Annotated in this window: 31 protein-coding genes and 3 tRNA genes (1 of these 34 only partly in view); 28 read left to right on the top strand and 6 right to left on the bottom strand. The window is 37.0% G+C overall.

Features of this window, described 5'->3' with window-relative positions; all coding sequences use genetic code 11:
* On the top strand, nt 1-184 hold a 184-nt coding region (locus tag U736_RS11435), incomplete at its 5' end, for a DnaB-like helicase C-terminal domain-containing protein (RefSeq protein WP_034452277.1).
* A gap of 170 nt (nt 185-354) precedes the next feature.
* Here the strand turns inward: U736_RS11435 and U736_RS0110110 are convergent.
* Together U736_RS0110110 and U736_RS0110100 are read right to left on the bottom strand one after the other, a co-directional pair.
* Nucleotides 355-444: transfer RNA gene (locus U736_RS0110110), tRNA-Ser, on the bottom strand.
* 909 nt (nt 445-1,353) lie between these two features.
* Nucleotides 1,354-1,429 (bottom strand) — tRNA-Val (locus U736_RS0110100).
* A gap of 172 nt (nt 1,430-1,601) precedes the next feature.
* On the opposite strand from U736_RS0110100, the gene U736_RS0110095 reads away from it, so the two are divergent.
* From U736_RS0110095 to U736_RS0109985, 23 genes are all read left to right on the top strand, one after another.
* Nucleotides 1,602-1,678, top strand: a tRNA-Asp gene (locus U736_RS0110095).
* Between the two features lie 298 nt (nt 1,679-1,976).
* Nucleotides 1,977-2,342: an NADH-quinone oxidoreductase subunit A gene (locus U736_RS0110090; RefSeq protein WP_005773599.1), complete on the top strand. Its 366-nt coding sequence runs from the start codon at nt 1,977-1,979 to the stop codon at nt 2,340-2,342.
* Nucleotides 2,333-2,914, top strand: coding sequence for a NuoB/complex I 20 kDa subunit family protein (locus U736_RS0110085; RefSeq protein WP_015856351.1), 582 nt, complete (start codon nt 2,333-2,335; stop codon nt 2,912-2,914). The genes U736_RS0110090 and U736_RS0110085 overlap by 10 nt, the downstream gene beginning before the upstream one ends.
* Nucleotides 2,915-2,931: 17 nt before the next feature.
* Complete coding sequence (locus U736_RS0110080) at nt 2,932-3,537, top strand: NADH-quinone oxidoreductase subunit C (RefSeq protein ID WP_015856352.1); 606 nt, start codon at nt 2,932-2,934, stop codon at nt 3,535-3,537.
* Between the two features lie 124 nt (nt 3,538-3,661).
* Nucleotides 3,662-4,852: an NADH-quinone oxidoreductase subunit D gene (locus U736_RS0110075; RefSeq protein ID WP_015856353.1), complete on the top strand. Its 1,191-nt coding sequence runs from the start codon at nt 3,662-3,664 to the stop codon at nt 4,850-4,852.
* Nucleotides 4,852-5,523 (top strand): NADH-quinone oxidoreductase subunit NuoE, encoded by a 672-nt coding sequence (gene nuoE, locus U736_RS0110070; RefSeq protein WP_026500750.1) that lies wholly within the window; start codon nt 4,852-4,854, stop codon nt 5,521-5,523. Before U736_RS0110075 ends, nuoE begins: the two co-directional genes overlap by 1 nt.
* Before the next feature lie 146 nt (nt 5,524-5,669).
* Nucleotides 5,670-6,977, top strand: a complete 1,308-nt coding sequence (gene nuoF / locus U736_RS0110065) for an NADH-quinone oxidoreductase subunit NuoF (RefSeq protein WP_015856355.1) — start codon at nt 5,670-5,672, stop codon at nt 6,975-6,977.
* 63 nt (nt 6,978-7,040) lie between these two features.
* Nucleotides 7,041-9,110, top strand: coding sequence for an NADH-quinone oxidoreductase subunit NuoG (nuoG, locus tag U736_RS0110060; RefSeq protein ID WP_015856356.1), 2,070 nt, complete (start codon nt 7,041-7,043; stop codon nt 9,108-9,110).
* Between the two features lie 21 nt (nt 9,111-9,131).
* Entirely contained in the window at nt 9,132-10,178 is a 1,047-nt protein-coding gene (gene nuoH / locus U736_RS0110055; protein ID WP_026500749.1) for an NADH-quinone oxidoreductase subunit NuoH, read from the top strand.
* Between the two features lie 14 nt (nt 10,179-10,192).
* Nucleotides 10,193-10,684, top strand: a complete 492-nt coding sequence (nuoI, locus tag U736_RS0110050) for an NADH-quinone oxidoreductase subunit NuoI (RefSeq protein ID WP_004860049.1) — start codon at nt 10,193-10,195, stop codon at nt 10,682-10,684.
* Between the two features lie 93 nt (nt 10,685-10,777).
* On the top strand, nt 10,778-11,398 hold the full coding sequence (locus U736_RS0110045) for an NADH-quinone oxidoreductase subunit J (protein ID WP_015856358.1): 621 nt from the start codon (nt 10,778-10,780) through the stop codon (nt 11,396-11,398).
* Between the two features lie 14 nt (nt 11,399-11,412).
* On the top strand, nt 11,413-11,721 hold the full coding sequence (nuoK, locus tag U736_RS0110040) for an NADH-quinone oxidoreductase subunit NuoK (protein ID WP_015856359.1): 309 nt from the start codon (nt 11,413-11,415) through the stop codon (nt 11,719-11,721).
* A 6-nt stretch (nt 11,722-11,727) separates the two neighbouring features.
* Nucleotides 11,728-13,692 carry an NADH-quinone oxidoreductase subunit L gene (gene nuoL / locus U736_RS0110035; RefSeq protein WP_026500748.1) on the top strand — a complete coding sequence of 655 codons (1,965 nt, stop codon included), beginning with the start codon at nt 11,728-11,730 and terminating at the stop codon, nt 13,690-13,692.
* The gene (locus tag U736_RS0110030) at nt 13,692-15,161 is read left to right on the top strand and encodes an NADH-quinone oxidoreductase subunit M (protein WP_015856361.1); all 1,470 of its coding nucleotides are present in this window, start codon (nt 13,692-13,694) and stop codon (nt 15,159-15,161) included. The genes nuoL and U736_RS0110030 overlap by 1 nt, the downstream gene beginning before the upstream one ends.
* Before the next feature lie 17 nt (nt 15,162-15,178).
* Entirely contained in the window at nt 15,179-16,633 is a 1,455-nt protein-coding gene (gene nuoN, locus U736_RS0110025) for an NADH-quinone oxidoreductase subunit NuoN (protein WP_015856362.1), read from the top strand.
* Nucleotides 16,633-17,442, top strand: coding sequence for a biotin--[acetyl-CoA-carboxylase] ligase (locus U736_RS0110020; RefSeq protein ID WP_015856363.1), 810 nt, complete (start codon nt 16,633-16,635; stop codon nt 17,440-17,442). Before nuoN ends, U736_RS0110020 begins: the two co-directional genes overlap by 1 nt.
* 46 nt (nt 17,443-17,488) lie before the next feature.
* Nucleotides 17,489-19,165 (top strand): ribonuclease J, encoded by a 1,677-nt coding sequence (locus tag U736_RS0110015; RefSeq protein WP_015856364.1) that lies wholly within the window; start codon nt 17,489-17,491, stop codon nt 19,163-19,165.
* Nucleotides 19,166-19,367: 202 nt separating this feature from the next.
* A complete protein-coding gene (gene proS / locus U736_RS0110010) occupies nt 19,368-20,693 on the top strand; it encodes a proline--tRNA ligase (RefSeq protein ID WP_015856365.1) in 1,326 nt (441 codons plus the stop codon).
* An 11-nt stretch (nt 20,694-20,704) separates the two neighbouring features.
* Nucleotides 20,705-21,973, top strand: coding sequence for a lipoprotein-releasing ABC transporter permease subunit (locus tag U736_RS0110005; protein ID WP_015856366.1), 1,269 nt, complete (start codon nt 20,705-20,707; stop codon nt 21,971-21,973).
* Entirely contained in the window at nt 21,973-22,653 is a 681-nt protein-coding gene (locus tag U736_RS0110000; protein WP_015856367.1) for an ABC transporter ATP-binding protein, read from the top strand. The genes U736_RS0110005 and U736_RS0110000 overlap by 1 nt, the downstream gene beginning before the upstream one ends.
* 66 nt (nt 22,654-22,719) lie before the next feature.
* Nucleotides 22,720-23,007 carry an FAD assembly factor SdhE gene (locus tag U736_RS0109995; RefSeq protein ID WP_015856368.1) on the top strand — a complete coding sequence of 96 codons (288 nt, stop codon included), beginning with the start codon at nt 22,720-22,722 and terminating at the stop codon, nt 23,005-23,007.
* A 5-nt stretch (nt 23,008-23,012) separates the two neighbouring features.
* On the top strand, nt 23,013-26,513 hold the full coding sequence (mfd, locus tag U736_RS0109990) for a transcription-repair coupling factor (RefSeq protein WP_015856369.1): 3,501 nt from the start codon (nt 23,013-23,015) through the stop codon (nt 26,511-26,513).
* Nucleotides 26,514-28,184: 1,671 nt separating this feature from the next.
* Nucleotides 28,185-28,796 carry an invasion associated locus B family protein gene (locus U736_RS0109985; RefSeq protein ID WP_015856370.1) on the top strand — a complete coding sequence of 204 codons (612 nt, stop codon included), beginning with the start codon at nt 28,185-28,187 and terminating at the stop codon, nt 28,794-28,796.
* Between the two features lie 86 nt (nt 28,797-28,882).
* On the opposite strand, the gene U736_RS0109980 is transcribed toward U736_RS0109985, so the two are convergent.
* On the bottom strand, nt 28,883-31,513 hold the full coding sequence (locus U736_RS0109980; protein WP_015856371.1) for an Rne/Rng family ribonuclease: 2,631 nt from the start codon (nt 31,511-31,513) through the stop codon (nt 28,883-28,885).
* A gap of 588 nt (nt 31,514-32,101) precedes the next feature.
* On the opposite strand from U736_RS0109980, the gene U736_RS0109975 reads away from it, so the two are divergent.
* From U736_RS0109975 to prfB, 3 genes are all read left to right on the top strand, one after another.
* Nucleotides 32,102-33,331 (top strand): N-acetylmuramoyl-L-alanine amidase, encoded by a 1,230-nt coding sequence (locus U736_RS0109975; protein ID WP_015856372.1) that lies wholly within the window; start codon nt 32,102-32,104, stop codon nt 33,329-33,331.
* 168 nt (nt 33,332-33,499) lie between these two features.
* Nucleotides 33,500-35,965, top strand: coding sequence for a penicillin-binding protein 1A (locus U736_RS0109970; RefSeq protein WP_015856373.1), 2,466 nt, complete (start codon nt 33,500-33,502; stop codon nt 35,963-35,965).
* Nucleotides 35,966-36,133: 168 nt separating this feature from the next.
* A protein-coding gene (prfB, locus tag U736_RS0109965; protein WP_015856374.1) for a peptide chain release factor 2 occupies nt 36,134-37,262 on the top strand; the annotation gives its coding sequence in 2 pieces (ribosomal slippage) (nt 36,134-36,202 and nt 36,204-37,262; 1,128 coding nt in all).
* Nucleotides 37,263-37,598: 336 nt separating this feature from the next.
* On the opposite strand, the gene U736_RS0109960 is transcribed toward prfB, so the two are convergent.
* From U736_RS0109960 to U736_RS0109950, 3 genes are all read right to left on the bottom strand, one after another.
* Nucleotides 37,599-38,084 carry a peroxiredoxin gene (locus tag U736_RS0109960; RefSeq protein ID WP_015856375.1) on the bottom strand — a complete coding sequence of 162 codons (486 nt, stop codon included), beginning with the start codon at nt 38,082-38,084 and terminating at the stop codon, nt 37,599-37,601.
* Nucleotides 38,085-38,270: 186 nt separating this feature from the next.
* Complete coding sequence (gene tyrS, locus U736_RS0109955) at nt 38,271-39,524, bottom strand: tyrosine--tRNA ligase (protein ID WP_015856376.1); 1,254 nt, start codon at nt 39,522-39,524, stop codon at nt 38,271-38,273.
* Between the two features lie 315 nt (nt 39,525-39,839).
* Nucleotides 39,840-40,520: an alpha/beta hydrolase gene (locus U736_RS0109950; protein WP_015856377.1), complete on the bottom strand. Its 681-nt coding sequence runs from the start codon at nt 40,518-40,520 to the stop codon at nt 39,840-39,842.
* Between the two features lie 162 nt (nt 40,521-40,682).
* On the opposite strand from U736_RS0109950, the gene U736_RS0109945 reads away from it, so the two are divergent.
* Nucleotides 40,683-41,777 carry the 5' portion of a cysteine desulfurase family protein gene (locus U736_RS0109945; protein ID WP_015856378.1) on the top strand. 51 nt of this gene lie beyond the right edge of the window, so only the first 1,095 of its 1,146 coding nucleotides appear in the window; it begins with the start codon at nt 40,683-40,685; its stop codon lies off the right edge, out of view.

Raw genomic sequence — 41,777 nt, 5'->3', positions numbered from 1 at the left:
ATATTATCTCAAAAATGAAGAACCCAAAGAAGGCACTGCTGAGTATAGCAAATGGCAAGAGGCAATGGAGCAAGCCAAGGGCAAAGCTGAGGTTATTATAGCAAAACAACGCCATGGTCCGACAGGAATCGTCCCCCTTGCCTTTCAATCGGATTTTACACGCTTTAGTGATTTGGAAAAATAGGAGCAGAAAAATGCGTTAAAGGGAGCTTTAAATACCCTTTGAAAGGCATTTGAAGACCCTTTGAGAACATCTTTAAAACTCTTTGAGAAAAAATAAATTGGTACAAAACCTAGTGGCAAATTATACAAAACCTGCTGGCAAGCTACAGCTATAGCACGACAAAAGTGCTGTGGCGGAGGGGGTGGGATTCGAACCCACGGTACAGTCTCCTGCACGCCGGTTTTCAAGACCGGTGCCTTAAACCGCTCGGCCACCCCTCCAAACTGGATATGCTTTTTGACAAATTTCTTGCAAAAGGTCAATCATTTTAATACGCATTTTAAAGCGTTCTTTGTAAAACTATTTAAATTTCAATTAAAATAATTCTTCATAAGTTAATTCTTTGAGTGTGTTATCTAACAGTTTCATTTTTAAACATGATCGCTTTTTCTGAAAAAATGAAAAGTAAATATGGTATTTATCATTTCTTTTTTCTGTTTAAAAATTTTTTACAAAGCGATATTTTTTTAAGTTTTAACGACCGATATTCGTAATAATAAGAAATGTTCAGTTGAAGATATTTGATAAATTATATTAAATTCTTTGCGGGCGTGTATTTTTGAATTATTTTATCTTTCCAGATATTTATTCTATTCAAATCGTTCATATCTGCGAAAAAAAATGTTATTGTTCTGACAGTTTATGAGAGATAAATTTGTAAGAATGACATAATATATTCAAGGAAAGTTTTTATTGAGTTTAAATAAGCATAATTCGATAAGAAAGCTCTTTAAAAGATTTTAATTTTTTAAATAAAAATATTTAGATATTTAGTGCGTCTAAAGGGCGGCTTGGAGGGAATGGCTGGTTTGCACTATTTGAAAAAACTTTATGTAAGATTTGCATCGACAGTTTAAAATCTCTTCCAGATATGACTGGAAATTAGGTATATTTATAATGCTTTTTTTGTGGGAGAAGCAAAAAGTTAGTTGGAATAGAAGAAAAGATTATTGAACAATACGCTTAGATAAATAGATAACTTGTTAAGGTATTGCATAGTTTTTCAAGAATAGAACTTAAAAACGCTAAATTATGCAGAGGCAGAAAGCATAAACTTTAACAGACAAGCTTTTAAAAGCCGATTCATTCATAAGTATGTGTAAAATAAAAAACTTATTTACAAAATAAAATGGTGGGCGATGAGAGACTCGAACTCCCGACATCCTCGGTGTAAACGAGGCGCTCTACCAGCTGAGCTAATCGCCCAATGCAATGATTAGCAATTGAATGGGAACTCTTTAAGGAAAAATTTTTCTAAACGCAAGAATAAAGATGGTATTTGATAATTTTTTTTAAAAATGCATAATCCTTCTTGACATAAACGCATGAACCCCTTACACGACCGCTTGTACCAAATTAAATTGGTTCAAAAAAATGCGCGGGTGTAGCTCAGTTGGTTAGAGTGCTGGCCTGTCACGCCGGAGGTCGCGGGTTCGAGCCCCGTCACTCGCGCCATTTCGTGATTCCTTGTGAAATTTCCTTTTTAAAATATCCATATAGTATTGAGTGTGGTGGTGGAGTATTTGATTGGGGGATGATATGTTTTTTCTTTCTTTTTATATGGTTTATAATAATAGGGCTTGCGTCTTTCTTTGCTCTGCGTTACCTATGCCGATAAGAAAAGTATCGCTCTATATGCCTTTGAAGCCGTATGAATAGAATTAATAGAGCGATTATTAAATTTGTCTGTTTGGTCTCGCAATATTGAATCATTGTGTTAAACTCAGGCATTTCGTTACGATGGAAGAGGGTTATGGCTTATTTATTGAGCTCTTATTTACCGGTCTTGATTTTCATTATTGTGTCAGCTGTTATTGCTGGAGTTTTGTTGATTACACCTTACATTGTAGCATATCGTTCCCCTGATCCTGAAAAGTTATCGGCTTATGAATGTGGGTTTAATTCATTTAGTGATGCACGCATGAAGTTTGATATTCGTTTCTATTTGGTATCAATTTTATTTATTATTTTTGATCTTGAAGTTGCTTTTCTTTTTCCTTGGGCTGTTTCATTCGAATCAATAGGTATGTTTGGCTTTTGGTCTATGATTGTGTTTTTAGCAATTTTGACTATTGGGTTTATATATGAATGGAAAAAAGGAGCCCTTGAATGGAATTAAGATCTAATAATTCAACGATTGCTGCTCCAAAACCAAAAGGAATCATTGATCCCAATACTGGTGAGCTGATAGGGTCTGACGATAAGTTTTTTCGTGATCTTAATGCTGAATTATCAGATAAGGGATTTTTAGTTACCTCGGCAGATGCTTTGATTACTTGGGCACGTACCGGTTCTTTAATGTGGATGAGTTTTGGTTTGGCATGTTGTGCTATCGAAATGATGCAATGCTCAATGCCTCATTATGATAATGAGCGTTTTGGATATGCGCCACGAGCTTCACCCCGTCAGTCAGATGTGATGGTGGTTGCAGGTACTCTAACAAATAAGATGGCTCCTGCTTTAAGAAAAGTGTACGATCAGATGCCAGAGCCACGTTATGTGATTTCTATGGGATCATGTGCAAACGGTGGGGGATATTATCATTATTCCTATTCAGTAGTGCGTGGATGTGATCGTATCGTGCCTGTCGATATATATGTTCCAGGGTGCCCACCTACAGCAGAGGCATTATTATACGGCATATTGTTACTACAGAAAAAAATCCGTCGTACCGGATCCATAGAGCGATAGAGAGTTTTCTTGTCATGATGGATAAAACTTTGGTTGAACTTGCTGCTTATTTGGAAAACAAGTTAAAAAATAAGCTTGAAGAGACTGTTATTGCTTTTGGTGAATTGACCATTGTGGCACGTCTTGATGCAATTATTGATGTCTTAATGTTTGTTCGTGATGATTCGCGCTGTCAATTTATTAATCTCACAGACATTAGTGGTGTGGATTATCCTTCTCGCGATAAGCGCTTTGATGTTTCTTACCAATTGTTATCTCCTCGTGAGAATTTACGCTTACGTGTAAAAGTTCGTACGGATGAAAATACTCCTGTTGCTTCAGCTTGTACGGTTTATCCTGGCGCAGAGTGGTATGAACGTGAAACCTATGATATGTATGGGATTTTATTTTCAGGACATCCGGATTTGAGACGGATTTTAACAGATTATGGGTTTGAAGGATATCCTTTACGCAAAGACTTTCCTGTGACAGGATTTGTTGAATGTCGTTATGATAATGAAGCAAAGAGGGTAATTTATGAGCCTGTTGTTTTGCGTCAAGAGATGCGTAATTTTGATTTTCTTTCTCCTTGGGAAGGAGGACAGTATACTTTGCCATGTGATGGAAAAGCGGATGAAAAATAATAATATTTGTTTTGATAAGGCATTATATTAGAGTACTGTATTTCTTAAATAATTAAATATTTTTTAGTATGATGGATTTTTTTGATATTTGATATGAAGCTTTTTAAAAAGCAAGGGGTTGATTGTGGCTGAGGTCAATGTTCGAAACTTTAATATCAATTTTGGTCCGCAGCATCCTGCCGCGCATGGGGTTTTGCGCATGGTTTTGGAGTTGGACGGTGAAGTTGTTGAGCGTGTAGATCCACATATTGGGTTATTGCATCGCGGTACCGAAAAATTAATGGAAACAAAAACTTATCTTCAAGCGGGTCCTTATCTAGATCGTTTGGATTATGTTGCTCCTATGAATCAGGAACATGCTTTTGTCCTTGCTATTGAAAAGTTATTGGATATTAAAGTTCCTAAAAGAGGGCAATTAATACGTGTTTTGTTTTCTGAAATTGGGCGTATTCTTAATCATTTGCTTAATGTAACGACACAGGCAATGGATGTTGGTGCTTTAACACCACCTCTTTGGGGGTTTGAGCAGCGTGAAAGATTGATGATTTTTTATGAGCGTGCCTGTGGCGCACGTCTTCATGCAAATTATTTTCGCCCTGGTGGTGTGCATCAAGATTTACCAGAATCTTTAGTTGAAGATATAGGTAATTTTATTGATCCTTTTCTTGTTGCTCTTGGTAAACTTGATGCGCTTGTAACGCCAAATCGGATTTTTAAGCAGCGTAATGTGGATATTGGCGTGGTAAGTATTGATGAAGCTTGGGCACGTGGTTTTTCTGGGGTTATGATTCGTGGGGCTGGTGTTCCATGGGATTTACGTAAAAGCCAACCTTACGAATGTTATGATGAAATGGAATTTGATATTCCTGTAGGTAAGAATAGCGATTGTTATGATCGTTATCTTATTCGTATGGAAGAAATGCGTCAATCAGCAAAAATTATGCGCCAATGTGTGGAGCGTTTGCTGAGTACTGAAAAAAATGGACCGGTTTCGAGCTTGGATCGCAAGATTGTACCACCGAAACGGAGTGAAATGAAAAGTTCGATGGAAGCACTGATTCATCATTTCAAGCTTTATACGGAAGGTTTTCATACGCCTCCTGGAGAAGTATATGTTGCTGTGGAAGCTCCGAAAGGGGAGTTTGGTGTTTATCTTGTTTCTGATGGAACCAATAAGCCTTATCGTGTAAAGTTGCGTGCTCCTGGGTTTGCGCATCTTCAAGCTATGGATTTTTTAACCAGAGGTCATATGCTGGCGGATGCTACAGCTATTTTGGGTTCGATTGATATTGTTTTTGGGGAGGTTGATCGCTAATGTCCGTACGCCGTCTTGCAGATGATGTTTATCAGCCCGCTGAGTTTTCTTTTACAAAAGAAAATCAGATATGGGTAAAAAATACTATAGAGAAATATCCTGTAGGGCGTGAGCAGTCTGCTGTAATTCCATTATTAATGCGCGCTCAAGAGCAAGATGGTTGGGTGACACGTGCCGCGATTGAGCATATTGCTCAGATTCTTTCCATGGCTTATATTCGTGTTCTGGAAGTTGCAACTTTTTACACTCAGTTTCAGCTTAAGCCTGTTGGAACAAAAGCGCATATTCAAGTTTGTGGTACGACCCCTTGTATGTTACGTGGATCTGGTGAATTGATTAAAGTTTGTCAGAAAAAAATTCATCATGAACCTTTTGTTACCAATCAGGATGGAACCTTATCATGGGAAGAGGTAGAATGTCTTGGTGCTTGTGTGAATGCTCCGATGGTTATGATTTTTAAAGATACTTATGAAGATCTTACAGCTGAGCGTCTTGAAGAAATTATTGATGCATTTGAAGCTGGGAAAGGTTCTGAGATAGCGGTTGGTCCGCAAAGTAGCCGTAAGTCGTCGGAACCGATTAGTGGTTTAACTTCTCTTATTGATGATGAGAAAGAAAAAAGATCTCTCAAGTCTTCACCAAAAAAGGATAAGGAAAGAGTGGGGATATAATTAAGTATTTTTCTTGAGAAAATATTTTATTATTCTACCCATGATGGCAACATTTAATGAAAAGTAAGAAGTCTTGAAAAGATATTTAAAAATTGCATTTGAGGAAAAGCGGAAAATGCTATGGGTAATAGAAAAAAAGGTGGGGTATGCTAGCTGATAAAGATCGTATCTTCACCAATATTTATGGTTTAAAAGACAAATCATTAAAGGCTGCGATGTTGCGTGGGCATTGGAATGGTCTGAAAGAGATGATTGACAAAGGTCGTGATTGGATCATTGATGAGGTGAAGGCATCGGGTTTACGCGGTCGTGGTGGTGCTGGTTTTCCTACCGGAATGAAGTGGTCCTTTATGCCAAAGCAGAATGATGGTCGTCCTCATTATTTGGTTGTCAATGCCGATGAATCTGAACCTGGAACTTGTAAAGACCGTGATATTTTACGTCATGATCCCCATACTTTGATTGAAGGATGTGCAATCGCTACTTTTGCTATGGGAGCCAATGTTGCTTTTATTTATATTCGTGGTGAATATATTCGTGAACGTGAAGCGCTACAAGCTGCCGTTGATGAATGCTATGATGCAGGTTTACTTGGCAAAAAAACGAAATATGGGCATGCTTGTGATATTATTATTCATCATGGAGCTGGTGCTTATATTTGTGGTGAAGAAACAGCTCTTCTTGAAAGTCTTGAGGGAAAAAAGGGACAACCTCGGCTTAAACCACCATTTCCTGCCAATATGGGGATTTATGGCTGTCCAACAACAGTAAATAATGTAGAGTCCATTGCTGTTGTTCCAACGATTTTGCGGCGGGGTGCTTCGTGGTTTTCGTCAATCGGACGAGCAAATAATGTTGGAACGAAATTATTTATGGTTTCAGGGCATGTTAATGCACCTTGTACATTTGAAGACGCTCTTGGTGTTTCATTCCGTGAATTAATTGAAAAACATACGGGTGGTGTTCGTGGTGGATGGAATAATCTTTTAGCAGTTATTCCAGGAGGGGCTTCTTGTCCAGTCGTCCGTGGTGAGGATATGATCGATGCGATCATGGATTTTGATGGGATGCGAGATGTCGGGTCTTCTTTTGGCACGGGGGGAATGATTGTTATGGATAAATCAACCGATATTATCAAGGCAATTTGGCGTATAGCTGCTTTTTTCAAGCACGAGAGTTGTGGTCAGTGTACTCCGTGTCGTGAGGGGACGGGTTGGATGATGCGTCTTTTAGGGCGTATGGTTGAGGGAAGAGCACAAAAACGCGAGATTGATCTTTTGTTTGAAGTGTCTAAACAGGTTGAAGGACACACTATTTGTGCGCTTGGTGATGCTGCCGCATGGCCTGTACAGGGGTTGATACGTAATTTTCGTCCGGAAATCGAGCGTAGAATTGATGAATACACGCGAAATGTAGTCCAAAGCAAAAACATTGCTTTAGAAGCAGTAGGATAGAAGATTTTTTAAAGAGCAGCCGAATGCAAATTTTAAGTGGGTTATCCGCAGGTTGGATGGGTGATGATAAATATCAAAGTTGATGGCAAAGAGATTGAAGTTCCTGATTACTACACGTTGCTTCAGGCTGCTGAGGCGGCTGGGGCAGAAATTCCGCGTTTTTGTTTTCATGAATCTTTGTCAATTGCTGGAAATTGTCGTATGTGTTTGGTTGAGGTTAAGGGTGGTCCTCCAAAACCTCAGGCTTCTTGTGCTATGGGGGTGCGTGATTTACGATTAGGGCCTAACGGTGAAGCACCTGAGATTTTTACCAATACGGCGATGGTAAAAAAAGCACGTGAAGGTGTTATGGAATTTCTTCTCATTAATCATCCTTTGGATTGTCCAGTGTGTGATCAAGGGGGAGAATGCGATCTTCAAGATCAAGCAATGCTTTATGGACGAGATTGTTCTCGTTATACAGAAAATAAGCGTGCTGTAGAAGATAAATATATTGGACCTCTTGTCAAAACTGTTATGACACGGTGTATTCATTGTACACGGTGTGTTCGTTTTACAACGGAAGTTGCAGGTATTTCTGAGCTTGGTTTGATCGGTCGTGGTGAAGATGCTGAAATTACGACGTATCTTGAAAAAGCTATGACATCTGAATTACAGGGAAACGTTATTGATCTTTGTCCGGTGGGAGCTTTAACTTCAAAACCTTATGCGTTTCATGCTCGTCCGTGGGAATTGGTAAAAACGGAATCGATTGATGTGATGGATGCGCTTGGTAGTGCGATCCGTATTGATAGCCGTGGCCGTGAAGTTATGCGGATTATGCCGCGTACGAATGAAGATGTAAATGAGGAATGGATCTCTGATAAAACGCGTTTTATTTGGGATGGATTGCGCACTCAGCGGCTTGATAGGCCATATGTACGCAAAGATGGAAAGCTTCAGCCTGTCAGTTGGACAGAAGCTTTTGCAAAAATTAAAATGGTGATCTCTAAAATTTTTCCAGAAAAAATTGGAGCCATTGCTGGAGATCTTGCGTCTGTTGAGGAGATGTATGCCCTTAAAGCATTATTGAGTTCTTTAGGCTCAACGCTTTTTGATTGTCGCCAAAGAGGGGGGGCTTTATCGCCTGAGTTTGGGCGTTCGAGTTATATTTTTAATCCTACAATTGCAGGTATTGAACAGGCTGATGCACTGCTTATTGTGGGATCTAATCCACGTCATGAAGCAGCTGTTTTAAATGCGCGTATTTTAAAGCGCCAACGGATGGGAAATTTTCCTATTGCATTAATTGGAGAGAAAGTCGATTTACGTTATCCTTATTCTTATCTTGGATCTGGGAGTGATACATTAACGACACTTATTCGTGGAGAGGATGTTTTTTTTAATGTCTTAAAAGAAGCGAAGAGGCCCCTTATTCTTATCGGAGAGGGAGCTGTTTCAGGAAATGAAGGTTTATCTGTTTTAAAAAGTCTTGCTAAATTAGCTGACAATATTGGTGCTCTTAGTGAAGAATGGAATGGGTTTGGGGTTCTTCATAATGCAGCATCGATTGTTGGAGGATTGGACATAGGCTTTACTTCTAAGCTTGGGGTTGCAAATATTCTTAAAACCTGTGAAGTTTTATTTTTACTTGGTGCTGATGAAGTAGAATTAGCCAATACAAAAGCTTACACAGTTTATATTGGTAGCCATGGTGATAATGGTGCACATGCTGCTGATGTTATTTTGCCTGCATCTGCTTACACTGAAAAATCAGGGCTTTATGTGAATACAGAAGGACGTGTTCAAATGACAAATCGGGCTGGTTTTGCTCCAGGTGAAGCAAAAGAAGATTGGGCTATTTTGCGTGCTTTATCGGATATTTTAGGACAAAGACTCCCTTTTGATTCTCTTTCTCAATTAAGACAATGCTTGTTTAATGATTATCCACACCTTTGTGCTGTTGATGATATAGTGCCTTCTGATATAAGTGGTCTTAAGGCGCTTGGTTCAAAAATGGTTTCTCTAGAGAGTCAAACCTTTACTTCTATGGTTAAAGACTTTTATTTAACAAATCCGATAGCACGTGCTTCTGCTGTTATGGCTGAATGTTCATCTCTTGCAAAAAACCGTGCTACGCAAACTGTAAAGTAAGGCAAAGGAAAAGGAATAATGATGTATGATTTCTTTATGACTTGGCTGTTGCCATTACTCATTATAGTTGGAAAAACACTTCTTCTTTTGGTCGTTCTTTTGATTTTAGTTGCTTATCTTCTTTACGCAGATAGAAAGATTTGGGCAGCGGTACAATTGCGTCGTGGACCAAACGTTGTTGGTCCATGGGGTTTGTTACAGTCTTTTGCAGATTTAATTAAATTTGTTGTTAAGGAGCCTATTATCCCTGCAGGTGCAAATAAGGGTGTTTTTCTTTTGGCTCCTTTTGTTTCAGCGACACTTGCTTTATCAACTTGGGCTGTTATTCCTGTCAATGAGGGCTGGGAGGTTGCGAAGATTAATGTTGGCTTGCTTTATATCTTAGCCATTTCATCTCTTGAGGTTTATGGTGTTATTATGGGGGGATGGGCATCAAATTCAAAATATCCTTTCTTAGGAGCCCTTCGTTCGGCGGCACAAATGGTTTCTTATGAAGTTTCCATTGGTTTTGTGCTTGTGACTGTCATTTTAATAAGTGGTTCGTTGGATCTCACAACAATTGTTCATAAACAAAGTTCTGGAATTGGTACAACTCTTGGTCTTCCTTTTAACAGCTTTCTCGATTGGAATTGGTTGGTCCTTTTTCCAATGTTTATTATATTTTTTATTTCTGCGCTCGCAGAGACAAACCGTCCTCCATTCGATTTGGTGGAAGCAGAATCTGAACTTGTAGCTGGTCATATGGTAGAATATTCTTCAACGCCTTACATGCTATTCTTTCTTGGTGAATATGTTGCGATTGTTTTAATGTGCGCATTAACAACCATTCTATTTTTAGGCGGTTGGCTGCCACCCTTAGATGTTTGGTGGCTTAATTGGGTTCCTGGTATCATTTGGTTTGTTTTAAAAGTCTGTTTTGTATTTTTTTGGTTTGCTATGGTTAAAGCATTTGTTCCACGTTATCGCTATGATCAGCTCATGCGGCTTGGTTGGAAGGTTTTTCTTCCTCTCTCACTAGCAATGGTTGTGATAACTGCTGCTTTTTTAAAGTTTACGGATTTCGTTTAAGAGGAGATTTTACGATGTCAGGTTTTATTCAGGCGGCAAAGTCACTTCTTCTATTGGAATTTGTGAGTGCTTTTTTCTTAGCTATGCGTCAATTTTTTTCACCAAAGCCCACAATTAATTATCCTTATGAAAAAGGTTTTGTATCTCAGCGTTTTCGCGGTGAGCATGCATTGCGTCGCTATCCAAATGGTGAAGAACGGTGTATTGCTTGTAAATTATGTGAAGCAATTTGCCCTGCGCAAGCGATTACAATTGAGGCTGGACCGCGACGTAATGATGGTACGCGTAGAACTGTTCGTTATGATATCGATATGGTTAAGTGTATCTACTGCGGTTTTTGTCAAGAGGCTTGTCCGGTAGAGGCTATTGTTGAAGGTCCAAATTTCGAATTTGCAACAGAAACGCGTGAAGAACTCTATTATGATAAAGAAAAGCTTTTAATGAATGGAGATCGTTGGGAGCGAGAAATTGCTCGAAATATATTGATGGATGCGCCTTATCGTTAAGCGTATCGTTAAATGAGGTGTCGGATATTTTCCGATAAATTGTAATCTGGTATGAAGTTCATACCAATTGTTTGAATAATTAAGGAGAAGCCTATGCTAACAGATCTAGCGGCGGCATTTTTCTATTTGTTTGCTTTTATTATGCTAACAAGTGCAGTTATTGTTATTACAGCACGCAATCCAGTGCATTCTGTTTTGTTTTTAATCCTCGCATTTTTTAATGCAGCAGCTTTATTTTTGCTTGCAGGAGCAGAGTTTTTAGGGCTTATTCTGCTTGTTGTGTATGTAGGAGCTGTCGCTGTTTTATTTTTATTTGTCGTTATGATGCTTGACGTTGATTTTGCTGAGTTAAAGAGTGGAACTCTTCGGTATGCTCCTATTGGAGCTCTTATTGGTGTTATTATCGCTGTAGAATTGATTGTTGTTTTTGTGAGTAGCTATTTTTCTCCAGTCTTGAGAACGCATGTTACCCAACCAATGCCAGATTTAACGCAGCGAACAAATACACAAGCATTAGGTGATATTCTCTATACGGATTATGTTTTTTATTTTCAAATTGCTGGAATGATTTTATTGGTTGCAATGATTGGGGCTATTGTTTTAACACTTCGTCATAAATTGGGTGTAAAGCGGCAATCTATTGCGGAGCAAGTTTCTAGAACGGTAGAAAGTGCCATTGAAATCAAACAAGTTGAATCAGGCAAAGGTATGTAAGGGGGGCGATGTAGATGTATATTGATATTACACATTATCTCACTGTTTCTGCTTTGATGTTTACAATTGGTATTGCTGGAATTTTTCTCAACAGAAAAAACGTGATTATTATCTTGATGTCCATTGAGCTTATATTGCTTTCAGTTAATCTCAATTTTGTTGCATTTTCAGCATTTCTTCATGATCTCGTTGGTCAGATATTCGCTTTATTTGTCTTAACCGTAGCAGCTGCTGAAGCTGCCATTGGTTTAGCAATTCTGGTCGTTTTTTTCCGTAATCGTGGTTCCATTGCGGTTGAAGATGTTAATGTAATGAAAGGCTAACCAGTGATGTATTATACGATTGTCTTTCTTCCGCTTTTGGGTTTTTTAATTGCTGCACTAGGTGGAAAAACGATAGGAGATCGTGCGAGTGAATTGATAACATGTAGCTTTATGGTTGTTGTTGCCATATTATCGTGGATAGCATTTTTCAGTATTGCATTTGGTCATATTCCAGCGATTGATGTCTTGGTATTACATTGGCTTACTATTGGTGACTTAAGCTTTAATTGGGCTTTACATGTTGATGCATTAACAGCTGTCATGCTTATTGTTGTGAACAGTGTTTCGGCATTAGTACATATTTATTCAATTGGTTATATGCACCATGACCCTTCAAGGTCTCGTTTTTTTTCTTATCTTTCTTTGTTTACATTTATGATGCTTATGTTGGTCACATCCAACAATTTGATTCAGATGTTTTTTGGATGGGAAGGTGTCGGACTTGCTTCTTATTTACTCATTGGTTTTTGGTTTCAGCGTGATTCTGCTAATAAGGCCGCAATGAAAGCTTTTGTAGTTAATCGTGTTGGAGACTTTGGTTTTCTCTTAGGAATCTTTAGTATTTTTGTTTTATTCCAATCGGTTGATTTTGCTTCTATTTTTGCAAAAGCTGCAAACAATAACTTTATACAAAATATGACATTTTTAGGTTGGCAATTTGATGGGCAGACGGCAATTACCATTACATGCCTTTTATTATTTATTGGTGCGATGGGAAAATCAGCACAATTTCTTTTACATACTTGGCTGCCTGATGCAATGGAAGGACCAACCCCTGTATCAGCGCTTATTCATGCCGCTACAATGGTAACGGCTGGTGTTTTTATGGTTGCGCGTATGTCGCCAATTTTTGAACTTTCTTCAACTGCTTTGACCGTGATTATTATTGTTGGAGCAACAACAGCGTTTTTTGCAGCAACTGTGGGGTTGGTGCAGAATGATATTAAACGTGTTATTGCTTATTCTACATGCTCTCAGCTCGGTTATATGTTTGTGGCATTAGGTGTTGGAGCTTATGGCGCTGCTGTCTTTCATCTTTTTACGCATGCTTTTTTTAAAGCCTTATTGTTTCTTGGTGCAGGTTCTGTCATTCATGCTGTATCTGATGAACAAGATATGCGAAAAATGGGTGGGTTACGCAAACATATAAAAGTCACCTATTGGATGATGATGGTCGGGACCATTGCATTGACAGGTGTTGGAATTCCAGGAACACTTTTCGGGACTGCAGGTTTTTTCTCGAAAGATGCGATTATAGAGTCTGCTTTTGCATCCCATAATATTGCTTCAGGATATGCTTTTTATCTTCTTGTTTTTGCAGCTTTATTAACAAGTTTCTATTCATGGCGGCTTATCTTTATGACATTCCATGGTAAACCACGGGCAACAGTTGATGTTATGCATCATGTTCATGAATCACCTCCAGTTATGTTGATTCCACTCTTTCTTTTATCTATTGGAGCAATATTTTCTGGTGTCGTTTTCCAACCTTACTTTTTTGGTGACTTCTATAATGCTTTTTGGAAGGGAGCATTATTTACAAGCAGCCACAATCACATTCTTCATGACGCCCACCATGTCTTTAATTGGGTAAAATGGTTGCCATTTATAGCGATGGTTCTTGGTTTTATTTTAGCTTATTTATTTTATGTTTCTATTCCATCTCTTCCTAAGAAAATGGTTCGTATTATGCCAAGAGCATATAATTTTCTTTACCAAAAATGGTATTTCGATCAATTATATAACTTTTTGTTTGTTCGTCCTACCTTTAGAATTGGTTCTTTTCTTTGGAAAGTGGGAGACGGTAAGATTATTGATGGTCTAGGTCCTAATGGTATCGCAGCGCGTGTTGTTGATATTACAAATAGAATTGTTCGATTGCAAACAGGCTATCTTTACCACTATGCATTTGCAATGCTTATCGGCGTTGCATTACTCATTACATGGATGATGATCGGGGGCGTAAACTAATGACCGATTGGCCTATTCTTTCTACGGTTACATTTTTGCCACTTGTTGGTGTGCTTCTGATTTTGTTTATCAAAGATGATAGTGAAGTAGCACGCCATAATATACGTAATGTCGCATTTTTTACGACTCTATTTGTTTTTATTATTTCTTTAATTATTTGGATAGGATTTGATTCTAGCAACCCAAATTTTCAAATGGTTGAAAAGTCCAGTTGGTTAGGGGGGGGCATTAGCTATCATATGGGGGTTGATGGTATTTCTATTCTTTTTGTTGTTCTCTCGGCTTTTCTTTTGCCTTTTTGTATTTTAGCAAGTTTGGAAAATGTTAAAGAGAGATTAAAGGCTTATATGATTGCATTTCTTCTTCTAGAAGTTGCGATTATTGGCGTTTTTTGTGCTCTTGATGCAATGCTATTCTATGTTTTTTTTGAAGGCAGCCTTATTCCAATGTTTATCATTATAGGTGTATGGGGTGGAGCACGTCGTGTTTATGCAAGTATAAAGTTTTTCTTATATACTTTACTTGGTTCAGTGCTTATGCTGGTTGCTCTTATGGCTATGTATTGGGAGGCTGGGACACTTGATATACCAACTTTACTCAATTACCAGTTTCCTGCTCATATGCAAATATGGTTATGGCTTGCATTTTTTGCTTCTTTCGCAGTTAAAATGCCAATGTGGCCAGTTCATACATGGCTCCCTGATGCTCACGTGGAAGCACCGACAGCGGGTTCCGTTATTTTAGCTGGTGTCTTACTCAAATTAGGTGGGTATGGTTTTCTTCGTTTTTCTTTGCCTATGTTTCCTATCGCTTCAGCAGATTTTGCACCTTTGATTTTCACATTATCGCTTATCGCTATTATTTATACGTCGTTGGTTGCACTTGTTCAAAATGACATCAAAAAGCTTATTGCTTATTCTTCAATAGCGCATATGGGGTATGTGACAATGGGCATTTTTTCTGCGAATGAACAAGGGATACAAGGGGCTATTTATCAGATGCTATCCCATGGAATTGTTTCAGCAGCGTTGTTTCTTTGTGTTGGGGTTATCTATGATCGCTTGCATACACGTGAAATTTCAGCGTTTGGCGGTTTAGTGAATAATATGCCTAAATATGCTGTTGTTTTCTTAATTTTCACTATGGCAAATGTTGGTTTGCCTGGAAGCTCAGGATTTTTGGGTGAATTTTTAACCTTAATAGGTGTTTTTCAAGTAAATAAATTGGTTGTTGTTTTAGCAACAACAGGTGTTATCTTATCGGCAGCCTATGCCCTTTATCTTTATCGGCGTGTGGTTTTTGGTTCCTTGGATAAAGAGAATTTAAAAGTATTAATAGATCTTTCTTTAAGAGAAAAATTCATCCTTTATCCAATGGTTATTCTTACAATATTCTTTGGTATCTATCCAACGCCTATTCTTAAAGCAACGGCGTTTTCCGTAGAAACCCTCATCAATAAACTGCACTAGATAAGGGAAGAACGCACATGCAAACTGAAATAATAGCGCAATTAGTCTTAATTCTTCCGGAGCTTTTAATCGCATTAGGAGCTGTCGTGTTGCTTATGATTGGTGTTTATTCCAATACACGTGCTTCTTTAACAGTGACAGGTTTAGCCATGGCACTTCTTGTGGCAACCATTATTATTCTTATAGTTTTTCCGAAAAATGGTTCATTTCAAACCAATGCGCTCGTTATCGATTCCTTTAGTCGTTATATGAAAATTTTAATGCTTATTGGTGCACTCTTTTCTCTTATCATGTCTGTTGGTTTTGCCAATGCACAAAAGTTTAATATATTTGAATTTCCAGTGCTTGTTCTTTTAGCAACCCTTGGAATGATGTTTATGATTTCAGCGGGTAATATGCTGTCGCTTTATATGGGGTTAGAGCTGCAATCTTTAGCTTTATATGTTTTAGCAGCGATTAATCGTAATAATGTAAAATCTTCTGAAGCCGGTATAAAATACTTTGTTTTAGGAGCATTATCTTCAGGATTGCTGCTTTATGGTATTTCATTGCTTTATGGTTTTACGGGTCAAATTGGTTTTCACGAAATTGCTGTTGCTTTAAAAAGTGAAAATTTGCAATTGGGAGTTATCTTTGGAATTGTTTTTATTTTAGCTGGTTTGGCTTTCAAAATTTCTGCTGTTCCATTTCATATGTGGACACCTGATGTTTATGAAGGAGCGCCAACACCGATTACAGCATTTTTTGCTGGTGCCCCTAAAGTTGCTGCAATGGCTTTAATCATCCGTATTATTGTGATGACCTTTATTCCCCTAGGGCATGTTGATAATGTGATGCCTGCATGGCAACAAATTTTGGTCTTCATGGCGATTGCATCAATGATACTTGGTGCATTTGCTGCAATTGGTCAAAATAACATTAAGCGCTTAATGGCTTATTCGTCGATCAGTCATATGGGCTATGCACTTGTTGGTTTATCTGCTGGAGATATGCTAGGAATAAAAAGTGTTATTCTTTATATGACGATTTATCTTGGAATGACGATTGGCTCGTTTGCTTTTATTCTTGGAATGCGCTCTCAGAATGGCAATGTTGAAAATATTTATGATCTTTCAGGGTTAGCAAAAACAAATCCGTTTATGGCTATTGTTATGACAATACAGCTTTTCTCGTTAGCCAGTGTACCACCTATGGCTGGTTTTTTTGGGAAGTGGTATACATTTTCTGCTGCTGTCCATGCTGGTCTGACGCCACTTGCAGTCGTTGGGATGATAGCATCTGTCGTTGGAGCTTTTTACTATTTACGAGTCATTAAAATTATGTGGTTTGATGACGCAAAAGCGCATTTTGTTGCTTTATCGAATGAGCTTCAATTTTGTCTCGGTCTTTCTGCATTGTTTATTTTATTTTATACACTTTTTGGAGTTTGGTTTGCTGAATTAGCAGAAAAAGCAGCAGCTGCATTGTTTTAATGAATATGGTTTATATTTTATCAGATTTTGCTCAAGAACAAGGATACACTATTGAAGCGTACGATAGTGTTGACTCAACAAATCTCATTGCGCAACGAAAAGCGCAAACTGGTCATCAAGGTAATCTTTGGATTGTTGCACAAGAACAATCACAGGGAAGAGCAAGAAGAGGGAGGACTTGGTCTAGTCCCAAAGGGAACCTTTATTCTAGCCTTTTATTAATTGATGATATTGTTCATCAAACTGCAGCTCAACTTGGTTTTGTTGCTGGAATAAGTGTGGCAGAGGCAATAAAACAATTGATAAAAGATGAAAAGCAGACAAACAATATTGTGAGTTTAAAATGGCCAAACGATATTTTGCTCAGAGGAGCAAAAAGCTCTGGAGTTTTGCTTGAGATTTTAAAATTGTCATCACAACAATATGCATTGGTTATTGGTATTGGAATAAATGTGAAATATAATTATGAAAATGCACCCTATCCCACTTCAAGCTTAAAGAATATCGGTTTGCATATTGAAGCAGAACAATTATTTACGGTTTTGACGGAGTGTTTTTCTAAAAATTACCTTCTTTGGAAACAACCAAAAGGATGTGAAATAATCCGAAAAAAATGGCTTTTATATTCTGCTCACCTTGGGAAATATGTCAAAGTGGTTAATGATGAAAAAGTCATTGAGGGTGTTTTTGATGGTCTTGATAGTGATTTTAACTGCATCATAAAGCAAAAAAATGGTCAGACAGCCATTATAACAGCTGGAGATGTTCATTTTGGTTCGGCTGCTTCTATTAATGCAGGTCGTTATTAAAAAATTATTTTACCATCAGATACCTTAATGATTTTGGGAGATGTTTATGGTTGCAGCCAATAAGAATGAGTTTGTTTTTTTACCTCTGGGGGGGGTAGGTGAAATAGGGATGAATTTAGCTGCTTACGGATTTGGTCCCCAAAATCTTCGTGAATGGCTGCTGGTTGATATGGGGATTAGTTTTGCTGGTTCTGAATTACCAGGAGTCGACCTTGTTTTTCCTGATATTCGTTTTCTAGAAAGTGAAAAACATAATATACGGGGTCTTGTTTTAACACATGCACACGAAGATCATTATGGGGCCGTTCTTGATTTATGGCCAAAGTTACAAGTTCCAATTTACTGTACGCCTTTTACAGCAGGATTATTGGAAACTAAAAAACAATTAGATTTTGAATCTCAAAAAATTTTACTCAATATTTTTCAAGCTGGTGATTGTTTTCAGGTAGGTTCCTTTGCTGTAGAGGCTATAGCTGTTAACCATTCAATACCAGAATCTGTATCTTTAGCAATTACAACCTCTTTGGGGACTGTGATTCATACTGGTGATTGGAAAATTGATCATACTCCTTCACTTGGGGCTGTGACGGATGAAAAAAGATTTCGTGCGTTAGGAAAAAAAGGTGTTTTAGCATTACTTTGTGATTCTACAAATGCGTGTCGGGATGGTATATCTCCATCAGAGCAGCAGGTTCAAGCCAGTCTTTCTGAGATTATTTCCAAAGCTGAAGGGCGCGTTGCAATAGCAACTTTTTCTTCTAATATTGGTCGGATACGTTCTATTGCTCTTGCAGCTGAAGCTGCTGGACGTAAGGTGCTTGTCATTGGGCGTTCCCTTAAGCGAAGTATTATGGTTGCACAAGAGCTTGGTTATATGAATGGTTTAGCACCATTTGTAACGGAAGATGATTATGGTTACATTTCGCGAAAAGATCTTGTTTTAATTGTCACAGGGAGCCAAGGTGAGCCATGTGCTGCTTTGGCTAAACTGTCACGTGATGGAATGAGAAATATTACACTTTCTGCTGGTGATACCGTTATTTATTCATCACGAAGTATTCCAGGAAACGAAAAAGCGATTATTGAGGTACAAAATCGTTTCATTGATTTGGGTATTGAAATTATCACGAATGAAGATGCACTTGTTCATGTTTCCGGTCATCCCCGTCGTTCAGAACTTTTACAGATGTATGATTGGGTAAAGCCACAGATACTTGTTCCTGTACATGGGGAAGCAATGCATCTTAAGGCTCAGGCAACTTTAGCGCGTCAAGCGGGTATTAAAATTGTTACAGATATCAGAAATGGATATATGTTACGTTTTGCACCAGAGCCTGTAGAAGTTGTTGATCAAGTTCCTGTTGGCCGCATCTATAAGGATGGTTGCCTAATTGGAGATGAAAATGAACTAGGGATTCGTGAACGTCGCAAACTAAGTTATGCTGGTCATGTTACTATTTCTCTCCATATAAATAGTAAGCATGAATTATTAGGGGATATAGGTCTAACAACATTCGGGTTACCTGAAAGTAATGGAAAGGGAGAAAGTTTAAAAGATATTCTTTTAGATATTATAGAAAATACAGTTTATAATATCCCACGCATGAAACAGAAAAATAATGAACTTATTCGAGAGGCAACACGACGTGCTGTGAGAGCGGCTGTTCATGAAATTTGGCAAAAAAAACCTATCTGTACAGTTTTTTTACATCGGTCAAAATAAGGAACTTTCATATTACGTTATTTAAAAAGAGAAGAGCATTTTTATTTTATTGCTAAATAAGAAAAATAGAGAATAAAGCCCAATAAATTTTTAAATAATAAGATCGTTATATTTGAAAGTATTCAGAATGCGGATATAGATGAATAGAGGGTGTGATAAATTGTTTCGATATGATAGGTGTGATTAGGAGTTAATTATTTCAATGCGTCTTTCTCAATATTTCCTTCCACTTTTAAAAGAGAATCCTAAGGAAGCAGAGATTGTTTCTCATCGGCTCATGTTGCGTGCCGGTATGATTCGCCAACAAACATCAGGAATTTATTCTTGGCTTCCTTTAGGGAAAAAAGTGCTTGATAAAGTTTGTAGAATTATTCGTGAGGAGCAAGAACGTGCGGGTGCAATAGAAATATTGATGCCTACAATTCAATCTGCTGATCTTTGGCGTGAAAGCGGTCGTTATGATGATTATGGTTTGGAAATGCTTCGCATTAAAGATCGCCAAAAGCGTGATTTACTTTATGGTCCAACCAATGAAGAAATGGTAACAGATATTTTTCGCTCATATGTTCGTTCTTATAAAGATCTTCCACTTAATTTGTATCATATTCAATGGAAATTTCGTGATGAAATTCGCCCACGTTTTGGTGTGATGCGGGCACGAGAATTTTTAATGAAAGATGCTTATTCTTTTGATCTTGATTATGAAGGTTCTAAAACATCTTATAATCGTATGTTTGTTGCTTATTTACGCACTTTTTCTCGTCTTGGTTTAAAAGCAATTCCTATGCGTGCAGATACAGGTCCAATAGGGGGGGAACTCAGTCATGAATTTATCATTTTGGCTGAAACGGGAGAGAGCGCTATCTTCTGTAATAAACAATTTCTTGAACTTACTGTTCCTGATAGTTCAATCGATTTTAGTGATAAAGCTGTTTTGGATGATATTGTTAAACAATGGACATCTTTTTATGCAGCGACGGAAGAAATGCATAATGAAGAGGAGTGGGCTAAAGTTTCTGATCATAATCGTCTTTCAGCGCGTGGTATTGAAGTCGGGCATATTTTCCACTTTGGCACGAAATATTCTGCTCCAATGGAAGCAAAAGTTATGGGACAAGATGGAAAAGAGCATGTAGTCTCTATGGGATCTTATGGTATTGGACCTTCGCGTCTTGTTGCGGCCGCTATAGAGGCTTCTCATGATGAAAATGGTATTATTTGGCCAAAGTCGATGGCACCGTTTGATTTTGGAATTATCAATATGAAATCCGATGATGAAAAATGCACGAAGGCATGTGAGTTTCTCTATCAGGGATTAAAGGAGGCTGGTTTTGATCCATTATTAGATGATAGAAATGAACGTCCTGGATCAAAATTTGCAACAATGGATTTGATTGGTTTGCCAACGCAAATCATTGTTGGTCCTAACAGCATTGCACAAAATGAAGTTGAAATTAAAGATCGAAAAACAGGTGTAAAAAAATCTCTAAAGGTTGAAGATGTACTCAGCCAACTTTCTATGAATTAATAGGAAATGTTATGAAGAGGCTGAAAGACAAATGGTTTTCATCTTATGAGTGGATGATCGCTTTTCGTTACATGATTCCCAATAAAAAACATGTCGTTGCATCTGTTATTTCAATTATTTCTCTTATTGGGATTATGTTGGGCGTATTTGCTCTGGTTGTTGTTATGGCGGTGATGAATGGCTTTCGTACAGAGCTTCTCAATCGTATTCTTGGTATGAATGGGCATTTTATTGTTCAAACAGTTGATTCTGGTTTTTCTGATTATAAGACTCTTATTTCTTCTTTAGAATCTACAAATGGTGTAAAGTTTGCTTTGCCTGTTATTGAAGGTCAAGCGCTTGTTCAAGGTGAAGTTCAAGGTGGCTCTGGCGCATTAGTTCGTGGTATGCGCAAACAAGATCTAGAAAAGCTTAAAACAGTCTCTCAAAACATTAAATTAGGATCGATTTCTCGGTTTGATGAAGAAGAAGGTGTTGCAATTGGAAGTGGCTTAGCAGAAAAATTGGGGCTGACAGTTGGAAGGGATATTCGTATTATTACTCCAGATGGTGATGAGACTCCTTTTGGCGTTACCCCACGTGTGAAAGCTTATAAAGTCGTTGCTATTTTTGAAGTTGGTATGTCTGAATATGATTCAATATTTATCTTTATGCCTCTCCATGAAGCACAAATGTTTTTTAATTTGGGAGATAAGGTTCAGTCTTTAGAATTATTTCTAAATGATCCTGATGCTGTTGATCAAATAAAACCTGTTGTAGAAAAAACAGTTGATCAACAGGTCTATTTAATTGATTGGCGTACCCGCAATCAGGCTTTTTTTTCAGCCTTACAGATTGAACGAAATGTTATGTTTTTCATTCTTTCTCTGATCGTTCTTGTTGCTGCTTTAAATATTATTTCAGGGCTGATTATGCTTGTAAAAGATAAAAGTCATGATATTGCGATTTTACGCACGATGGGGGCTCAACAGAGTGCGATTTTGCGTATATTTATCATTACAGGAATGATGATTGGTTTTATTGGAACTATATTGGGTTTAGTTTTAGGTGTTATCGCGACCGCGAATATTAATCATATCCAAGACTTTATATCTTGGTTATTTAATGTCGACGTTTTTAATCCTCAACTTTATTTTTTAACAAAATTGCCTGCACAAATTGAGTGGAAACAGACCATCTTGGTTGCTATGATGGCTTTATTTTTGTCGTTTCTTGCTGCTCTCATTCCGGCATGGCGTGCTGCTAAGCTAGATCCCGTACAAGCTTTGAGGTATGAATAATGACAGCTATTTTAGAGCTTGTAGAGATTGAAAGACACTTTTTCGAGAGTCATAAGCCGCTTATTGTTTTAGATAAAGCGAATTTTATTCTTAATCGTGGAGAGCTTGTTGCACTTGTTGCACCATCTGGTGCTGGAAAATCAACACTTCTTCATATTGCTGGATTATTAGAAAAACCAACAGCTGGTGATGTGATGTTACGGGGTATTTCTTGTGCAAAGCGCTCTGATAGTGAGCGAACAGCTATAAGACGAAATGATATTGGTTTTGTTTATCAATTTCATCATTTACTTCCAGAGTTTACGGCGTTAGAAAATGTCATGGTACCGCAAATGATAGCAGGATTAAAAAAATCCATAGCAGAAGATCGTGCGCGCAAATTATTGACGTATCTGCGTGTTTCTCATCGTGCTAACCATCGTCCCTCAGAGTTATCGGGAGGAGAACAACAACGTGTTGCTATTGCACGTGCAGTAGCAAATGGCCCTTCGGTTCTTTTGGCTGATGAACCTACGGGGAATCTTGATCCAGTAACTTCAGCTTATGTTTTTCAAGCTTTATCTATCCTTGTTCGCCAGTCGGGTCTTTCTGCTCTTATTGCAACACATAATTACGCTTTGGCTAAGCAAATGCATCGTCGAATTACACTTAAAGAACAAAAGATTATAGAACTTCCTTAAAAGCAAGGTACAAATTTTATACGACTAATTGAATAGTTTATATTACTTTATTCAAGGAGATTTTTTATGACAGTTTTTGTCGTTGACAAAAATCAATTAGATGTGCGTCGTCGTCGATTGATTTTTCGTGCATGGCATCGCGGTATTCGTGAAATGGATCTCATTTTTGGACATTATGTCGATGCTCATATTACTGGAATGAATGATAAAACGCTCTCTGAACTTGAATATATTATGTCTTTTGATGATCGTGATTTACTCACATGGATTACTGGAGAAGTTTCGCCACCCTCTGAAGTTGATAGTCCACTTTTTCGTGATATTGCCAATTATCGTACTTGCTTAAGTTATTAATCCCGATGCCTATATTTAAAAAAATTGTTATTCCCCAAAATAATTCTGTTCATATGATTTTTGATGGAGTTCCTGATGGATTCGAAGCCTTTGCGCTTGCTAAATTAAGTTCAGAAATTGCACAAGGTAAACCGCTCATCTATGTTGTCCGCGACGGAACAAAAATTGTTCATTTACAACAAGTTTTAAATTTTATTGAGCCAAATTTACCCATACTTCAATTTCCTGCATGGGATTGTTTGCCCTATGATCGTGTGTCACCAGGAATTGCTGTTATGGCACGTCGACTATCAGCATTGGCACACATAGCAAATTTACGTAAAGATCCGCATCCTGCAATTATATTAACAACAGCAAATGCGATTATGCAAAAGTTACCTCCTCGTGAAATGATAGAAGCTCAGCTTATTCACGCACGTGTTGGCCAGCGCAATAACATGGGAAATCTTATTCAGTTTTTAGAAACCAATGGTTTTGAACGCGTTACGGTTGTCCGTGATGTTGGTGAGTTTGCTGTAAGAGGAGGAATACTTGATATCTTTTCTCCCATGGATGTTGAACCTTTACGTCTTGATTTTTTTGGAGATACCCTAGAAAGTATCCGCATATTTGATCCAGAAAGTCAAAGGACAACAGGCCAAAAAACTGAACTTTTATTACAGGGAATGAGTGAGGTTGTTCTTACACCAGAACGCATAAGCCGTTTTAAGAGCAATTATACCCGTACATTTGGTGTATCACAAAAAAATAACATGCTTTATGAAGCAATTGCTCAAGGTCGGCGTTTTGCCGGTATGGAACATTGGCTTCCATTTTTTTATGAAAACCTTGATAGTTTTTTTGACCATTGTGGCAACTTACCGATAGTTTTTGAGCATCTCATAGAAGAAGCCTTCATTGAACGCTATCGTCTTATTGAGGACTATTATAACGCGCGCAAAGAGCGCGAAAATGATGAAAAAAATTCTACTTCTTATCATCCAATAGATCCTAGTCTTTTCTATTTAACGCCAGAGCGTGTTTTGGAGGGTGTGCAACAATCTTCACAGCGTATTGATTTTTCGCCTTTTAATATTCCACAAAGTTTGGAAAAAACTGTTATTCACACCAATGTTAAACAGGGATATGATTTTGTAAAAGAGCGTAATGCGCAGGAAAAAAATGTTTTTTCAAGTGTTATTGATCATATCGCATCTTTACGCACTGCTGGTAAAAAAGTGCTTTTAGCGTGTTGGAGTGAAGGATCTCTCAATCGTTTGCTACAAGTTCTCGATGAGCATGGATTGAAAAAAATAGATGTTGCAAAATCCTTGCAAACTGTCAAAGCAACACCACGAGATCGCATATTAGCAGCTGTTATCATGATAGAACATGGTTTTGAGGCTGAAGATTTGGCTGTTATAGCAGAGCAAGATATCCTTGGCGATCGTTTTATAAGATCGCCAAAGCGGCGTAAAAATAATACAAATTTTATTTCTGAAATTTCTGCTTTAAATTCTGGTGATATTATTGTGCATATCGACCACGGTATTGGCCAATTTGTTGGTCTTAAAACCATCAAAACTACTGGAATTTTACGAGATTGTCTTGAAATTAGATATGCTGGGGGTGATTTACTCTTTTTACCTGTTGAAAATATTGAGCTTCTCTCACGTTATGGCTCAGAAGGAACAGAGGTAACTTTAGATAAATTAGGGGGTGTTGCTTGGCAAGCACGTAAAGCTCGGCTTAAAAAACATTTATTGGAAATGGCAGGGCAATTAATTCGTATAGCTGCAGAGCGTATGACTCGTGCTGCGCCTGCTTTACTTCCACCAATTGGACCATTTGATGAGTTTGTTGCTTGCTTTCCCTATGAAGAAACGGAAGATCAAATGAATGCAATTGATGCTGTTTTAGACGATTTAGCCTCAGGAAAGCCTATGGATCGCTTGATATGCGGTGATGTTGGTTTTGGAAAAACCGAAGTAGCTATTCGAAGTGCTTTTGTCGCAGCATTAAATGGATATCAGGTTGCTGTTGTTGTACCGACAACTTTGCTTTCACGTCAACATTACAAGACATTTATTTCGCGTTTTCAAGGATTACCGGTTAAAATTGGACATGCTTCAAGGCTTGTAAAAGCGAAAGAACTTGCACAAGTAAAAAAAGGTGTTTCAGATGGTACAATCGATATTGTCATTGGAACCCATGCATTATTAAGTGGTGCAGTTAATTTTTTACGGTTAGGCCTTCTCATCATTGATGAGGAGCAGCATTTTGGTGTCAAACACAAAGAGCGTTTAAAAGAGCTTAAAAGTGATATTCATGTTCTCACACTTTCAGCAACTCCCATACCACGCACTTTAGGGTTAGCATTATCGGGTGTACGTGAACTTTCATTGATAACAACGCCCCCCATTGATAGAATGGTGGTTCGTACTTTTATTTCACCTTTTGATGCACTTGTTATACGAGAGACCCTGCTTCGAGAATATTATCGTGGCGGACAAAGTTTCTATGTTTGTCCTCGTATTTCTGATCTGGCTTTTGTAGAAGAATATCTCAAAACACATGTGCCAGAACTGAAATTCGTTGTGGCTCATGGACAAATGCCGGCTGGACAACTTGATGATATCATGAATGCATTTTATGATGGGCAATATGATGTTTTGCTATCGACAACCATTATTGAATCTGGTCTTGATATTCCAACAGCCAATACCCTAATTGTGCATCGCGCTGAGATGTTTGGTCTTTCTGCACTCTATCAGTTACGAGGGAGGGTAGGGCGCTCAAAACAACGTGCTTATGCACTTTTTACATTTCCTGCTGGTAAAGTTTTAACAGCTGCTGCTGATCGCCGTCTTAAAGTTTTACAATCTCTTGACACCTTGGGGGCCGGTTTTCAATTGGCAAGCCATGACATGGATATCCGCGGTTCAGGCAATTTTTTAGGTGAAGAGCAATCGGGGCATATTAAAGAAGTTGGATTTGAACTCTATCAAAAAATGCTTGAAGAAGCTGTTACTGAATTAAAAGATGGAGAGCTAAATGAAGATAAGCAATGGTCTCCTCAAATTTCACTTGGTACAACAGTGATGATACCAGAAAGTTTCGTGCCTGACTTGCCATTACGTATGGGGCTTTATCGTCGTTTAACAGAACTTGATGATTTAGAACAAATTGATGAATTTGCAGCGGAGTTAATTGATCGCTTTGGTCCTTTACCGCTTGAAGTTCAACACCTTCTTAAAGTCTTTTATATCAAAACATTGTGTCGAAAAGCGCATGTAGAAAAATTGGATACTGGACCAAAGGGGATTGTTATACAGTTTCGCAATAATTATTTTGCAAATAGTGTTGCTCTTGTTCAGTGGGTTGGAAAACAAGGTTCGATGGCAAAAATTCGACCAGATCAAAGTATCGCTCTTATTCGTGATTGGTCCACAGCGGATGAAAGGCTTGTTGGAGCAGCGAATATTATGACACAGCTTGTCGAAATGGCAGAACAACATTCTGGTTAAAAACTTCTTTGTTGTTTCAGAATTGTTACTCATTTTTATAAAATTATTATATAAAAACAAATAGTTATTAATTTTTTATAAGAATAAAATTTAAGTTTATAATAAAAGAACTTCTTACATATTCATTTTGCGTTCTTCATCATAAGACATATTGATATAATGAAGAAAATAGCTTAGACGGTGTAACCGCAATAAATAGAACGTGCATATAAGTATCTTTCTCTAAAAAGCAAAAACTTAAGCCAAGATAACATGCTTTCTTCATTACAAAAGTTACTAACGATAGTTTTTTACTCCCTGTAATATGATATATGGCATAAAAACGCTCACGCTGATTTATCTTCTAAGGAACAATACCAACATTAAAAAAACAAAAGAAAGGATACTAAAGATAGCATATAATTTATTGAAGATAAGTATTTATCATTTAGATATTTTGGGAAAAAAATTTTCTAAAGCAGAATACTATAAGCGTTTGTAGGAACGAAATAAGTTTTTAAAAGAACTGAAAAATCTGAAGAATGAATATTATAATCTTGGTTCGAAATTACAGGATCTATTTGAAAAAAATAAAAATTTATCTCTAGGGTAGATATAGCGAGAGAGTACGAAGTAGGAGAATACGAAGAAAAGCTGAATTATTTAATAAATGGAAAATTATCTTCATATTTATTATTAGTTGCAAAGTTTTAGTGGATATATTGCAGAGTGATATAGGTACTATTTTACGCAAAGATTTTGATTGGAAAGATAAAGATTTTTATTGAGTAAAAGACGCAATTAATTCGATAAGCCCCAGTTTCTAGCAATATAAAAGAATTGCTAACAGAGGGCTCTTAATAGCTATGAAAAACAAACATTTGATGATGTAAAAGATAAATTATTATTATAAATTAATATGTTGTTATATTTTAAGGAAGTTTATTATAAATAAAATATTTTCAACAGTTATAAATTTTCTCTCTAAGAAAATATGTTTTTTAATTAAGAAAAAAGCACTTTTTTAGTAGCGTATTTTTAAATTAAACTTTTTGGTTAAAAGCTGTAGAATATAAAACTTTTATTACAAAAATGTATCGCCATTGTTTTGTAAACAAGGGCAGAAAATTGTCCATTAGGAAAAAGTTCTCTTACAATTATGCAGAAATTTTAGACAATCAGTGATTTTAATTTATGAAATGTTTCAATAACACCGTAAATGATTTTATTTTTTCGTATCACACGAATCACATAAGGAAAAAAGTAAAATTTATCTGATATTTCGGAGCTTCATGCATTACAACAGCTGTTGCTAAGGCTCCACGAACTTAACATGAAGAGTAACAAATGTAAAAAGTTTAATTAGTAAGATTTTTAGAGTAGTATGGGAGTTTATTTTAATTAATATTGCAATATTGATTCGTTTGTGTAATCTTAGCTTAAATACACAGAGGTGTTTTATGGATAGATTGCATCAAACACCAATATGATAAAGAGGGGAATTATATGGGTGGATAAAAATTAGAATAGCTCGTCGTATTTTTTTCTCTAAATTTGACTTTTTTTTTTATATTGAAGTAAAAATAGTAAAATTAAGTGTTATTTCATTATAATTTAATAAATTTAAGTTGGAATTATATTTAATATTTTTTTGAAGTTACTTAAAAGCGCGTTGAAAGGATTAACTTAATCATGTCGCATAAAAATGTTTATTCTGCTGTTTCAGTATTAGTTGGAGCCGCTGCCCTTTTTCTTATAGCTGGTATTTCTGCAAATGCGCAAACTTTATCACAAGGTTGGTACAAAGTTTGCAGTAAGCAGCATGATGTTGATATTTGTAATACAATGAATACTGTATTATCGAATACGGGACAACCTTTAACGGCTTTTAATCTTGTTGAAATAAAAGGGAAGCAAAATGAAAAACGTATAGGTATTCAAGTACCTACAGGTCGTTTTTTGCCAGAAGGTGTTCACATTAAAATTGGTGACGACTTCTCTAAAAAAATTCCTTATATTATTTGTAATGGACCAAGTTGTATTGCCAATGATGTCTTAGATGATAAGCTTATAGCTGCTATGAAAAGTGGTACAAAAATGGTTGTAACCACAGTTAATTTCCGTGGTTCAGCTAATCCTATTGAATTTTCTCTTAATGGGTTTACAGCAGCCTATACCGGTCCTGGTATGGAGGAAAAAGATTTCCAACAAGAACAAATAAAGATGCAGCAAGCTATTCAATCAAAGCAAAAAGAAATTGAAGATCGTATGCGGGCTGAGCAAGAAAAAGCAAAACAAAAGTGATAAACCCACACCATAGAATTGGTTGAAACGTCTTCTATAATTATTTATTTAAACCGCCACAGTTTTCTGTGGCGGTTTTTTTATCTTTAATTTTTCGAAAGAATTCTGCGTTTCCACCAACCAACACGTTCAGTTTTGGAAGAATCATTAGGCGTTGATGAAACAACAACAGGTTGATTAATTGTTTTTTCAATTTGGGAAGGAGAAGTTTCGACAACTTCCTCCATCTCGATTATAGTTTCTTTCTCTAATACTTTTTGTATTTGCGTTGTCTCTTTAGAAGATGATTTTTTACGTGTTCCACGTGTTGACTTTTTACTATTTTCAAAAGTTTTATCTTCTACTTTATGAATAGATTTGTCTGCCTTTTTTGTTTTAGCTTTACGTACTGAACTAGTTTTAGGTTTTTCTTCAAGAGATTTTTGTTCTACGACATTTTGATCATTATCTAAAGAAAGTTGATTTTCTACTACTTTTGAAGAACGTGTTTTACGTTTTTTAGGTTTAATACTTGTATCAATTTTTTTAGATTCACCCTGTTGTTGTATATCTAGAGCTTGTGTATTATTTTTTGTTTCTTCAAGTTCAAAAGATTTAGCAGGTGAAACACGATGTTTGCGGTGTGCTGCTTTAATTTCTGCTAAAGCCTGCTTAGCAAAATCTCCCACTGGTTCTGCGTAAGGAATGCGAATCTGATGAAAACTATTATCTTGATTGCGTCGACCACCACGACGTCCTCGACGACGTCCTCGACGATAAGAATCATTACTCAAGGTATCTTCTTTTTTATGAACATTGGAGAGAGAATGATCAGTAATTTCATCGTGACGATTTTTGCGCCGACGCTTTTGGTTTGTTCCAATGGGAGAAGGATTTTCAATAGATTCACTTTCTATGAAAACAGAATCTTCAATTTCTTGCTTATTAACATCTTCCAATGAAGGTCGAGAAATGCTCTCTGCTATTGAGCCTTTAGAAATAACAAGATGTTGCGTTCCAATACTATCATCTGCTTCAATACTAATATTAAGCTTAAAGCGAGTTTCTAAATTAACAAGAATGTTGCGTTTATGATTTAATACATAAAGCGCTGTTGCTACGGGTGTGCGCACGATAATATTATATTGCGAATTATGAAGAAGATATTCTTCAATTGAGCGCATGACATGTAACGCAATTGATGATTCAGAACGTATATTTCCTGTTCCTGCGCAATGCGGGCAGGGCTGTGTTGTACTTTCTAAAACCGATATGCGAATACGTTGACGACTCATTTCTAAAAGGCCGAAGTGTGAAATATGACCTACTTGAATACGAGCACGATCGTTTTTTAAACAATCTTTTAATTTTTTTTCGACCAGCTTTACATTGCGTTCTTCAAGCATATCAATAAAATCAATCACAATTAAACCAGCAAGGTCACGCAAGCGTAATTGACGCGCTACTTCTTCAGCAGCTTCAAGGTTAGTTTGTAAAGCTGTCTTTTCGACAGAGAATTCTTTCGTAGAGCGACCAGAATTTACGTCAATAGCAACAAGTGCTTCTGTTTGATTAATAACAAGATAACCACCAGATTTTAAAGAAACCTGTGGTTGCAACATTTTATCAAGTTGAATTTCAATATTATTTCTTGCAAAAATGGGTGTAGGATCACGGTAAGGTTGCACAACTTTTGCATGGCTTGGCATGAGCATACGCATAAAGTCTTTCGCTTCACGATATCCTTGGTCTCCAGAGACAAGAATTTCACTAATGTTCTTATTATAAAGATCTCGTATAGAACGCTTGATGAGATTACTTTCTTCATGGACAAGGCATGGCGCCGTTGACTCGAGTGTCAAAGTGCGAATAGTATCCCATAACCGCATAAGATATTCATAATCACGTTTAATTTCAGCTTTTGTTCTGTTGGCTCCAGCTGTTCGTAAGATAACGCCCATACCTTTTGGAACGGCTAATTCTTTTACGATTTCTTTAAGACGCTTACGGTCTTGTACATTCGTAATTTTTCGTGAAATACCACCACCACGTGCTGTGTTGGGCATTAGAACAGAATAACGACCTGCTAAAGACAGATATGTTGTAAGGGCAGCACCTTTATTACCACGCTCTTCTTTGATGACTTGTACCAACAAAATTTGACGTCGTTTAATGACTTCTTGAATTTTATATTGGCGCCCTTGTTTTCTTTGATAAATTGGGAGCTCTTCACGGATGTCCTCAGCACCAACCATTTCGATCTCATCATAAGAGATATCGGCATTTAATGCTTCTTCTGTATTATCAATTATTGTTGTTTCAGATGTGATATCATTTTCAATATCGGCTGCTATGACATTGTTTTTTCCATTTTTTTTTGTTCTTCTGGAGCGTTTTTTATTTTTAGTTGCTTCTTCTGTAAAGGAATCTACAGAATTTTCTCCTACAGCTGCTTTTTCCTCTTCTTCAAGAAGAGCAAGGCGATCAGCAATAGGAATTTGATAATAATCAGGATGAATTTCAGAAAATGTTAAAAAACCATGTCGGTTTCCACCATATTCAACAAAAGCTGCTTGGAGAGACGGTTCTACACGCGTAATACGTGCGAGATAAATATTCCCCTTGAGCTGTTTTCTATGTTCTGATTCAAAATCAAGTTCTTCAATTTTGTTGCCGTGAACAACAACAACACGTGTTTCCTCCGGATGGGAGGCATCTATAAGCATTTTGTTTGACATAAGCTAATATCCTGAAGGCGACATGCACAATTTTATTCAAACGAACGCTATAACTATTCGTAAATATAAAAGGCTGTCTGCCATAAAAGGGAGGTACCAGAAAAACAGGACGGAACACCACGTGCAAAGGCATGACTGCATTTACACCATTTCTCATCATTATCTCCATCTGTTTTTTATGACTCATATTTCTTAAAAGTCTCCGGTAAAATAATCTTTAAAACAGCTCGGATATCCGAACCAACGAATCTTAAGTAATGCAATCCTAATGTTATAACATAGAAATTTTTCATCCATAAAAAAGTCTCAATGCATAATAGGCAAAAAACCTCTAAAGACAACTTAATATGAGTTACAGATAATTTAGATGACTATTATCAGCTAGGAAGCATAAATATTCTTTTATGTTGATATCATGCGTTTGGCAAGTAACAATGTAAATCATGTATAATGATAATGTCTTTAATGACCTTAATTTCGTTTTTGGGTTTTTATTTAGCTTTTATTGAAAAATAGAGAATAAATTGGTGTATCGTTTTTATATAACCAAGATAAATTATTACAAATGTAATGTAGAGTATTTTGCTTATGATAAGAGTTTTCTTTACCAAAAAGCTGAAAATAGCTTATGGGAATGTTATTGTGCTTGTCACATACTTTTTATTATTATTTTTGCTATTCCAAACCAGTGTTCAAGCCGCGGATCCTCTGAGACTTATTAATTTTCGAACCATTGGTGATAGTGTTCATACGCGTATTATTGCGGTTTTCAATTCAAAACCAAATGTTCGTTTACAGATTTTGGACAGGCCAGCACGGTTGGTGATCAATTTACCTACAATTGACTTTTCGATGCAAAATACGCCTTTAAAGAAACAGAATACATTATCCGTTATGCTTTCAGATGTGCGTTATGCTTTTTCTGACATGCAGACTTCACGCATTATTTTGACAAGTAAAACGGCCTTTGTAATTGAAAAAAGTGTCGTAAAAAAATTAAATAATGGTTTATGGCAGTTGCTGATTGATATTCGTAAAACTACACTAGAAAAATTTGATGAAATATTAAAAAAACAGCAAAAAACCAATTTTGATACAAAAACGCAGTTAATGCCAGCATATAATTTCCGTGTTGTTCTTGATCCTGGTCATGGTGGTATTGATGGCGGTGCACGGGGTGTTACTGGAGTTTTAGAAAAAGATGTGACTTTAGACTTTGCGCGTGCATTGCGAGACGAATTACAAAAGGATTCTCATATTACTGTTGCTTTAACGCGAGATTCCAATATTTTTTTAAGACTAAGTGAAAGAGTTAAAAAAGCGCAAGAGTTCGATGCTGATCTTTTTATATCTATTCATGCAGATACGATTGATCTACATTCTCTTCGCGGTGCTACAGTGTATACCATATCAGACAAAGCCTCTGATGCCATTGCAAAATCTTTAGCTGAAAATGAAAATAAAGTTGATTTGCTAGATGGTTTGCCTGCAGATGAAACACTCGAAGTTACAGATATTTTGATGGATCTTACACGACGTGAAACACATACATTTTCGGTTAATTTTGCAAATAGTGTTATTTCAAGTTTATCAAAGAATCATATTAACTTGATTAATAACCCACATCGGTATGCTAATTTTCAAGTTTTAAGAGCTTCAGATATACCCTCCGTCTTGATAGAGATAGGTTATTTATCCAATAAAGAGGACGAAAAGTTATTAAATGATCCTCATTGGAGAAAACAAATGGCAGCCTCTATTGCTCATTCTATTCGTCAATTTGCTCATTATAGGCAGAAAATGATACAGCCTCTTTAAATTTGTGAGAAAATAGAGTATCAATATGGGGTTCTAGTGTACCCTAGTATAAATAAAAGATAGAAAACAATTTCTCTTGATCCCAATCTTGTGGTGATATCCGCTTGGTGTGTTTGAAGTAACGTATTTTTTCTTTGATTAATTCTTAAGAAAGCGATAGCCGTTTTTATGATGATTTTTTTAAGATATCTTCTTCGTTTTTTTGTTGCTATTGGACTTTGTGGAGCAATAACGTGGGGTGTTATGACCAGTGGTCAAGCAAATGCACTCCCTGATTATGAAGTTCTTTCACTTTATGAGCCGCCGGTAATGACCCGCGTCCATGCTTCTGATGGCCGTCTTATGGCAGAGTTTGCAACAAAACATCGCCTCTATTTACCAATTCAATCAATACCAAAGCTTGTTATAAATGCTTTTATTTCGGCTGAAGACAAAAACTTTTATCATCATTTTGGTTTAGATCCTGAAGGACTTTCTCGAGCTTTGATCAATAATATTCGTAATATTGGTTCTGGAAGACGCCCAGAGGGTGCATCAACTATAACGCAACAAGTCGCTAAAAACTTTCTTTTAAGTTCAGAAACAACGTTAGAGCGTAAATTTAAGGAAGCTATTTTAGCAATGCGTATTGAGAAAACTTATTCAAAGGATCATATTCTCGAACTTTATCTCAATGAAATTTATCTGGGTCGTGGTACTTATGGTATAGCAGCTGCTTCTTTGACCTATTTCAATAAATCCGTCAATGATCTGACGCTAGAACAATGTGCTTATTTGGCTGCTCTTCCAAAAGGGCCAGCAAATTATGATCCATTTAAGAATACACAACGTGCTATTGATCGGCGCAATTGGGTTATAGATCGGATGATTGCAAATGGATATGTAACGCGTGAACAAGGTGAAAAAGCGAAAGCTAAACCTTTAGGAGCGACAATACGTGGGAGTGATAGCTATGTTTTTGCGGCTGATTATTTTACTGAAGAAGTGCGACGTCGTTTAATACATCGCTATGGGGCTAAGACACTTTATGAAGGTGGGCTTTCCATTCGTACAACGCTTGATCCACATTTACAACTTATTGCGCGACGTGCTTTGCACGCTGGATTAATTAGATTTGATCATTCGCAAGGATGGCGTGGAGCTTATGCGCATATCGATGAAAAAGGTGATTGGGGAATAGAACTTGCAAATATCACGGGGCTAAGTGATGTTCCTGAATGGCGTTTAGCTGTTGTTCTTTCTGCTAATCCCAATAAAGTAGAGATTGGTTTACAGCCACAGCGCGAAGCTTCGGGTATATTATCAAAAAAACGGGAAATTGCTGTTTTATCTGAATCTGATTCAAAATGGGCACTCCATGTTGTAAAAGAAAATGGTTATCGAAAAACTGTTCAGAACTTATCTCATGTTCTGCAAGTTGGGGATGTCATTTTTGTTGAAAAACTATCCAATACAAACAACACTTATCGTTTACAACAAATTCCAAAGGTTGAAGGTGCAATTGTTGCTATGGAACCTCATACAGGGCGCGTTCTTGCTATGGTGGGAGGATTTTCTTTTGCTGCATCTGAATTCAATCGTGCAACCCAAGCTTATCGCCAACCGGGATCTGCTTTTAAGCCTTTTGTTTATGCAGCAGCTCTTGATAATGGGTATACACCAGCATCCGTTGTTTTAGATGGCCCCATTGAAGTTCGTCAATATAATGGGGAAATTTGGCAACCCAAAAATTATGGTGGTACCTTTGCAGGACCTTCAACGTTGCGTTATGGTATTGAGCGTTCTCGTAATCTTATGACAATACGGCTTGCCAATGATATGGGAATGCCTCTTGTCGCTGAATATGCAGAACGCTTTGGTATAGTGGACAAATTGCAGCCTTATCTTCCCATGGCTTTAGGGGCTGGTGAAACAACAGTATTACGAATGGTTACAGCTTATTCAGTTATTGCCAATGGGGGACGCTCTATTAAGCCTTCTCTGATAGACAGAATTCAAGATCGTTATGGAAAGACAATCTATCGTCATGATGATCGTATTTGTGAAAATTGTAATACGCCTTCATGGAATAATCAACGTGAACCCACATTGATTGATGAGCGAGATCAAGTTCTTGACCCTATGACAGCTTATCAGATTACCTCCATGATGGAAGGGGTTGTTCAGCGTGGTACTGCAGCACGTTTACGTTATCTTAATCGACATATTGCTGCTAAGACAGGGACAACCAATGACTCTAAAGATGTCTGGTTTATGGGATTTACTCCTGACATTGTCGTTGGTATTTTTATCGGCTACGATCAACCTGCTCCATTAGGATATAATGGAACCGGAAGTTCATTAGCTGCACCTATTTTTGGTGAGTTTATGGCAAATGCTCTTAAAGGAAAGCCAGATGTTCCTTTTAAGATGCCAAAGGGTATGATTTTAATGCCAATTAATCGGAAAACAGGAATGCTTGCGGAAAGAGGAGATCAAGATGTCATTATAGAAGCATTTAAACCAGGGACTGGTCCTGCTGATATATATCAAGTTATTGGGAGTACAAATTCTTTTCAAGAAGGTGTTCCTGCAGTAACTACTTCTCCACAAGTAAATAAAGCTCTTGAAAGTGGGACAGGTGGGCTGTATTAATCAACAAAATCTCCTTTCGCCATGAGTCTATAGTTTTTATTTTTTTTACAGTGTCGGTCCTGTAAATAGAATGATAAGTCCGTGCTATTCCCTCACAGCAGCTATCAAATTTGTATAAAATTCTAGAGACATAACCAGAAAGAGTGTTAAAAAATACGGTGTTAAATTATGCGAGCAGAAATAGAAACATTAGTTGATGAAATCCAGAAAGCAATTCAATTGCTAAGGGGGCATCTTTGACTGGGATCAATCACTAAAACGTCTCGAATATCTTAATCAAAAAGCGGAAGATCCGTCATTATGGGATGATGCACAACAAGCACAGGATATGATGCGTGAGCGTCAACGTCTTGATGATTCAATCAATGGTCTTTTATCATTTACAAAAACACTTGAAGAATGCATTGAGCTTATCGCGATGGGCGAAGAAGAAAGTGATGTTGAAATTATCGCTGATGCAGAAAATTCAATACGTAATCTTAAAAATGAGATAGATAAAAGGCAAATTGATGTACTTCTTTCAGGAGAGGCGGATCCGAATGATACCTATTTAGAAGTTCATGCTGGAGCAGGGGGAACAGAAAGCCAAGATTGGGCTTCTATGCTCTTACGTATGTATATGCGCTGGGCTGAACAGCATGAAATGAAGGTTGAGATTTTAGAAATTCATGATGGAGAAGAAGCAGGAATAAAGTCAGCGACTATTCTTGTAAAAGGGCATAATGCTTATGGAATGTTAAAAACAGAATCAGGCGTTCATCGCTTGGTTCGGATTTCTCCATTTGATTCGAATGCAAAGCGCCATACCTCTTTTGCAAGCATTTGGGTTTATCCAGTTATTGATGACAATATTGAAGTTGATGTTTCAGAGGCAGATGTGCGTATTGATACATATCGTGCATCAGGAGCAGGAGGACAACATGTTAACACGACAGATTCCGCTGTTCGCATCACACATATAAAAACGGGTATTGTTGTTCAATGTCAAACAGAGCGTTCTCAACATAAAAATCGCGCTACGGCTTGGTCGATGTTGCGTGCACGGCTTTATGAAGAAGAGCTTAAAAAAAGAGAAGAAGAAACCAATGCTGCCGAATCTTCTAAAACAGAAATCGGATGGGGACATCAAATTAGATCTTATGTTCTTCAACCCTATCAGCTTGTCAAAGATTTGCGTACAGGGATTGAAAATACGGATCCACAATCCGTACTGAATGGTAATTTAGATGCATTTATAGAGGCAGCACTCGCACGGCGCATTTATGGACAAGACAAAGAAATTGAGGATATTCGTTAATTATATATCCTTCCTTCAAGCCATGTAGATTTTTTTCTTAAGTTGTTTGTTTTATTGATGTTGTGATATTACGATAGTTCTTAATACTTTAAAGGTTCAAAGAGGAATTTTCTTGTTCCTTTCTTCAATTTTTTCTCACACGCCAATCCTGCTTATGATATTGCAAGTGATAGAAAGCTGAAATAAGAAAAATTTGCGATATTCGGAGGACTAATATAAATATAAAACAATTCATTATCCTTATAAATCAATATATTGTAAAAATTGAATTCGTTGAAAAACTAAAATCAATTCGGAGGATGACTTTTGCTTTTTAAGGTAAATCAAACACTCAATTTATAAGTTACCGTTATGATGTAAAAGTGTTGCAGTAGCTAAAACATTTTCAGCATGCCCAGATACGCTTACTTTGCGCCATTCTTCTGCTATTATTCCATTTGCATCAATTAAAAAAGTGCTCCGTTCAACACCCATATATTTGCGTCCATACATGCTTTTCTCAACCCAAACACCATAAGCTTCGAGGGTTGTTTTTTCTTCATCAGAAACCAAGATGACATCAAGTTCATATTTTACTTTAAATTTATCATGTTTTTTTACATTATCTGGAGAGATTCCAATAACAGCAACACCGATTTCATCAAATTTCATCTTTAATTTTGTGAAATCAAGTGCTTCGCTTGTGCAACCGCTGGTGTCATCTTTTGGATAAAAATATAAAACAACAGGTTTTCCTTTAAAGTCAGAAAGACATACTGTCTCTCCTCCATCGCGAGGCAAATTAAAATCAGGAGCAAAAGCATCTTTCATTGATCTTGTCATTGTTTTCATCTTTCTTGTGTAATAAGTATAAGATATCAGAGTACACAGAAGAAAAGAACTATTCAACTCTCTAGAATATTATTGTTTTTAAGAGACCTTTATTTTCCTAACAAAACTCGCTCTATCACAACGATTGGATTGAAAGAACAAGATCGGTGTGAACAACATAAACAAAACAACAAAAGATTATACTGGTTTTATCACAACATGTTTTTTCTTACCGAAAGAAAGCTTAATGATTCCTTCTGCACTGACATCCCCTTCAATAATAAGATGTGTTTCATCCTCAATAATTTGATCATTTACACGTACACCTCCACCTTGAACGTGTCGGCGTGCCTCACTATTAGATTTAGCGAGTCCTGCTTGTACTAAAAGAGTGAGCAATCCAACACCTTTTTTTAATTCTGAGGCATTAGTTTCAACAGTTGGAAGATTTTCTCCCAAAGTTTTTTCTTCAAACGTTTTGCGAGCAGTCTCTGCTGCTGCATTGGCAAGAGCACGTCCATGCAACATTGCTGTAACTTCTGTTGCAAGAATTTTTTTTGCTTCGTTAATTTCTGTCCCTTGTAATACAGAAAGTTTAAGAATCTCATCCATTGGCAATGGGGTATAGAGTTTTAGAAATCTTGTTACATCAGCATCTTCTATATTGCGCCAATATTGCCAAAATTGATAAGGTGAAAGCATATCCGCATTCAGCCATATAGCCCCATTCAATGATTTACCCATTTTGGCACCGGAAGAGGTTGTCAGCAATGGTGATGTTAACGCATATAATTGTGGTGTTCCTAAACGATGCCCTAATTCGATTCCGTTAATAATGTTGCCCCATTGATCAGAGCCCCCCATTTGCATACGCAACCCATAACGTTTATAAAGTTCAACAAAGTCATAAGCTTGCAGAATCATATAATTAAACTCTAAGAATGACAAAGAGTGTTCACGCTCAAGTCTGAGTCTGACAGAATCAAATGACAACATACGGTTGACAGAAAAATGTTTTCCTACATCACGCAAAAATTCTAAGTAGTTTAAATTGCATAACCACTCAGCATTATTCACAATACAAGCATCAGTTTCTTGGTCACCGAATGTCAAATAGTTAGCAAATACCTTTTTAATACCATCAATATTTGCAGCAATATCATCTTGTGTCAGAAGACGTCGCGCTTCATCTTTGAAGGAAGGATCACCGATCAATCCGGTCCCTCCACCCATTAAAGCAATGGGACGATGACCCGTTTTTTGTAACCAATAAAGCATCATAATCTGAAGAAGACTTCCAGCATGTAAACTCGATGCTGTTGGATCAAATCCAGTATAAGCGCTTATAGTTTCTTTTGAAAAAAGATCATCTAAGCCTTTTTCATCTGAAATTTGGTGGATAAAACCACGTTCGCTCATAATGTGTAAAAAATCAGATTTAAAGGCAAACACAGATTCAATTTCCTAATTTTAAGAGTGCATTCATTTCATATAATAGGTGTTTATATAATGGAGCGTTATCTATCATAACTGATGCACACATCACAAGAGAAAGAGACATATTGATAATATAAAGATAATAATACAGGTATTATTTCCTTTTTACGCTAAAAAACAGACTTCTCAGTGATAGAAAAAAGGCATTCTGTTATTCTCATTTCTATCCTAGAATAAAATTTAGAAAAGTTTTAAGTACGGACTAAAAAAATTACTTTGTTATGATCAAAGACGACTTTTTCTGATTTTTTATAAATCTATCGTGTTTTCCTAAGTTAGTGAAAGTATTTCAGGAGGAGGAGCGAGAAGTTCATTGGTGATATGGTTATCCAAATAGTGGGCACATCGTTCAATAAGTTCTTCATGACATCCACTGAAAAAGTGATTAGCCTCTTCCAATATTTCTTGTGTGATGATGATTCCTTTTTGTGTTTTCAATTTATCGACAAGTATTTGAACATCTTTTGGGGGGGAAACTTTATCGATACCGCCATGAATGATAAGTCCAGAAGAGGGACAAGGTGCAAGAAATGAAAAGTCATAAACATTAGGCTGAGGGGCAACAGAGATAAATCCCTCAATTTCCGGTCGGCGCATTAAAAGCTGCATACCAATCCATGCTCCAAATGAATATCCTGCGACCCAACAATTTTTAGAGTCTGGATGTTGTGTTTGCACCCAATCGAGAGCAGCAGCAGCATCTGAAAGTTCTCCTATTCCATAATCAAATTCACCCTGACTACGACCAATACCACGAAAGTTAAAACGTAAAGTTGTAAAGCCACGTTGTTGGAACATATAAAAGAGGTCATAGACAATTTTATGATTCATAGTTCCACCAAATTGGGGATGAGGATGCAAAATGATCGCAATGGGTGCATTTTTTTGTTGTGAAGGTTGATAACGCCCTTCGAGCCGACCCGCGGGACCGTTAAAAATAATTTCTGGCATAAAATGCTCCTTAAATGCAATAAAAGGCTTTCATTGACCTTGGTCGACTTTTACCATAGAATCTCTTAAATAATTATTAGATATTCTTTTTTTAGTGCACTTTTCAAGAAAATTGCGCTATTTTTTTTAATCAATTCATAAGATTAATGATTGCGATGTAAAATGGTTATAAGACGCCGATATTTTGATCATAACGCAACAACACCGCTCAAAAAAATGGCACGGATGGCGTTAGTGGAATCTTTAGAGATATTTGGTAATCCATCATCGGTTCATAAGGAAGGGCGTGCGGCTAAAACCTTGTTGCAAAAGGCACGTCGACAAATCGCTGAAAATCTTAAAACAGATCCAGATCACGTGGTATTTACCTCTGGTGCGAGTGAAGCAGCGATGACTTTGTTAACACCCTTTTACAATATGGGGAATGCAAAAGTTCAATTTTCTCATCTTTACCTTGGAGCGACTGAACATCCCTCTGTTGCAGAGGGAGGGCGTTTTTCTAAAGAATTGATAAGCGTCATTGCTGTTGATCAAGATGGGCTCATTCAACAAGATAAATTAACATCACTCTTAACGGTTCACGATAAAACAAAAGGTTTACCTCTTGTTGCTATTCAAGCTGCAAATAGTGAAACGGGTGTTATTCAACCGTTAACAGAAATCGCCGCTATTGTTCGGGATTTAGGAGGTACTCTTATTGTTGATTTGACACAATATGTCGATAAAAATTTCGTGGATATTAATCAGCTAGGAGGAGATTTTTTTATACTGTCTGCACATAAAATTGGTGGTCCTAAAGGAATAGGTGCTTTTGTTTCATGTGGTAATCTTCTTATGCCACAACCTCTTATTATTGGGGGAGGACAAGAAAAAGGTCTCCGTGGAGGAACAGAAGCATTGCCCCTTATTGCTGCTTTTGGGGCAGCAATGGCTGATTGTTTCACACAGGAAGAAATAAAACAGTTAATATATTTACGCAATAAATTAGAAGATGGACTACAAAAAATAAGTAAAAATGTTGAAATTTTTGGCAAAAGAGTTCAACGTTTGCCAAATACAACTTACTTTACCGTGAAAAATATAAAAGCTGAAACGATGCAAATTGCTTTTGATTTAGAAGGGTTTTCTATATCATCCGGCTCGGCTTGTTCTTCGGGAAAAGTAAAACAAAGCAAAGTGTTGGAGGCAATGGGGTATCATGTTCCAAATGGTGCCATTCGCATTTCGCTAGGGCGGGACACAACTTCTGAGGATATT

The sequence above is a fragment of the Bartonella grahamii ATCC 700132 genome, from assembly GCF_000518085.1.
Lineage (GTDB): Bacteria > Pseudomonadota > Alphaproteobacteria > Rhizobiales > Rhizobiaceae > Bartonella > Bartonella grahamii.
The sequence above is the reverse complement of the archived record's forward strand: the minus strand, read 5'-3'. Positions and strand labels throughout refer to the sequence as shown.

Coding starts and splice junctions, on each gene's coding strand:
- proS (WP_015856365.1), top strand. CDS start 19,368: ATGCGTCTTTCTCAATATTTCCTTCCACTTTTAAAAGAGAATCCTAAG.
- U736_RS0109960 (WP_015856375.1), bottom strand. CDS start 38,084: ATGACAAGATCAATGAAAGATGCTTTTGCTCCTGATTTTAATTTGCCT.
- nuoI (WP_004860049.1), top strand. CDS start 10,193: ATGTCAGGTTTTATTCAGGCGGCAAAGTCACTTCTTCTATTGGAATTT.
- U736_RS0110090 (WP_005773599.1), top strand. CDS start 1,977: ATGGCTTATTTATTGAGCTCTTATTTACCGGTCTTGATTTTCATTATT.
- U736_RS0110000 (WP_015856367.1), top strand. CDS start 21,973: ATGACAGCTATTTTAGAGCTTGTAGAGATTGAAAGACACTTTTTCGAG.
- nuoN (WP_015856362.1), top strand. CDS start 15,179: ATGCAAACTGAAATAATAGCGCAATTAGTCTTAATTCTTCCGGAGCTT.
- nuoG (WP_015856356.1), top strand. CDS start 7,041: ATGATAAATATCAAAGTTGATGGCAAAGAGATTGAAGTTCCTGATTAC.
- U736_RS0109950 (WP_015856377.1), bottom strand. CDS start 40,520: ATGCCAGAAATTATTTTTAACGGTCCCGCGGGTCGGCTCGAAGGGCGT.
- U736_RS0109970 (WP_015856373.1), top strand. CDS start 33,500: ATGATGATTTTTTTAAGATATCTTCTTCGTTTTTTTGTTGCTATTGGA.
- U736_RS0110030 (WP_015856361.1), top strand. CDS start 13,692: ATGACCGATTGGCCTATTCTTTCTACGGTTACATTTTTGCCACTTGTT.
- nuoH (WP_026500749.1), top strand. CDS start 9,132: ATGTATGATTTCTTTATGACTTGGCTGTTGCCATTACTCATTATAGTT.
- U736_RS0110045 (WP_015856358.1), top strand. CDS start 10,778: ATGCTAACAGATCTAGCGGCGGCATTTTTCTATTTGTTTGCTTTTATT.
- nuoL (WP_026500748.1), top strand. CDS start 11,728: ATGTATTATACGATTGTCTTTCTTCCGCTTTTGGGTTTTTTAATTGCT.
- U736_RS0110085 (WP_015856351.1), top strand. CDS start 2,333: ATGGAATTAAGATCTAATAATTCAACGATTGCTGCTCCAAAACCAAAA.
- nuoF (WP_015856355.1), top strand. CDS start 5,670: ATGCTAGCTGATAAAGATCGTATCTTCACCAATATTTATGGTTTAAAA.
- U736_RS0109985 (WP_015856370.1), top strand. CDS start 28,185: ATGTCGCATAAAAATGTTTATTCTGCTGTTTCAGTATTAGTTGGAGCC.
- U736_RS0110005 (WP_015856366.1), top strand. CDS start 20,705: ATGAAGAGGCTGAAAGACAAATGGTTTTCATCTTATGAGTGGATGATC.
- nuoE (WP_026500750.1), top strand. CDS start 4,852: ATGTCCGTACGCCGTCTTGCAGATGATGTTTATCAGCCCGCTGAGTTT.
- U736_RS0109975 (WP_015856372.1), top strand. CDS start 32,102: ATGATAAGAGTTTTCTTTACCAAAAAGCTGAAAATAGCTTATGGGAAT.
- U736_RS0109980 (WP_015856371.1), bottom strand. CDS start 31,513: ATGTCAAACAAAATGCTTATAGATGCCTCCCATCCGGAGGAAACACGT.
- U736_RS0110080 (WP_015856352.1), top strand. CDS start 2,932: ATGGATAAAACTTTGGTTGAACTTGCTGCTTATTTGGAAAACAAGTTA.
- mfd (WP_015856369.1), top strand. CDS start 23,013: ATGCCTATATTTAAAAAAATTGTTATTCCCCAAAATAATTCTGTTCAT.
- U736_RS0109995 (WP_015856368.1), top strand. CDS start 22,720: ATGACAGTTTTTGTCGTTGACAAAAATCAATTAGATGTGCGTCGTCGT.
- U736_RS0110020 (WP_015856363.1), top strand. CDS start 16,633: ATGAATATGGTTTATATTTTATCAGATTTTGCTCAAGAACAAGGATAC.
- nuoK (WP_015856359.1), top strand. CDS start 11,413: ATGTATATTGATATTACACATTATCTCACTGTTTCTGCTTTGATGTTT.
- U736_RS0110015 (WP_015856364.1), top strand. CDS start 17,489: ATGGTTGCAGCCAATAAGAATGAGTTTGTTTTTTTACCTCTGGGGGGG.